General features: G+C 43.3%; 54 protein-coding genes (1 of these 54 only partly in view). 28 read left to right on the top strand and 26 right to left on the bottom strand.

What is annotated here, in order from left to right:
• Both ABEF84_RS05695 and efp read right to left on the bottom strand, forming a co-directional pair.
• Window positions 1–133: the 5' portion of a carbon starvation CstA family protein gene (locus ABEF84_RS05695; protein WP_347455634.1), read on the bottom strand. It extends 1,967 nt beyond the left edge of the window; only the first 133 of its 2,100 coding nucleotides appear in the window; its start codon is at window positions 131–133; its stop codon lies off the left edge, out of view.
• A 180-nt stretch (window positions 134–313) separates the two neighbouring features.
• Window positions 314–883 carry an elongation factor P gene (efp, locus tag ABEF84_RS05690; protein ID WP_034588585.1) on the bottom strand — a complete coding sequence of 190 codons (570 nt, stop codon included), beginning with the start codon at window positions 881–883 and terminating at the stop codon, window positions 314–316.
• Between the two features lie 379 nt (window positions 884–1,262).
• On the opposite strand from efp, the gene epmB reads away from it, so the two are divergent.
• Genes epmB through ABEF84_RS05675 form a run of 3 tightly spaced genes read left to right on the top strand, consistent with a single transcriptional unit; the run spans window position 1,263 to window position 6,235 of the window.
• A complete protein-coding gene (epmB, locus tag ABEF84_RS05685) occupies window positions 1,263–2,279 on the top strand; it encodes an EF-P beta-lysylation protein EpmB (protein WP_347453816.1) in 1,017 nt (338 codons plus the stop codon).
• Window positions 2,280–2,291: 12 nt separating this feature from the next.
• A complete protein-coding gene (locus tag ABEF84_RS05680; protein ID WP_347473792.1) occupies window positions 2,292–4,037 on the top strand; it encodes a GTPase in 1,746 nt (581 codons plus the stop codon).
• Window positions 4,019–6,235, top strand: coding sequence for an EAL domain-containing protein (locus ABEF84_RS05675; protein WP_347453814.1), 2,217 nt, complete (start codon window positions 4,019–4,021; stop codon window positions 6,233–6,235). The genes ABEF84_RS05680 and ABEF84_RS05675 overlap by 19 nt, the downstream gene beginning before the upstream one ends.
• Window positions 6,236–6,326: 91 nt before the next feature.
• On the opposite strand, the gene rpmE is transcribed toward ABEF84_RS05675, so the two are convergent.
• The 4 genes from rpmE to ABEF84_RS05655 form a co-directional block, all read right to left on the bottom strand.
• Window positions 6,327–6,551, bottom strand: a complete 225-nt coding sequence (rpmE, locus tag ABEF84_RS05670; protein ID WP_004971624.1) for a 50S ribosomal protein L31 — start codon at window positions 6,549–6,551, stop codon at window positions 6,327–6,329.
• 200 nt (window positions 6,552–6,751) lie between these two features.
• Window positions 6,752–7,732 (bottom strand): bile acid:sodium symporter family protein, encoded by a 981-nt coding sequence (locus ABEF84_RS05665; RefSeq protein WP_034588574.1) that lies wholly within the window; start codon window positions 7,730–7,732, stop codon window positions 6,752–6,754.
• 150 nt (window positions 7,733–7,882) lie between these two features.
• The gene (gene gloA, locus ABEF84_RS05660; protein WP_034588571.1) at window positions 7,883–8,284 is read right to left on the bottom strand and encodes a lactoylglutathione lyase; all 402 of its coding nucleotides are present in this window, start codon (window positions 8,282–8,284) and stop codon (window positions 7,883–7,885) included.
• Window position 8,285: 1 nt separating this feature from the next.
• The gene (locus tag ABEF84_RS05655) at window positions 8,286–10,448 is read right to left on the bottom strand and encodes an AmpG family muropeptide MFS transporter (RefSeq protein WP_034588568.1); all 2,163 of its coding nucleotides are present in this window, start codon (window positions 10,446–10,448) and stop codon (window positions 8,286–8,288) included.
• A 194-nt stretch (window positions 10,449–10,642) separates the two neighbouring features.
• Here ABEF84_RS05655 and ABEF84_RS05650 point away from each other — a divergent pair, with 194 nt between their 5' ends.
• Window positions 10,643–13,321, top strand: a complete 2,679-nt coding sequence (locus tag ABEF84_RS05650) for a Lon protease family protein (protein ID WP_034588565.1) — start codon at window positions 10,643–10,645, stop codon at window positions 13,319–13,321.
• A gap of 85 nt (window positions 13,322–13,406) precedes the next feature.
• Here the strand turns inward: ABEF84_RS05650 and grxD are convergent, their stop codons facing one another.
• Window positions 13,407–13,748: a Grx4 family monothiol glutaredoxin gene (gene grxD / locus ABEF84_RS05645; protein ID WP_034588563.1), complete on the bottom strand. Its 342-nt coding sequence runs from the start codon at window positions 13,746–13,748 to the stop codon at window positions 13,407–13,409.
• A gap of 199 nt (window positions 13,749–13,947) precedes the next feature.
• Between grxD and ABEF84_RS05640 the strand changes: the two genes are divergently transcribed.
• Entirely contained in the window at window positions 13,948–15,159 is a 1,212-nt protein-coding gene (locus tag ABEF84_RS05640; RefSeq protein WP_034588561.1) for an aspartate aminotransferase family protein, read from the top strand.
• A gap of 65 nt (window positions 15,160–15,224) precedes the next feature.
• Here the strand turns inward: ABEF84_RS05640 and ABEF84_RS05635 are convergent, their stop codons facing one another.
• From ABEF84_RS05635 to surE, 3 genes are all read right to left on the bottom strand, one after another.
• Window positions 15,225–16,154, bottom strand: coding sequence for a LysR family transcriptional regulator (locus tag ABEF84_RS05635; RefSeq protein ID WP_347473791.1), 930 nt, complete (start codon window positions 16,152–16,154; stop codon window positions 15,225–15,227).
• Window positions 16,155–16,245: 91 nt separating this feature from the next.
• A complete protein-coding gene (locus ABEF84_RS05630; protein ID WP_347453813.1) occupies window positions 16,246–17,088 on the bottom strand; it encodes a peptidoglycan DD-metalloendopeptidase family protein in 843 nt (280 codons plus the stop codon).
• 114 nt (window positions 17,089–17,202) lie between these two features.
• Window positions 17,203–17,973: a 5'/3'-nucleotidase SurE gene (surE, locus tag ABEF84_RS05625; protein ID WP_034588555.1), complete on the bottom strand. Its 771-nt coding sequence runs from the start codon at window positions 17,971–17,973 to the stop codon at window positions 17,203–17,205.
• 116 nt (window positions 17,974–18,089) lie between these two features.
• Here surE and ABEF84_RS05620 point away from each other — a divergent pair, with 116 nt between their 5' ends.
• The 5 genes from ABEF84_RS05620 (at window position 18,090) to ABEF84_RS05600 (ending at window position 21,779) form a co-directional block, all read left to right on the top strand.
• Complete coding sequence (locus ABEF84_RS05620) at window positions 18,090–18,461, top strand: MCR_0457 family protein (protein WP_034588553.1); 372 nt, start codon at window positions 18,090–18,092, stop codon at window positions 18,459–18,461.
• Window positions 18,462–18,633: 172 nt separating this feature from the next.
• Window positions 18,634–19,014: an MCR_0457 family protein gene (locus ABEF84_RS05615; protein ID WP_034588551.1), complete on the top strand. Its 381-nt coding sequence runs from the start codon at window positions 18,634–18,636 to the stop codon at window positions 19,012–19,014.
• A 126-nt stretch (window positions 19,015–19,140) separates the two neighbouring features.
• Window positions 19,141–20,289: a D-alanyl-D-alanine carboxypeptidase PBP5/6 gene (dacC, locus tag ABEF84_RS05610; RefSeq protein WP_034588549.1), complete on the top strand. Its 1,149-nt coding sequence runs from the start codon at window positions 19,141–19,143 to the stop codon at window positions 20,287–20,289.
• Between the two features lie 103 nt (window positions 20,290–20,392).
• Entirely contained in the window at window positions 20,393–20,923 is a 531-nt protein-coding gene (locus tag ABEF84_RS05605) for a gamma carbonic anhydrase family protein (RefSeq protein WP_034588595.1), read from the top strand.
• 76 nt (window positions 20,924–20,999) lie between these two features.
• Window positions 21,000–21,779 (top strand): DUF4262 domain-containing protein, encoded by a 780-nt coding sequence (locus ABEF84_RS05600; protein ID WP_034588548.1) that lies wholly within the window; start codon window positions 21,000–21,002, stop codon window positions 21,777–21,779.
• A gap of 40 nt (window positions 21,780–21,819) precedes the next feature.
• Here ABEF84_RS05600 and ABEF84_RS05595 read toward each other — a convergent pair whose 3' ends face one another.
• Window positions 21,820–22,335, bottom strand: a complete 516-nt coding sequence (locus ABEF84_RS05595) for a DUF1543 domain-containing protein (protein WP_347453812.1) — start codon at window positions 22,333–22,335, stop codon at window positions 21,820–21,822.
• Window positions 22,336–22,423: 88 nt separating this feature from the next.
• On the opposite strand from ABEF84_RS05595, the gene ABEF84_RS05590 reads away from it, so the two are divergent.
• The 6 genes from ABEF84_RS05590 to ABEF84_RS05565 all read left to right on the top strand — a co-directional run bounded on the left by ABEF84_RS05590 (window position 22,424) and on the right by ABEF84_RS05565 (window position 28,062).
• Entirely contained in the window at window positions 22,424–23,071 is a 648-nt protein-coding gene (locus ABEF84_RS05590; RefSeq protein ID WP_347473790.1) for an IS1595-like element ISAcra1 family transposase, read from the top strand.
• 447 nt (window positions 23,072–23,518) lie between these two features.
• Entirely contained in the window at window positions 23,519–24,004 is a 486-nt protein-coding gene (locus ABEF84_RS05585; RefSeq protein ID WP_034581756.1) for an NUDIX hydrolase, read from the top strand.
• Window positions 24,005–24,008: 4 nt separating this feature from the next.
• Window positions 24,009–25,148, top strand: coding sequence for a tRNA 2-thiouridine(34) synthase MnmA (mnmA, locus tag ABEF84_RS05580; protein ID WP_034581758.1), 1,140 nt, complete (start codon window positions 24,009–24,011; stop codon window positions 25,146–25,148).
• Between the two features lie 7 nt (window positions 25,149–25,155).
• Window positions 25,156–25,887, top strand: coding sequence for a high frequency lysogenization protein HflD (hflD, locus tag ABEF84_RS05575; protein ID WP_034581789.1), 732 nt, complete (start codon window positions 25,156–25,158; stop codon window positions 25,885–25,887).
• Between the two features lie 56 nt (window positions 25,888–25,943).
• A complete protein-coding gene (gene purB / locus ABEF84_RS05570; RefSeq protein WP_347453811.1) occupies window positions 25,944–27,332 on the top strand; it encodes an adenylosuccinate lyase in 1,389 nt (462 codons plus the stop codon).
• A gap of 88 nt (window positions 27,333–27,420) precedes the next feature.
• A complete protein-coding gene (locus ABEF84_RS05565) occupies window positions 27,421–28,062 on the top strand; it encodes a DUF2238 domain-containing protein (protein ID WP_347454144.1) in 642 nt (213 codons plus the stop codon).
• Window positions 28,063–28,131: 69 nt separating this feature from the next.
• Here the strand turns inward: ABEF84_RS05565 and ABEF84_RS05560 are convergent, their stop codons facing one another.
• The 4 genes from ABEF84_RS05560 to ABEF84_RS05545 form a co-directional block, all read right to left on the bottom strand.
• On the bottom strand, window positions 28,132–28,371 hold the full coding sequence (locus tag ABEF84_RS05560; protein WP_347453810.1) for a hypothetical protein: 240 nt from the start codon (window positions 28,369–28,371) through the stop codon (window positions 28,132–28,134).
• Between the two features lie 195 nt (window positions 28,372–28,566).
• Window positions 28,567–29,529, bottom strand: coding sequence for a protease SohB (gene sohB, locus ABEF84_RS05555; RefSeq protein WP_347453809.1), 963 nt, complete (start codon window positions 29,527–29,529; stop codon window positions 28,567–28,569).
• Window positions 29,530–29,689: 160 nt separating this feature from the next.
• Window positions 29,690–31,222 (bottom strand): aspartate aminotransferase family protein, encoded by a 1,533-nt coding sequence (locus ABEF84_RS05550; protein WP_347453808.1) that lies wholly within the window; start codon window positions 31,220–31,222, stop codon window positions 29,690–29,692.
• Window positions 31,223–31,225: 3 nt separating this feature from the next.
• Complete coding sequence (locus ABEF84_RS05545) at window positions 31,226–32,599, bottom strand: diaminobutyrate--2-oxoglutarate transaminase (protein ID WP_034581772.1); 1,374 nt, start codon at window positions 32,597–32,599, stop codon at window positions 31,226–31,228.
• Between the two features lie 479 nt (window positions 32,600–33,078).
• Between ABEF84_RS05545 and ABEF84_RS05540 the strand changes: the two genes are divergently transcribed.
• Together ABEF84_RS05540 and ABEF84_RS05535 are read left to right on the top strand one after the other, a co-directional pair.
• Window positions 33,079–33,783 carry an SIMPL domain-containing protein gene (locus ABEF84_RS05540; RefSeq protein WP_034581774.1) on the top strand — a complete coding sequence of 235 codons (705 nt, stop codon included), beginning with the start codon at window positions 33,079–33,081 and terminating at the stop codon, window positions 33,781–33,783.
• Between the two features lie 166 nt (window positions 33,784–33,949).
• Window positions 33,950–34,546 carry a phosphatase PAP2 family protein gene (locus tag ABEF84_RS05535; RefSeq protein ID WP_347453807.1) on the top strand — a complete coding sequence of 199 codons (597 nt, stop codon included), beginning with the start codon at window positions 33,950–33,952 and terminating at the stop codon, window positions 34,544–34,546.
• A gap of 56 nt (window positions 34,547–34,602) precedes the next feature.
• On the opposite strand, the gene proB is transcribed toward ABEF84_RS05535, so the two are convergent.
• Window positions 34,603–35,736: a glutamate 5-kinase gene (gene proB, locus ABEF84_RS05530; protein WP_034581780.1), complete on the bottom strand. Its 1,134-nt coding sequence runs from the start codon at window positions 35,734–35,736 to the stop codon at window positions 34,603–34,605.
• A 29-nt stretch (window positions 35,737–35,765) separates the two neighbouring features.
• On the bottom strand, window positions 35,766–36,971 hold the full coding sequence (cgtA, locus tag ABEF84_RS05525) for an Obg family GTPase CgtA (protein ID WP_034581783.1): 1,206 nt from the start codon (window positions 36,969–36,971) through the stop codon (window positions 35,766–35,768).
• A gap of 266 nt (window positions 36,972–37,237) precedes the next feature.
• On the opposite strand from cgtA, the gene ABEF84_RS05520 reads away from it, so the two are divergent.
• Both ABEF84_RS05520 and ABEF84_RS05515 read left to right on the top strand, forming a co-directional pair.
• Window positions 37,238–38,431: an MFS transporter gene (locus ABEF84_RS05520; protein WP_034581784.1), complete on the top strand. Its 1,194-nt coding sequence runs from the start codon at window positions 37,238–37,240 to the stop codon at window positions 38,429–38,431.
• A gap of 200 nt (window positions 38,432–38,631) precedes the next feature.
• A protein-coding gene (locus ABEF84_RS05515; RefSeq protein WP_141667073.1) for an IS5 family transposase occupies window positions 38,632–39,454 on the top strand; the annotation gives its coding sequence in 2 pieces (ribosomal slippage) (window positions 38,632–39,012 and window positions 39,014–39,454; 822 coding nt in all).
• Here the strand turns inward: ABEF84_RS05515 and ABEF84_RS05510 are convergent.
• The 6 genes from ABEF84_RS05510 to uvrB all read right to left on the bottom strand — a co-directional run bounded on the left by ABEF84_RS05510 (window position 39,411) and on the right by uvrB (window position 46,207).
• Window positions 39,411–40,052 carry an endonuclease/exonuclease/phosphatase family protein gene (locus tag ABEF84_RS05510; RefSeq protein ID WP_347473789.1) on the bottom strand — a complete coding sequence of 214 codons (642 nt, stop codon included), beginning with the start codon at window positions 40,050–40,052 and terminating at the stop codon, window positions 39,411–39,413. The genes ABEF84_RS05515 and ABEF84_RS05510 overlap by 44 nt on opposite strands.
• A 9-nt stretch (window positions 40,053–40,061) precedes the next feature.
• Window positions 40,062–40,442 carry a helix-turn-helix domain-containing protein gene (locus ABEF84_RS05505; protein WP_347453805.1) on the bottom strand — a complete coding sequence of 127 codons (381 nt, stop codon included), beginning with the start codon at window positions 40,440–40,442 and terminating at the stop codon, window positions 40,062–40,064.
• Window positions 40,443–40,617: 175 nt separating this feature from the next.
• A complete protein-coding gene (locus ABEF84_RS05500; RefSeq protein ID WP_034587054.1) occupies window positions 40,618–42,075 on the bottom strand; it encodes a glyceraldehyde-3-phosphate dehydrogenase in 1,458 nt (485 codons plus the stop codon).
• Window positions 42,076–42,332: 257 nt separating this feature from the next.
• Window positions 42,333–43,265 (bottom strand): EamA family transporter RarD, encoded by a 933-nt coding sequence (gene rarD / locus ABEF84_RS05495; RefSeq protein ID WP_034587056.1) that lies wholly within the window; start codon window positions 43,263–43,265, stop codon window positions 42,333–42,335.
• A gap of 157 nt (window positions 43,266–43,422) precedes the next feature.
• Complete coding sequence (locus ABEF84_RS05490; RefSeq protein WP_034587058.1) at window positions 43,423–44,019, bottom strand: lipocalin family protein; 597 nt, start codon at window positions 44,017–44,019, stop codon at window positions 43,423–43,425.
• A 166-nt stretch (window positions 44,020–44,185) separates the two neighbouring features.
• Window positions 44,186–46,207, bottom strand: a complete 2,022-nt coding sequence (uvrB, locus tag ABEF84_RS05485) for an excinuclease ABC subunit UvrB (protein ID WP_034587060.1) — start codon at window positions 46,205–46,207, stop codon at window positions 44,186–44,188.
• 569 nt (window positions 46,208–46,776) lie between these two features.
• Between uvrB and ABEF84_RS05480 the strand changes: the two genes are divergently transcribed.
• The gene (locus tag ABEF84_RS05480; protein WP_034587061.1) at window positions 46,777–47,565 is read left to right on the top strand and encodes a hypothetical protein; all 789 of its coding nucleotides are present in this window, start codon (window positions 46,777–46,779) and stop codon (window positions 47,563–47,565) included.
• Between the two features lie 84 nt (window positions 47,566–47,649).
• Here the strand turns inward: ABEF84_RS05480 and ABEF84_RS05475 are convergent, their stop codons facing one another.
• Window positions 47,650–48,312, bottom strand: coding sequence for an IS1595-like element ISAcra1 family transposase (locus ABEF84_RS05475; protein ID WP_004783898.1), 663 nt, complete (start codon window positions 48,310–48,312; stop codon window positions 47,650–47,652).
• A 175-nt stretch (window positions 48,313–48,487) separates the two neighbouring features.
• Here ABEF84_RS05475 and ABEF84_RS05470 point away from each other — a divergent pair, with 175 nt between their 5' ends.
• Window positions 48,488–49,936 carry a sensor domain-containing diguanylate cyclase gene (locus ABEF84_RS05470; protein ID WP_034587063.1) on the top strand — a complete coding sequence of 483 codons (1,449 nt, stop codon included), beginning with the start codon at window positions 48,488–48,490 and terminating at the stop codon, window positions 49,934–49,936.
• A 69-nt stretch (window positions 49,937–50,005) separates the two neighbouring features.
• On the opposite strand, the gene ABEF84_RS05465 is transcribed toward ABEF84_RS05470, so the two are convergent.
• On the bottom strand, window positions 50,006–50,182 hold the full coding sequence (locus ABEF84_RS05465; protein WP_171077662.1) for a hypothetical protein: 177 nt from the start codon (window positions 50,180–50,182) through the stop codon (window positions 50,006–50,008).
• Between the two features lie 324 nt (window positions 50,183–50,506).
• Here ABEF84_RS05465 and ABEF84_RS05460 point away from each other — a divergent pair, with 324 nt between their 5' ends.
• The 5 genes from ABEF84_RS05460 (at window position 50,507) to ABEF84_RS05440 (ending at window position 54,906) form a co-directional block, all read left to right on the top strand.
• Window positions 50,507–51,589 (top strand): OmpW family protein, encoded by a 1,083-nt coding sequence (locus tag ABEF84_RS05460; RefSeq protein ID WP_034583931.1) that lies wholly within the window; start codon window positions 50,507–50,509, stop codon window positions 51,587–51,589.
• 220 nt (window positions 51,590–51,809) lie between these two features.
• A complete protein-coding gene (locus ABEF84_RS05455; RefSeq protein WP_034583934.1) occupies window positions 51,810–53,024 on the top strand; it encodes an MFS transporter in 1,215 nt (404 codons plus the stop codon).
• Window positions 53,017–53,151 (top strand): hypothetical protein, encoded by a 135-nt coding sequence (locus tag ABEF84_RS05450; protein WP_034583937.1) that lies wholly within the window; start codon window positions 53,017–53,019, stop codon window positions 53,149–53,151. The genes ABEF84_RS05455 and ABEF84_RS05450 overlap by 8 nt, the downstream gene beginning before the upstream one ends.
• 189 nt (window positions 53,152–53,340) lie before the next feature.
• A complete protein-coding gene (locus tag ABEF84_RS05445) occupies window positions 53,341–54,306 on the top strand; it encodes a TauD/TfdA family dioxygenase (protein WP_034583939.1) in 966 nt (321 codons plus the stop codon).
• A gap of 270 nt (window positions 54,307–54,576) precedes the next feature.
• Window positions 54,577–54,906: a four-helix bundle copper-binding protein gene (locus ABEF84_RS05440; RefSeq protein WP_034583940.1), complete on the top strand. Its 330-nt coding sequence runs from the start codon at window positions 54,577–54,579 to the stop codon at window positions 54,904–54,906.
• A gap of 98 nt (window positions 54,907–55,004) precedes the next feature.
• On the opposite strand, the gene sthA is transcribed toward ABEF84_RS05440, so the two are convergent.
• Window positions 55,005–56,420, bottom strand: a complete 1,416-nt coding sequence (sthA, locus tag ABEF84_RS05435; protein ID WP_034583943.1) for a Si-specific NAD(P)(+) transhydrogenase — start codon at window positions 56,418–56,420, stop codon at window positions 55,005–55,007.
• Window positions 56,421–56,639: 219 nt separating this feature from the next.
• On the opposite strand from sthA, the gene lipA reads away from it, so the two are divergent.
• The gene (lipA, locus tag ABEF84_RS05430) at window positions 56,640–57,653 is read left to right on the top strand and encodes a lipoyl synthase (protein ID WP_034583945.1); all 1,014 of its coding nucleotides are present in this window, start codon (window positions 56,640–56,642) and stop codon (window positions 57,651–57,653) included.
• The last annotated feature ends 18 nt before the right edge of the window (window positions 57,654–57,671 follow it).

Here is a 57,671-nt window from a genome sequence, read left to right as displayed (position 1 = left end):
AGACTAGCCAGACTGCATTGACATGCTCACCACGATTGAGCGCAAGAATCCCAAAGGATACTGCTCCGACAATGGCTATGATGAGCCACATGATTTTCGAAGTCATGCTTGACTTCGCTTGTAGAGTTTCCATTCAATCCCTCATATTTTGTTGCATTAAATCAGCGCGATTCTTGTTGTTCGAGGTACTGCTGTTTTCCCTTGCGACTTTACGCTTGTTCTTCTTGACTGCCTCTAAGACTTTGGATGTATAGGCATTAAAAAAGGGATGATTATTCATCATCCCTTTCGATCATAGTCTATTTTTAGACCATTATGCACGCTCTAAATATTCACCAGTACGGGTGTCTACACGAACGCTTTCGTCTTGTTGAACGAACAATGGAACACGTACCACAGCACCTGTTTCCAGTTTTGCTGGTTTACCGCCACCGCCAGAAGTATCACCACGAACGCCTGGATCAGTTTCAACGATTTTCAGTACAACGAAGTTTGGAGCACTTACTGACAGTGGAACACCGTTCCAAAGCATAATTGTACAAAGTTCATTTGAATCATCTTTTAACCATTTTGCAGCATCGCCCATGGCTACTTTGTCTGCAGCGATCTGTTCAAATGATACAGGATCCATGAAGTTCCACATTTCGCCGTCATTGTACAAGTAGTTCATTTCTACTTCTACGATGTCAGCTGCTTCTAATGTGTCACCAGATTTAAATGTTTTTTCTAAAACTTTACCAGTTTTCAGGTTACGTAATTTAACACGGTTAAAAGCTTGGCCTTTACCTGGTTTTACGTATTCATTTTCCATGATTGAACATGGGTTACCGTCAAGCATAACCTTAAGGCCTGACTTGAACTCATTCGTAGAATAATAGGCCATGACTGGCGCACTCCAAACTTACTAACTTTAGTCTATCAATGCTATGGGCTGTTGCAATGTCATTTAGCAAGTCTGACACGAACATGGAATGCCACATGCACATTCATTTGATGCTGCGTATTCTAAATGACCAATACACTATGTCGCAATGAAAAATTCCTATTTAACAGCGCTTCACTGTCTAAGTTACAGTCAGATATCATTCGGCATGCTTTATCCTGCTCTTCCAGACATTCACATGAAGATGTGATTTCTAGCTTCACCCAGTATGCTGATCTTTCAAACTTTATCCAATCTGGCTGGCTTTTTACTATAGACAAACTGTTAAACTACGCGCATCCGAGCAGATGCTTTTAACTGATTCCATTTATTCTTTTACATGACTGACCTTCTTTTTCAGGAACAACACTGGCAATCACAACTCAGTGACTTGATCACCGATCCGCAGGAATTATTACAGCAACTGCAGCTTTCGCCTGAGCAGTTGCTTTCTGGGGCATTACTGGCTTCAGAACAGTTCAAGCTGCGTGTGCCACGTGCCTTTGTAAGCAAAATGCAGCCAGGCAACCCTTTGGATCCACTCTTATTACAAGTGCTGCCGCATCATCTGGAACTGGAAGATCATCCTGATTTCGTCACCGATCCACTAGGCGAAGAACAGGCCAATCAGCAGCCGGGTGTCCTACATAAATATAAGTCACGTTTCCTACTGACCTTAACCGGTGCCTGTGCGGTGCATTGCCGATATTGCTTTAGACGTCACTTTCCTTATCAAGCAAATTTACCGAAGAATGAAGACTGGGAAAACATCCGGAATTATCTCGAAAGCCAGCCCGATATTAATGAAGTGATTCTCAGTGGTGGCGATCCACTGACCCTTTCCAACCGTAAACTTCAACTCTGGATTGAGCGTTTAGAATCATTACCACAGCTGAAATTCTTAAGAATACATTCACGTGTGCCAATCGTGATTCCCAACCGGATCGATGAAGAGCTGACAAGCATATTAAAAAACAGTAGGCTACGTATAATTCTAGTGGTACACTCAAATCACGCATCAGAGCTGGATGATTTCACCTGTAGCAAACTGCATCAGTTGGTGCAGCAACAAATTACTGTGCTCAATCAGGCCGTGTTACTCAAAGGGGTGAATGACGCTGCGCCTGTTCTGGTCGATTTAAGCTACCGTTTGTTCGACGCTGGGGTGATGCCGTATTATTTACATGTACTTGATAAAGTAAAAGGGGCGCATCATTTTGATTTGTCACCTGAACGAATTAACGAGATTTATACTGAAGTTTTAGCGAGCCTACCGGGGTATTTGGTTCCTAAACTTGTTCGGGAAATTGCGGGCGAAAAAAATAAGACACCGCTTTTTGGGGTTTCAACATTTTGAGTTAAATAATAAATGAGTACACATCCTTCAGATATTTTTCAGATACCGACGGAACTTAAACTGGATCAACTGAGTTTTTGCCCATCTAATGTGAAAGCTTTGCAGGAATGGGTGTCCGGAATTTCAATCCTGCAACTAGGTAACTCTTCTAAAGCACTCTTCAATGCACTGCTGGAAATATCTGAACTGAAGTGCTCGGAAACCTTACGTTTTGACCTGATTCAGGCACTACACCCAACATTAGAAAATGTCCTGACCAGTCTGGAAAAACACTTCATCAATCAAGGACTGATTACCACGGATCGCAATGACCAGATCATTGAACTGGCGATGCTGCTACGCAGTCATTTTGCCAAGGCCTATATCGACATTGCCAAACGCTGTGACCATGAACTGAATAACAGCAGTTTTTCGCTGTTTAAAATGGGCCGTAAAAAAAGTCTGACCACGGCGCGGATGGTGTCGATTTACTATGCCCTGCAACAACTCAGCCTGCTGCTGTATCAACAGCACATGCTCTATGGCAAACCGGTATTGGGCCAATGGCTGGCTGCACATCAACTGCTCGAAATTGCGATGCAGAACAACTTCCACCAGACCAATATCAATCAGGTCTTGGGTACCCAGCATGAGCTACAAAATATTGCGCAGGCTTATACACAACTGATCCTGCTGGATATTTTCAATACTCACCAGATTCGTCCGGCAGAAATTCAGGGCTTGTACCTATGCAGCTTTGACTGGGCAAAACTGGTGCAGATTCTGCCAAAAGAAACCACGCTGTCCCGTTACGTGGTAGATAGCAGCAAGGACCTCCCACCAGTTTATAACTCACGTCTGGCTGATCATTTCAAACCAAGCATTTATATTGCTACCCAGAGCCTGATGGAACATCTGGCGGGTACACAAACTAAAAATGCCCAGTATCTGTCACGCAATGAAAAACTGTTCCTGACCCCGGCACTACATTTCCATATCTATAACCTGCTGACGACGACCATGGAACGTCGTCATGAGCGTTATGAATATTCAGCGCATATCAATATCTGCTTCGGTCTGTCAGTTGCCCACTTCTATCTGTCTAAAGGCAAGAACTTCCAGGAAACCCTGGATATTGATGGCAGTTTCCGCTTCCAGAATGAAAGCAATATGGTTAGCTCAACTGAAAGCCCTGTAGCGGGTGGCTTAGGGCATTTAAAAGCACTAGATCGCGAAGCCAAGCAAATTTATCATGCGGAAGTGCTGGATATCAGCGTGAATGGTTACCGGATTAAATGGACGGGATTCACCCCACCCAATTTAAAAACCGGTGAATTCATTCTGGTACAGGAAAATGCCCAAAGCCAATGGCGCGGTGGTGTGGTGCGCTGGATCAAGCAGTCGACTGAAAAGAGTCTGGAGCTGGGCCTGGAAATTCTGGCCCATGACATGTTCCCATGCGCGGTCTATGCACGGACTGACCGTAATGTCAAAAATTACCAGCCGGCCTTACTGGTACAAACCACGCAGCTGGATCAGATCTCGAATAGCATTATCGTATCAGGTGTACAGAATTACCGGGAAAAACAGACCATTCACCTGCGTGTGGATGGCCATGAAATGAAGATTTATCTGACCAAAGCACAGCTGATCACGCAAAGCTTTATTCGTTTTGAATACGAATTATTGAACGATCAAGAAGAACAGATCATTAAGAACTTTATTCATAAGCAGATGAATGAAATCAATAATCACGATTTATGGGAAGCATTGAAGTGAGAAATCCATTATTGTCCAAGAAGTTAAAACGTACCGAGACACGTTTGCTGATTATTGATGACAACCAGATTCGTTTTAACCAGATTCGTGATCTATTAACGGGGAATGAATATCAGGTCGATGCCGTACTGCTGGATGACCTGCAGAATTTTGAAAAACAGTTGAACTTCAACTGGGATCTGATCATTTTCGGTCGCGCCTATGATCTGAAATATGAACAGGCGTTAAGCATCGTAAGGCTGTCCAAACAACCGGATCTGCCAATGATTCTGCTGAAACCCGAAGATTATCAGCCAGAGCAATACGCGGATTACATCCGTAAAGGTATCTATGACATCCTGAATCTGGATTACCCGGATCGTTTCTATGTCGGACTGGTGCGTGCCCTGTCCTTTAGCCGCATGAATCAGACTCAGCAGCATTTGCTGGAAGAACTGGAAACCGTACAAATCCAGGCCCAATCTTTGGTTGAAGACAGCAATAAAGCGGTCGCGACCATTCAGGAAGGGATTCATATTCAGGCCAATGACGACTACCTGAAATTATTCGGCCTGAAATCTGAAGACGAAATTATCGGCTTGCCTCTACTGGACTTACTACAACCTGAAGAACTAAACGAGTTTAAAACCCGTTTTAAAAAGATTTCTCAAGGCCAGTTTGAGCTGGGTGGTTTCGAAATTCACTCTAATAATCCAAGTGTTGCCGCAGCCAATCCGTTGAAACTGGAATTTTTAGCCTCTACCAGTGAAGAAGATGCACTGCAGCTGACCATTGATTCAGCCAATGCACAAAGCAGCGCCTCTGCTGAAAAATCGCCTAGCAAGCCAAACCCGTTACAGCTATTGAAACGCGAGCTCACACGTGAGCCGGCTGCAGCTAATGCTCTCATCACCTTCTCTTTTGCAGCGTATGAACCACGTATTCTCAATGCCGATTGGGAAACTTATATGGGTTACTTCAATAATATTGAAGCTTTCCTAAAAGAACAGACCCGTATTCCATTATTTAAACTGGAACATGATGTACTGGTTGGCGTGATTCAGGCGGATTCACAGGAAATTCTGGAATCTAAACTGGTTGGATTGGCCTCCCTGAGCAAACCTCAGTTAATTCAGGTGAATCAGCAGGACTATTCATTTAATTTACGTATCGGTCATAGCAAAATTGATGCGAAGCTTGAGGAAGCTCAGTTAGAGCAATCAATTGCCCGCGCCTTCTCAACGCCATTACCCGTTCAACAGCAATCCTCTGAATTCGTGCTGGATATTCCGGCAGAAACTTTGGCGAAAACTGAAGCAGCTCCAAGTCTGGAATTCAGTATCGCTGGTTCAGCTACTTTGGCTGCAGCACCTGCAGAAACTCCAACGCCTGAAAAAGCTCCAACGCCTGCACCTGCTGCCACAATTCCCCCAGTCAGCCCGGCAGCAACCGCTGCACCAGTGGCCATGCCAGGTTCCATCCTGCATGCCCTGCGTCAATGTCTGGAGCGTGGCGAGATTCATCTGAAATACCAGCAACTGTACGACAAAGAAGATACCAACCTGTACACATATGAAGTGACCAGCGGTTTTATCTTTGAAAACAAATGGCAGGATATTTCCAAGATTCTGGAACTGAATGAGGAGGATGAGCTATCCATCAAGCTGGATCGCTGGATTCTGGTTGAGTCCTGCAAACAGTTGCACAACTTCATTACCCAGTATCCAGATGCACGTCTGATCGTCAATCTAAACCGTGCAGTACTGTTTAAAGACCGTACCTTCCCTGAATTTATTTCCAAGTTGATTACGATTATTCGCAGTAAACTGCAGCATCCACTGACCCTGCAATTTGCTGAAGAAGATATCTTGCTAAATCGTGAAGATGCACAGAAATACCTCCGCATCTTGCGTGATCATGGCGCGGAAATCTCGATTCGTGAATTTGGTCATTCAATGTACAGTGAAATCCTGCTGCGTGAGATGGATACCAATATGGTGACCATCCATCCTGAGCTGGCTACAAAACTGAATACCAAAACTGAAGAACTGCAGGAAAAAATTTCTGGCTTCCTGGAAATCAAGCCAGTCAATGTATTGCTGCGTGAACTAAATGATATGACCTCATTTGCCAATGCATGGAATGTCGATGCCCGCTTTATCCAGGGCGATTACTTCCAGAAAAAACTCGATCATCTGATTGATGTACAGGAGCGTTAAGCTCCTGTACCGGGCCTGAAGTTTGGTAATTAAAGAGCCAAATTTCAGACACAAAAAAACGGGCATATTGCCCGTTTTTTCATTTTGGGTATTAACGTTTGATAGAACGTGACATACCAGCAAAACGTTGTTTGAACTTGTCGATACGACCGCCAGTGTCAACGTTCTTTTGCTTACCAGTGTAGAATGGGTGGCAAGCTGAACATACGTCTAGGTAAAGAGTTTCTTTACCAACAGCTGAACGAGTTTCGATCACGTTACCACATGAACAAGTAGCAACTAGTTTTTCATATTTTGGGTGAATATCGGCGCGCATGGTCGATTCTCCATAAAGATCAAGAAGGTTTTGCTGTCATCGCAATTGATCACTCTCAGACTACTGAGGAAGGCTAAAACCGAAGCTTCAGCAGATCAACACCATAACAGACCATTCTTTTGGCCCACCGAGACGATTCCGTCAGAGCTAAGCACAACAAGTTGGGCAGTATTATACGTGAAACAATGTCAAGAAGCGAATTATTCTTCGCTTTTGATTTCAATCTGTTTCGACCACATATTGGCAATAATGCCACACACCATCAGCTGGATCTGGTGAAAGATCATGATTGGCAGAACGATCATGCCCAATGGCTGACCGATAAAAAGAATCTGCGCCATCGGTACGCCACTGGCTAAGGTCTTTTTCGAACCGCAAAAGAAAATGGTTTTCTGATCCGACTTATCAAAGCCCATCCAGCGTGGCACGAAAATCGTCAGCACCATTACGAGGGTTAATAACACGGAACAAGCCAAGATTAATAAGAATAAAGTCGATAAGCTGACCTGATGCCACAAGCCTGCCACGACAGCGCTACTAAAGGCACCATACACCACCATCAAGATCGAGCTCTGGTCAAAGAATTTCACCAGCTTCGGCATTTTCTTCATGTACGGAAATACCCATGGACGCAGAATCTGCCCCAAGATAAATGGCACTAGCAGCAATAAGGTAATCTGGATAATCGAAGCGGTTGGATCAAAGCCATGCTGGGATTTTCCCAGAATAAAAAATGCCACCAACAATGGGGTAATAAACATCCCGATAATATTGGAAAAAGAAGCACTACAAACTGCACCTGCGACATTACCCTGCGCTACTGAAGTAAAGGCAATTGACGACTGCACCGTAGATGGCAGGAAACACATAAACAGGAAGCCCCAGTACAGTTCCTGCCCTAACATGGGTACCAACACGGGTTTCGCAAGCAACCCAAGAATCGGGAACAAGGCAAAGGTAAAAGCAAATACTAGCGTATGCAATTTCCAGTGCATTAAACCTTCAATCACTGCTTCACGGGACAGTTTAGCACCATGCAGAAAGAATAGGACTGCAATTGCCACAGTGGTAATGGTGGAGAAAATTTCCGCTGCCTGTCCGGACACCGGAGCAAAGCTGGCAAGTATCACCATGACAAACAGCAGTACGGTAAATCGGTCCAATGCCAACAGCTTAAGCATGTGCCTTTATCCCTCGAATTTTATTGTTTGATATAAAAATGCCCGGCTATCTTAACAGATTCCGGGCATTTCATTACTGTAATGATCACTTGAATTCATGATCTTAGATCATATCTCCAAATAAACATTACAGCATTATTCACGTGTCACTTAGTTATTACGTGCGTTGTGGTCTTGCTGGATCAGCTCGATCTTGTAACCGTCTGGATCTTCTACAAAGGCGATCACAGTGACACCACCTTTCATTGGGCCAGCTTCACGCACGACTTTACCACCACGAGCTTTAATTTCTTCACACGCTTTATAGGCATTATCCACCGCAATGGCAATATGACCATAGCCATTACCCAAGTCATACCTTTCTGTATCCCAGTTATGGGTCAGCTCAAGCACGGTATTGTTGTCTTCATCGCCATAGCCAACAAATGCCAATGTGAAACGACCTTCTTCATAATCACGCTTACGAAGTAAAGTCATACCAAGCACTTCAGTATAGAACTCTAAAGAACGTTCCAGATTGCCTACACGTAGCATGGTATGCAGCATGCGCATATTATTCATCCTTATTGCTAGATTGTTGTTGGTGTTCACCGAGCAGCTTTCCGACCCAAACCACCAGAATCAGGATGGGAATCCCGATCAATGTGGTCATCAAGAAGAAGTTCGGATAACCGATATTGGTCACTATAGTACCTGAATATCCACCTAAAATCTTAGGAGTTAGGGTCATCAATGAGCTAAAAATCGCATATTGAACTGCGGTAAAAGACACACTGGTTAGACTGGACAGGAAAGCAATAAAAGCAGCACCGGCCAGACCGGCTGCCAGGTTATCCACGATAATGGCAAAATATAGCCAGGCATTACTATATGGCTTGATCACCTTACCGCTAATTTCGATATCTTTGGGATTTGCTGGATCGACTGCTGCCAATGGCTGAATATCCACATCCAGAGATTTGCCATTTTTCTCAGCAGCATTGGTCTGATAGACATGTGTAACCTGTTGCAGTGCAACATCACCATTCATCAATACTGCGCTGATCAGATGCGCTGGTGCATTTTTCAGCTTCTCAGCCGGAATCGCTGCTGTAAATACCCCCTGATCTTCCAGCTGGGCATCAAAGCGTTCATCATTCAGTTCATAAATAATTTTTTGCTTGTCGTTTAATGGCTGACCTAAGTATTGACCACGCACCACAATGCTGCCATTTTCATTGGCATACAGCTGGTTGTCACTGGTAATCGGTAAAATATGCAGCTGGGTATAGCCAGTTTTTTGCATTAAATATGGCATGCTCAGCTGAACTGTATTATCTACATCAGCAGCATTGGCATACGATGCCTGTACCTGAATTTGTTTTCCTGTTGCCAGTACCTGAGCCGGAACACTCACTTTCCAGTAGCCGACATCATCAGTTTCAGCCTGATAATGCTGCCGCCCGACCTGTACATCAACTGGATTGAGCTTTTGACCGGATTTGACCAAACCAATAAAAATCAGATTGGTTGAACTCGCCAGAATCGCACCGACAAACATCAGTTTCATGATGTTCATCTTCTGGGCTAATAAACCGCCAAGGAAACCACCTAAAAGTGAGAAAATCACGCCATAGACTTTCACCGCTTCAGCAATCTGTTCCTTGCTAAAATTCAGGTCCTGATAGAACACATTGGAAATGACGCCAGCAATAATATCGGAAACTCGGTAAAAACCGATTAACAATAACAACACCAGTGCCAGTTTCAGACCATAGCGCTTAAAGAAGTCCGCGACCGGATTGACCCAGGTTTCATAGGCCATTTCCCGGTTTACGGCACCCATTTTTACCAGGGTACTACCCACGGCAAATGCCACTGCACCTGAACCAATAAAACGTAAAGACTCAAGCCCAAACAAGGCAAACGTGTCAGTAATGGCTAGCTGTTCGGTGACCATACTGACCAGATTGCCTGAGTAAACATAACTCAGCACAAAGCTGATCACTGAGACAAAGAACACGCCGATCAGACGGAAATAATCACTACGGACATATTCCTTATATACCCGATTAACTTGTGGCTCACGAATCGACAAGGTGGTGATAATTCCCACCAGCATCACAGCCGCCATGGCAAGATAGGTCCACTTCCAGGCATCGTAGATATAGTTACCTTTCGCGGTACCTAAATAAGCGGCGAGAAACAGTGCCCCTGCACCAGCCACGATCATCCCGATGCGATAGCCAGCGTTATAGGTCGAAGCCAGTACGGTTTGCATCTGGGTTTCGGCCAGCTCAATACGATAGGCATCAATCACGATATCCTGGGTGGCTGCCGAGAAACCGAGCAAGACTGCACCGAACGCCATCTGTTGTAGATGCGATTGTCCCAAAGCTGGATCTGACATTGCCATGATACAAATCGCACAGACAATCAGGATCTGGGCGATCAACAGCCAGGCTCGACGGCGTCCCAAGGCTTTGGTCAGGAATGGTACCGGCAACTCGTCAATGAGCGGTGCCCAGACAAATTTAAAAGAATAACCCAATGCCGCCCAACTAAAGAAAGTCACTGCACTTTTACTGATTCCCGCCTCTCCGAGCCATAGCGACAGGCTTGAAAAGATCAGGAGAATTGGCACACCGGCTGAGAAACCCAGAAACAGCATGATCAGCGCACGCCGATCCAGGAATGCTGTAAAGGCGGATTTCCAGCCCCTTGTTTGTGTTGTCATTGCTTTATTATTTTCCAGAAAATTCCAGTAGTGCTATTCAATCCTTTAATACAATATCTTTCAACCAGAATTACGGTTTTCTGTTTCAGGCTAATTTATTTTTACAGCAAAAGCGATATGTCGGCTTGAATTTTGCAGTTAATCCTGTATACCTTAATCGTATACATGCACCATTTCGTTTTGGACTTTAAACAGTGACCCAAAGACTCGATCAAATTCATTCAACTATTACAGCAAACACGATTACGACTACAACGCCACTAGAAAACCCAGCTGAATTATTAAAATCGGCATTTGAACAAAGCGAAATACAGCCTACTTTAGAACAGACGCGCCTGAAACCGAATGAACTGACCCGTATTCCGAACATGGATACGATTCCGGCATCAACCAAGCGTATCAAGCCATTGAATAATTTCCTGGGTCAGGACCGTGCGCGTGCCTCAGTCGAAGCTGGTATTGCCCTGCCATATTCTGGCTATAACATTTTTGCGGTGGGCACAGCCGGTCTGGGCAAACGCACCATGGTGAAACGTTTGCTGCAGCAACATGCCAAGGAAGCGCCAACACCATCTGACTGGGTTTATGTCAATAATTTCCAGAACCAGCGTCAACCGATTGCCCTGAAATTTCCAAGCGGCCAAGGTCCCAAATTCCAGACTATGCTGCACCAGAGTTGGCAGACTATTCTAAAACAATTAGAACGACGCTTTACTGCAGAAACCTATCACAACCGCATTGAAAACATCCGCCAGCAAACGGGAGATGAACAGCAACAAGCACTGATCGAACTGACTCGTGAAGGTGAAGAATACGACCTAAAACTGGTGTCACGCAATGATGAACACTGCTTCGTCCCTGTGCATGTCATTGATAACAAATTACAGGAAATGACCCAGGACGAGCTGAATTCACTAAGCAATAAAGATCGTGCCGAAATTGCAGCCAATATCCGTTATATGGATAAGAAGCTGGAACGTCTCGGTCTGCATCTGGGAAACCTGGAAGATGATGCTCGTGACAAGGTACAGGTACTGAATCGTGACATTGCCAAGCAGGTCGTATTGCCACGCATGGAACAGATTCTGGCGAAATACAAAGATGTCGAAGGTCTGGATAAATACCTAAAACACTATGCCGAAGACATTATTAACAATGTCGAGATTGTGCTGGAACAGGAAGAAGATGACTTTATGCCAGGCCTATTTAGCCGTGTTCCCGCACGTTATCAGGCCAATGTGCTGGTGACCCATAAACCGAACAGCGGCGCACCGGTGATTTTTGAAGATTTCCCGACCCATTACAACCTGCTCGGTCATGTGGAACAGCTGACCCAAAACGGTACTATTACCACGGACTTTACCCTGATTCGTCCCGGTTCGATGCATAAAGCCAATGGCGGCTTCCTGATGATTGAAGCCGAACAGCTACTCGAACAACCATACGCATGGCAAGGTCTGAAACGTGCGCTTAAATCTGGTCAGTTGAAACTGTCTTCACTAGAACATATGCTGACCCTGACCGGCAGTATCTCCATTGAACCCGCGGCGATTCCACTGGATATCAAGATCGTGCTGCTGGCAGAACCGGAAATTTATTACGAGATTCTGGAGCTGGAACCTGAGCTCGGTAGTATCTTTAAAATCCGCGCTGACTTTACAGATACATTACAACGTAATGACGAAAATGAGCAGGCTTATATGCAGCTAATCGCGGATTATGTGCAGGCCGACAAACTTCTGCCATTTGACCGTAGTGCACTGGCTGCCCTGCTGACCGATTCCAGCCGTCAGGCCGAAGACCAAAGCTCATTGTCCTTACATGCCCTCACTTTGGGTGACCTGATCCGTGAAGCCCATCATCATGCGCATAAAGCAGGTGACAAGATGGTGTCAGAAAAACATGTCAACACGGCACTGGATCACCGCAAATACCGCTTAGGCTATTTGCGTGAGCTGTACTGGCAGGATCTGAAACGCGGTACCCAGTTGATTGAAACCCGTGGTCATCGCTTGGGTCAGATCAATGCCCTTTCCGTGATTCATTATGCAGATGTCGAATTTGGTCTGCCTTCACGCCTGACGGCTTCAGTCTATCAAGGCGGCGGTGACATTCTGGATATTGAACGCAGTGTCGAACTTGGTGGTTCACTACATGCCAAAGGCGTATTGTTGATGGCTTCCTTCTTGAAAGCACATTTTGGCCGTGAACAATTGCTGCACTTCTCTGCCGCACTGGCCTTTGAACAAAGCTATGGTCAGGTTGATGGTGACAGTGCCACTGTCGCAGAACTATCGGCGTTGATCTCTGCGATTAGCCAATTACCAATTGATCAGTCCTGGGCAATTACCGGTTCCATGAACCAGCTTGGTCAGGTACAACCCATTGGTGGTGTAAATGCCAAGATCGAAGGCTTCTACGATGCCTGCAAACTGCAAGGTTTGACTGGCAAACAAGGTGTGATTATTCCTCGCCAGAACATGCAGCATCTAATGTTGCGTAAAGATGTGATTGCTGCGGTTGAAGCCGGTCAGTTTCATATCCATGCCATTGATACCATTGATCAGGCCCTTGAAATCCTGATGGCACGTCCGGTTGGCACCATGGACAAAAAAGGCCGCTACAGCAAGAACTCGATCTATGCCGCGGTGATGGAACAGCTGGAATACTGGCAGGCGCTGGAAGATGGTGCCGAGCTGGAAGAAGAGCCAAAGAAAAAGAAAAAAAAGAAGAAAAAGAAAAAAGATAAAGCTGTCGTGAAAGAAGTGACTCCAGATCCGGATACACTGGCCGAAGTCCTGATTGCTGAATCAAAAGTGATAGAAGCTGAAACTCAGGAATCGGATAATGGAGATGATCAGGCAGCATCTTGATGCTGCCCTCTTCTTATATTCTGGGCATAAAAAAGCGCTTCTATCAAAGCGCTTTTTTATTGATTCAAATCAGCTTGGCACTAAATTAAGCTTCAGGTGCTGGGCTGTATTGTTCGATCAACGGTTGTAATTCGCCTTTCTGGAACATTTCAAGCATGATATCACTACCACCGATTAGCTCACCATTTACCCATAGTTGTGGGAATGTAGGCCAGTTTGCGATACGTGGCAGAGTTGCACGAATGTCAGGGTTTTCCAGAATGTTGACATAAGCAAATGGACGACCAATTTGACTGAGTGCTTCAACCGCACGAGCAGAAAAGCCACACTGTGGGAATTGTGGTGTGCCTTTCATATATAGAAGTACTGCGTGTTTGGCAATTTGGTCACGAATTAACGCTTCTGTATCGCGTGCTTGTTCAGTCATTGATATATCCTCAATAAATCTGCCTCGCATTATACTCAAATTCCACTAAAACAGTATGTCTAAAACAATATTTCATGTTTTATTTACATTTCAGCTTTTAATCTGTTTGAGATTTTGCTTATATAGAACCTTTCATATATGTCTATATATGGCATCTTTGAAACCTATTTTCAATCCACCTAACAGATAAGAGTTAGTCATGAACAACATTACCCTTGCTCCTGTGCAAACTGATCAACCTTCACACTTAATGCCGGTATTTGGCCGTCAGCCGATCAGTTTTGTCCGAGGACAAGGTGCTTATCTTTATACTGAAGATGGTACTGAGTACCTGGATGCTTTGACCGGTATCGCAGTATGTGGTCTGGGCCATGCCCATCCGGTGATTGCGGAAGCAATTGCAGAACAGGCAGCAACATTGATCCACACCAGCAACCTGTTTGAAGTGCCTTGGCAAACCGCGGCTGCACAGAAACTGGCTGAAGTCTCTGGCATGGAAGAAATCTTCTTCTCTAATAGTGGTGCTGAATCCAATGAAGGTGCGATCAAAATCGCACGTAAATTTGGTCACATGCAAGGCATCGCTACACCAAAAATTATTGTAGCAGAACATTCCTTCCACGGTCGTACTTTAGCGACCCTGTCTGCAACGGGTAACAAAAAAGTTCAGGAAGGCTTTGCCCCACTGGTTGAAGGCTTTATCCGTGTACCATTTGGTGATATCGAAGCAATTGAAGAAGCTGCGATCAACCATCCTGAAATCGTTGCCGTATTTGTGGAACCGATCCAAGGTGAAGGTGGTGTCAATACTGCACCTCAAGGTTTCAGCTATCTAGAAGAAATCCGTCAAATCTGTAATAAACACAACTGGCTGATGATGCTGGACGAAGTACAAACAGGTAATGGCCGTACTGGTAAATACTTTGCTTACCAACACACCAACATCGTGCCAGATGTCCTGACTACTGCCAAAGGTCTGGGCAATGGCTTCCCGATTGGTGCAGTCATGACCCAAGGCCGTGGCGTTGGTGTCCTAACTGCAGGTAACCATGGTTCGACTTATAGCGGTACTGCACTGGGTTCACGTATCGTTTACACCGTGATCGATATTATCCAGAAAGAAAACATTGTTGAAAATGCCGCTGAAAAAGGCGCATATATTGTTGAGCAATTCCGTAACAAACTGGCTGACCAAAATGTAACAGTACGTGGTTTTGGTCTGATGATCGGTATTGAACTACCTAAACCATGTGGTGATCTGGTTGATATCGCACGTGATCAGTACAAAACCATTATTAATGTCACTTCTGGCAATGTGGTTCGTCTGTTACCTACCCTGAACATCACGCAGGAACAGGCTGACCAGCTGGTGGATCGTGTGGTAACCATTATCAAGGATTATCTGGCTTAATTTTTAAAGTCAGAGCAATAAAAAAGCCGCTTGATGCGGCTTTTTTTATTTGGAATTCTGTGCAGTTATGATGCAATTTGCAACAAACGTCCCCCAGCAAGCTGGCTAAAATATTGTTGTAAAGTATCAAGACAACGAAGAATTTTTGTCGGTTGTTGTTCACGTTTTGGCAGTACTGCATACAGTGTTAATGCTGGTAATTTCCATTCCGGCAGCACTTCTACCAAAGCACCGTTAACTAAATCTTTTTGTACATCTAGATAAGGCATGCGGGCAATGGTATTGCCGTTGAGACACAGCGACTGAGCGGCCAGACTGCTGTTGGTATTCAGACGTGAAGCCAGTTCCAGTTCAACTTTTTGCGCTGTATTGACATGCTGGAAACTGAACTGCTGATGATTTTTTAAATAGTTCAGCGAAACAACCTCATGATGTTTCAGATCATCCGGCTGTGCGATGAGGGTAGACTTGTTAATGTAGCTGGGTGCAGCAACGAGTAGCTGTTCAATCTGAATCAGTGGCACCAGCTGAACATTGCTGTCATCAATCTCTTGATCCAGACGCAATTCGATATCAACACGACCATCCAGCAATTCTGCCTGCTGGTCACGGGTTTCAAACTGAACAGACAGACCACGATGTGCAGTTAGCCAGTGTGACAGTGCAGGAATTACATGCATAGAACACAGTTCTGCAGATGCCGCGATACGCAGTTCACCCACTAAATCATCACGCAGCTCATTAATGCGGACTTTGCCACGCTCTGCAGCGGATAGCATTTCCTGACAGCTATAGAAAAAAGCCTGACCTGCTTCAGTCAAACTCAATTTTCGTGTGGAACGGTTTAATAGAATGACTTCCATATCCTGTTCCAGCGAACGAATCTGCTGGCTCACTGCACTGGTTGTAATTCCCAGTTCTCGTGCAGCTCCGCTAAACGAGTTCTTTTCTACAACACAAGCAAATACACCCATTGCTCGAAGTTGGTCTAACATAAATTCCCCTCTAAACTTATGAGGTGCCCCATCTTTTGATAAAAGCAACTCATTGTATTATACGGTGAATTTTTGCTTTTGCATTATTTATTTAATTATTTGGTAAAATAGTTGCCGGGTTCACCGGTTTACCATCCAAACGTACCTGGAACTCAAGCATAGTACGGGTTGTACCACTTGAACCCATCTCGGCAATTTTTTGACCAGCCGTTACATTTTGCCCACTTTTTACGTTAAGTTTACTGTTATGTGCATAAGCAGTGATGTAACCGTTAATGTGCTTGATCAGTACCAGATTACCATATTCTTTTAGGCCATCTGCTGCATATACCACCTGCCCATCTGCTGCGGCAAAGACTGGATCGCCAGCATTACCACCATAACGGATTCCCTTAACATTCGAAGCCAGATTAAAGGCCTGTAACACTGGACCATTCGATGGTTTTACCCAACGTAAGCTAGTGACTGGTGCCGGAGTAACGGTTGGCGCAGGAGTCGCCACTTTAGGTGCGGTCGTCTGTTTAGCCACCGTCGTTGTCGTACTTGGTTTGGTTGTAGGTGTTGTGGTTGGCACCGCAACAGTTTGACGCTGGATCGGTGCTGCAGATTCAACACTTTGTGTCGTCGCGCTACGTTTGGTATTTTTCAGGCGGATCGATTGCCCGACATAGATGCGATATGGCTCAGGAATGTCATTCATTTCTGCAATGCTGAGATAGCTAAGACCATAACGCGCTGCAATCCCGCTTAAGGTATCACCGGAACGAACCGTATAGAAATCCGGAGCTGCCGCATAACGCGCTGAATTGTGCACATAAGGTTTAGTCGCACATCCTGTGATGATAAGCGATGAAATCACTGCTGACGTGAGAAACAGGGTTTTCATCATGCCTGCAGGCACAGCAATAAAGCGTTTTGGTGACACCAGGAACATTATTTTCCTCTCTAACATCTATACGGTTGCAAAAACCCGATAAGATTAGCAAAAATTCACAACGAAAAAGGTTGCTATATCAAACTATTCACAAAGTTATAACATTCCCCAGATTTAATTTAAAATCTGGTCCTGCAAATCGTGAAGTACGTCATAGTTTGTGGCATCCATCTGAATTGGGGTCACACTCACATAGCCATTGGCGATGGCAAAAAAGTCAGACTCCACCTGAGTCCCTTTATGTTTTGGCATCGCCACCGCTTCACCCGACAGACCAATCCAGTACACCTGACGTCCACGTGGATCGACATGGCTGGTAATCGGTTTGGACTGGCTACGACGTCCCTGGAAAGTAACCTTGGTACCTTTTAATTCACTTAGGTCGGGAATATTCACATTAAAAATATGGCGTTCAGGCAAGATCGGCAACCCACCGACAATAAAGTCATGTACCCATTGCGCTGCAACACGGTAATCTTCTGGTGAGGTATAAGAACGAACGTTTTGACCACATAAAGAGACTGCTAATGCAGGCTGTTTAGCCAGGCGACCTTCAAATGCGGCACCTACCGTACCGGAATACAGCACATCGTCCCCCAGATTGGCTCCGCTGTTGATACCGCTGACTACCAGATCGAACTCGACATCAAACAGTCCATTCATAGCCAGATAAACACAGTCCGCTGGTGTACCATTTACTGCCCAGACATCAGGAGAGATTTGAATCGGTCGCAATGGGCGATCCAGGGTTAAAGCACTGGAAAATCCGCTACGTTCACTTTCAGGTGCCACAATCACCACGCGGCCCAGTGGTTTTAAAGCCTGTGCCAACGCCTGAATACCTGGAGCAAAGACGCCATCATCATTCGAAATTAAAATATTCACTCAACATTCCCATACCTGTCCCCGAAAAAATGACTGGTGGGGACAATAATTTGTATTAGCCCAAGAATTATATATATTTATGCTTCAACATCCATCTTTAAAATATGCGGTTCAACATGCTAAAAAAATCTCTTGGGGTAACTGCTGCAGCCTTTGCCATGGCTGCTGGTTTAAGCACAGCTGCTTTCTCAGCTGCAAATCTCTCTGCCGAAGTCGATCTGACTATCAAGGAAGATCTGGCGTCAGTGCAAGTCCTGACCGAAGTGTGTCCGGGTATTGTCGGCAAAAATGCCAAGCTGGATCAGAATGTTCAGAAACTGGTAACCCAATACCTGTCTGACTACTCTGACAAATCCATGACCTATGACAAAATCCAGTCTGATGCCGAATATCAGTCGGTACTTCAGGATGCACGTGCCGAAGCCAAACACACAGCGAAAGACGAGCAGCAAGCCATTTGTAATGACCTGATCTCACAAGACCTTTAAGTTTGCTGTTTTAAGTAGACTGATCAGGACGATGCTTAGCCATCGTCCTACCTTTCCTTTTTTTTACTTATCTCTTGATTATTCCATTTCCTTACATTTTTACTCTTTTCATTCCAGAAAATTTGATTAATCTAGGCCTATCCCCGTTGTTATTTTGAGCTTCTGATTTTCAATGAAACAAACACTTATTAAGACTTTCGCTATTTTGGGTATTTCATCTTTAAGTTTATTGAGTATGCAAAGCCATGCGGCCGATGCCAATGTTGAGGTGACACCAGAAAAAGTCACCCATCAGGAATTGGCTGCTATTTATGTCCTTTCAGAAATCTGTCCAGCGATGGTCCAAGATCAGGACAAATTTAATGCAGGTTATCAGCAACTGGTCAAAGAATATCTGCCAGAGCAAAAAAATCCGGTTCAAGCCCTAAATCAGCTCAGTAAAGAGCGAAAATTCCAGCCAATTTTGAAAGAAGCACAACAAGATGCGCAAAAAGCTGGAGCACAGAAAAATCAAGCGATTTGTACAGAATTAACCACTTACAGTAAATCCTGATTTATTTCGTCCGATAAGTCGAAAATACCTGTGAAATAAGCCTCTCTGACCCGTAGAAGTCCGTCTAGCTTTGTCCTAAAATGCTAGGCTCTTCGTGCTTACATCAAGAAACTGGAACTAACTAGAATGACCCCAAAAACCGCCCTTGCTGCACTCCTCCTTGTACCCGGCTTCAGCTATGCAGCAACAGTGTTATCTGCTCCACCAGAATTAAATAATAAATCTTATGTACTGATGGACTTCGAAACTGGGCAAATCCTCGCTGCTAAAAATGAAAATGAGAAATTAGCACCAGCTTCAATGACCAAAATGATGACCAGTTACATCATTGAACAGAAGTTGTTAAGCGGTGAACTGACTGAAGATGAAAAAGTACGTATGAACGAATCAGCATGGTGCCGTGGCAGCAGCGCTGAATCTTGTATGTACGTTCCGTTAAATGGCACAGCAACAGCACTTGAGATGCTGCGCGGTATCATCATCCAGTCAGGTAACGATGCGTCTAAAGCTATGGCTGAACATATTGCAGGGAACGAAGGCACCTTTGCACATATGATGAACCAAGAAGCACAACGTATCGGCATGACCAATACGCACTTTATCAATGCAACCGGTATGCCTGCAGAAGGTCATTACTCGACTGCAAAAGATATGGCGACGCTGGCACAGCACATCATCAAGGACAGTTCAAAATACTATCCAATCTACTCTGAAAAAGAGTTTACTTTTAACGGGATTAAGCAAGGTAACCGTAATGCCCTGCTGTATACTGACCCAAGCGTAGATGGTCTGAAAACTGGTCATACTGATGAAGCGGGTTACTGCCTGACCACTTCTGCAAAACGTGGTCCAACTCGCCTGATCTCAGTGATTTTTGGCGCGCCATCTATGAACGAGCGTGCATCACAAACACGTGAATTGCTGGCTTGGGGTTATGCAAACTTCGAAACCAAAAACATTCAACCTGCAAAACAGGTTTTAGCGAAATCTAAAGTCTGGTTTGGTAAAGACAAAGAAGTTCAGATCGGTCTGGCTGAAAACTTCAACGTAACTATGCCGAAAGGCCAAGCCAATGCCATCAAGACTCAGCTGGTAGTTCAACCGAAACTGACTGCACCGTTAAAACAGGGTCAAGTGGTAGGTAAATACATCGCGACTTTAGATGGTAAAGTGATTGCTGAAAAACCGCTGGTAGCACTAAAACCTGTTGAAGAAGCTGGTTTTATTTCACGTCTGCTAGATCATATCAAGCAATTCTTTAGCAACTTGTTCTAATCCTCATTTGACAGATTAGTTCAGACTAAAGCAGAAGCACACATTCCTCGAATGTGTGCTTTTTTATTTTATAATGCCCTTAAAATTTCAGGATGATACTGCCATGAGCCACAACATTCGACCTTATCTGGATACCACACCGCAAATTGCGGCTTCCTGTTATATCGACACGATGGCTGTAGTCGTGGGTGATGTGGTACTGGGTGAAAATGTGTCGGTCTGGCCTTTTGCCGTGGTCCGTGGCGATGTCAATCATATCCGCATCGGCAAGAACTCGAATGTGCAGGATCATGCCATGCTACATGTCAGCCACAAGAAAGCCGACAAACCGGAAGGTTCACCTCTGATCATCGGGGAAGATGTCACCATTGGCCACCATGTCACCTTACATGGCTGTACCATTGGCAACCGGGTTCTGATCGGGATTAACAGTATTATTCTGGATGATGTGGTGATTCCGGATGATGTAATGATTGGTGCCGGAACACTGGTACCACCGGGCAAAGTCTTAGAAAGTGGCTGGCTCTATATGGGCAGCCCAGCCAAAAAAGCCCGTCCATTAACTGAAAAAGAACTGGCATTTTTACCCTATTCTGCCCAGAACTATGTGAAGGTTTCCAGAAATTATAAATAAACCTGAGACAATTTTATTTGTCGAACTCTGAAATCTTCTGTATGTTGATCAGCAAATAATTCAAAGAATAAAAAACATGCCACATACAGAAGAACATCATTGCCCGGATCGTAATGCCTTATTACAGCAAACCAGACAGAATATTCAGCAATATGGCGTGCAGATCATTTCCATCATGCATACGGATTACTCCCCACCGTTTAGTTATAGCATCGGGCTTTATGAAAAATACCAGCATCCGGAAATTATCTGTTTTGGCCTGCCCGCCAAACTGAGTAAAACCATTCTGAATCATGTCGCTGAGATCATTCGACAAGGTCAGCGCATTCAGCTTAACAACACTTATCCCAACATCTTTTTTAAAGAAAGCCGCTGCAAGTTTTTAAAAGTTGACCGTCGAAATATCGCAGATTATTTCGGTGTTGCATTAAATTATTATCAGGATAGAGAGTTTCCAGCCTTACAAATGGTCTGGACCGATCGTAATGATAAATTTCCTTGGGAAGAAGGCTTTGAGGAAGTTTTTGAATATGACCAGCCTTTGCTGGACCGAAATGCCGATTTTAAATTCCGTGAACCACGACATTTAGGGATTTATACGACCAAACAATGGCTGGAACAGAATCAGCCGATAGTCACCGTACTACATGAACGCGACGGTGACTGGCAGTTTTTAACAGCCGAACCTTTGGCTGAGGATGACTATATACTGGTGGGATTAGAGCACATGATTCAACGTGACCCGACTTTAAATGAAGTGTTTGATCTGCAATATGGAGAGGCAGCAGACCGGAAATTTATTGGTGATGAATGGGTGGTTACAGAATTAGAGGATGATGATCAGCTTGCCGGTTAAAGATAAAAATGGCTACCTCAAAGGATGTAGCCATTTTTAATTACGGAATAATCAGATAATCATTTTTAAAGCTGTTTGGTTCAAAATCCCCTTCGACCAGATGCACAAATTTCTGATTAATTTTTTTTAACTCTAAACAGTCATCAACATCAATTACTGCATCGGTATGAGGTTTAAACCATGTTTTTTCGATGGCCAGTTTGCCTTGAGCTTTAGCCTCGGCTTTATCTTTTGCAGCCACGACTAAGTATTTATGAATCTCGCCAAACTGATCTGGCAGATATGCCCCCAGATTAATCAGGAACAGTTTTAAATCTTTATCTACAGGCGTATCCGCAATTTGAACCCGATAATTTTTGTCCTGATAGCTGACACCATTGATTTTCATCCAGCCATCAACATGCAGGCCTTTTTGCAGACCAAACCATTGTTCTCTTAAATATGGAAAAGCTGACTCTATATCTGAACTGATCACTAAAACTATATCATGCACTTCTACATTGGCTTTTTCATGTTTACCGCCCAATAAGGTGATGTAGAGATTGAGTTCAGACATGGGAGGTTCCTTTAAGGAATAAAATGATAGAGGTATCTTAAATCAATTAGGCTCTAGACTAGCAAAATGATTATATTAGTCTAGAATCATGATAGAAAACAGTAAATTAAGTCACTACAAGATTAAAAAAATTATTCAATGCTTTTGTGTTGATATTCCTGCTTCCAAAACAGCCTTATTACTCAATTTAAATCGTAATACGATTAACTATTGGTACATGCTTTTTAGAGAAACTATCTATGATCATCAAACAGATTTAAGAGCTAAGTTTGTTGCTTCAATAGAAGTAGATGAAAGCTATTTTGGAGCGAAAAGGCAACGTGGGTTTCATGGAAAGTTAAAGCGTGGTCGTGGGACTCTAAAACAGCCAGTATTTGGAATATTCGAACGTAATGGGCTCGTCTATACTGAAATCGTACCTGACTGTAAAATGAAGACTTTACAAGAGGTTATCATTGGTAAAGTTTCACTTGAGAGTGTGATTTATAGTGATGGATGGCGTGGCTATAATGGTCTTGTTGATGTGGGTTATTCAAAGCATTTTAGGGTAAATCACGGAGCAAATGAGTTTGCTAGAGGAGAATGTCATATAAATGGAATAGAATCATTTTGGAGCTTTTGTAAAAGAAGGCTAGCAAAGTTTAACGGCATATCAAAAGAGTACTTTGATTATCATCTTAAAGAAACTGAATGGCGTTGGATGAGGGAACCTAATGAGTTAGCAACTGAGCTGTGAAACCTCATTAGGTAAAATTAAGTGTAAATCTGCTAGTCTAGAGCCTCAGATATTACGATAAAGTTCGACATAAACTTAAAACAAAAAAATAGACTAAAAAGCAAACAAAGTAGAGTCAGTAGAATAAATAGAGTTTTTTTATACATACCTTAAGGCCTTATTCAATTTTAAGTAATTTCTAAAATCAATATTATACACGCTACAAGCAATTCATTTTTTATTTCATATAAATCAAAACATTACTTAACAAATAAAAGATCCATTTTACTGAATTTAGCTTCTTCGATGCTTTTCTATGTTTCATGTTTAAAACCTAGACAATATTTCGCAAAATCACTTATTTATTTAAAACTAGTAGAATTTTAGCCACCAAAGAAATTCCCTCCCTACATAGCCACCGCCCCCTAAATTTTGTAGAATACAGTTTTTATTCCATGGTGCTACTCTATGACCGCTTGGACTGCTCACGTCACTGTCGCAACTGTCGTCGAAAATAATGGAAAATTCCTGTTCGTTGAAGAACATACCGAAGGTGTAACTCACACCGTATTCAATCAGCCAGCAGGCCATGTCGAGGCAGGTGAAACCATCGTTGAAGCAGCCATTCGTGAAACCATGGAAGAAACCGGTTATCAGGTGAAAGTAACTGATCTCATTGGCATCTACACCTACACCCCGCCAATGTTCCCGGATCGTACCTATTTCCGTTTCTGCCTGCGAGCAGAAGTGATCAGCCATGATGAAAATGCAGAACTGGATACCGGGATTGTCGGTCCAGCGTGGATGACTTTAGATGAGCTGATTGAAACTGCTCGCGCGCGTAGTCCACTGGTGATCAAAGCCGTGCAAGATGCCCTTTCAGGTCAAAAATATCCTTTATCGCTCATTTACGAGCACCAAAATTCTCCCTTAATTTCAAATTTGGATGCCTAATCCTATGCAACAACGTGTCATCGTCGGTATGTCTGGTGGTGTAGATTCATCTGTGTCTGCAGCACTTCTACTTCAACAGGGTTATCAGGTTGAAGGTCTTTTCATGAAAAACTGGGAAGAAGATGACGGCACAGAATACTGTACGGCAATGGAAGACCTTGCCGATGCCCAAGCAGTCTGCGACAAGATCGGAATTAAACTGCATACCGCTAACTTCGCCATGGAATACTGGGATCGCGTATTCGAGCATTTCTTGGCTGAATATGCTGCGGGCCGCACCCCAAACCCGGATATTTTGTGTAATAAAGAAATTAAATTCCGTGCCTTCCTCGATCATGCCATCAACTTAGGTGCTGACTTTATTGCCACTGGTCACTACTGCCGTCGTAGTGAAACCATGACCAATTCACGTGGCGAACAATACGCACAATTACTGCGTGGTTATGACAATAACAAGGACCAGACTTACTTCCTGCATGCGGTGCATGGCCGTGAAATTAACAAGACCCTGTTCCCGGTCGGTGAAATCGAAAAGCCGCAAGTCCGTAAAATTGCAGCAGAATTAGGTCTGGCCACTGCCAAGAAAAAAGACTCTACCGGCATTTGTTTTATTGGTGAACGTCGCTTTAATGACTTCTTGAAGCAGTATTTACCAGCTCAACCTGGAAAAATTGTCCAGGAAGATGGTAAAGAGGTTGGTGAACACCACGGCTTAATGTACTATACGCTCGGTCAACGAGGCGGGATCGGTATTGGCGGTATGAAAGGCGCTGCAGAGGGTGCGTGGTTTGTACTACATAAAGATATCGAAGGTAACCGTCTGGTTGTGGGTCAAGGTCATGAGCATCCACTGATGCAAAGCACCATGCTTTGGAGTGAAGCAATTGACTGGGTGGCTGGTGAACAGGACATTCCTAAATCAGGTTTCCGCTGTACGGCGAAAACCCGTTACCGTCAACCTGACCAGGCATGTACAATATTTAAAGATCCTGAAGCACCAAATGGTGTTCGTGTCGAATTCGACCAGCCACAGCGCGCTGTGACTCCAGGTCAAAGCGTGGTGTTCTATTCAGGTGACGTATGTTTGGGTGGCGGTGTGATTCATCATACCAATGCACCAAAACCTGATTTTATTAAAGGATGAGATCGGCATGACGGAGTTACCATTTCAACAAGCCACAACGTTGAATGCTCGTCAAAACCGTGCTTTGGCGTTAGCGGGGGTTTTTCAGGCCACCCAGCTCACCCACATGACTGCCCTGACCGGACAGCAAAGTATTGGCGACACTGGTAATTTCTATTTTGAACAGCTGATTAAAGCCAGTCTGAACATCCGACCAAGCGGTACCTTGAATGTTCAGACCCTGGATTTCTTTAATCAGCTGGCCGATATATCGTTGGGATTAAAGACATTGGAAAGTTCGATTACCCAGCCTTTTGATACCGGGCCAAAATCCAGACTTCCGAAACTCTCCTCCACCAAACTGCCAATGTCCTATGCGATGGCACTTCTTCAGTTAGAAAAGAAGGTCTATAGCAATCCAAAATTCGTTGAAATCATTGAACAATCCCAGCAAAAAATTCTAAGACAGCTCTCCTTTTTCGATAATAACTACATGCACCCAAGCATCATTGCCAATCTCGCTCAAACCTATGTCGATACCGCCGGACAGATCAATCCGCGGATCATGGTGCGTGGCAATGCTGAAGCTTTTAAAGATTCTGGTCATACCAACCGCATCCGTGCTTCCTTATTTACTGGCCTACAGATGGCGCATTTATGGCGACAGCTCGGTGGCAGTTCCTGGGGCATGATCTTTGGCAAGCGCAAGCTGCTACAGGATATCCAAAATCTCGCACGCATACAGTTTCAGGTGGTCTAAGCCATGCTGTACGCGTATTTCGTTTTTCGTTTAATTCCAAAATTTAGGGAATCGATATGAACGCTTTAACTGCACTTTCTCCATTAGATGGACGCTACGCTAGCAAATGTGATGCGCTGCGCCCTTTTCTTTCTGAGTTTGGCTTAATCCATGCTCGTGTGACTGTTGAAGTGCGTTGGTTACAAGCGCTTGCCAACCGTCCTGAAATCACTGAAGTACCTCCTTTCTCTGCAGAAACTAATGCTGCACTAGATGCCATCGTTGCCAACTTCTCTGAAGAAGATGCCAACCGCATTAAAGAGATCGAACGTACTACTAACCACGACGTAAAAGCGGTTGAGTATTTCCTGAAAGAAAAAATTGCAGGAATTGAAGAGCTAAAAAATGCCGGTGAGTTCATCCACTTTGCATGTACTTCTGAAGACATCAACAACCTTTCTCACGCATTAATGCTGAAAAATGGTCGTGATGTGCTGGTTGCTTCTATGCAACAAATCATTGATTCGATCGTTGCTTTGGCTGAAACTCATGCTGAACAACCAATGCTGTCTCGTACTCACGGTCAAACTGCCAGCCCAACCACTTTAGGTAAAGAAATGGCAAACGTGGCTTACCGTCTGGCTCGTCAAATCAAACAGTTCAAAAATGTTGAGCTGCTGGGCAAAATCAATGGTGCAGTAGGTAACTACAACGCGCACTACTCTGCTTACCCAGAAATCAACTGGCCTGCTCACTCTCAAGCTTTCGTTGAATCTCTAGGTCTGACTTTCAACCCATACACCACTCAGATCGAACCACACGATTACATGGCGGAACTGTTCGATGCACTGCGTCGTTTCAACACTATCCTGATCGACTTCAACCGTGACGTATGGGGTTATATCTCACTGGGCTTCTTCAAACAAAAACTGAAAGAAGGTGAAGTGGGTTCTTCAACTATGCCGCACAAAGTAAACCCAATTGACTTCGAAAACTCTGAAGGTAACCTGGGTATTGCAAATGCCGTATTGGCTCATTTGGGCGAAAAACTGCCTGTTTCTCGTTGGCAGCGTGACCTGACTGACTCGACTGTTCTGCGTAACATGGGTGTTGGTTTTGCACAAAGCTTGATCGCATTTGAAGCTTGCCTAAAAGGTATTGGTAAACTGGAACTGAATGCGCAACGTATTCTTGAAGACCTTGATCACGCTCAGGAAGTTCTGGCTGAGCCAATCCAAACCGTAATGCGTCGTTACAACGTTGAAAAACCATACGAAAAACTGAAAGCACTGACTCGTGGTCAAGCCATGACTCGTGAAATGATGGTGAACTTCGTGAATGGTAACGAGCTTGAAGCGGTTCCTGCTGCAGACCGTGCTCGTCTGGCTGAACTGACTCCAGCAACTTACACAGGTAATGCTGCGGATCAAGCAAAACAAATCAAAGACCAGATCGCTAAAATCTAATTTAGTCATTCGACCAAAAGCGAAGCTCCGGCTTCGCTTTTTTATTTATAATCATGCTTAATTTAAAAACAAGATGACATATCAATAAATCATGGATCATCGATTAAGCGGCAAGCATTTGATCAGTTTGGGGATTCTGGCAGTTGCAATCATCATTTCCAGCATTCAGCCTTTGGAAATGCAATCCTATATTCTGCATCAGACCGGTACTGTGTTTATGATCGGCATGCTGATTTTTTGCCTGTATAAAGTCGGTTTCAGCTTTTTCAGTTTTAATCTGTATCTGCTGTTTCTGCTGATCCATGTGGTGGCAGCGCATTATTTGTATTCTTATGTACCCTATAATGACTGGATTCGGGCCCTATTTGGTTTTGACCTGAATGCTGCTATGGGCTGGTCACGCAATATGTTCGATCGTTTTGTGCATCTGGCTTGTGGTCTGCTACTTTACCCGGTTTTTTATCGTCTGTTTCAGGTCTGGCTGCCACAGCAAAAGCCATTCACAATTTTTCTATTGGTGGTGCAATTCGTCATGGCAACCAGTCTTATTTATGAATGGATCGAATGGTTCATTGCCATTGGTTTATCTCCAGAACAGGCGGAAAGTTATAACGGCCAGCAAGGTGATATCTGGGATGCGCATAAAGACATGTTACTCGCGGCTGTTGGAGCAATGTTTACCGGTAGTTTGATGCTCATTCCACAGAATAAAAAAAGCTCACCGAAGTGAGCTTCAAGCATGAATAACGAGTGAATTAAAATTTCAGATCGAGTATTGAAATATATTCATCGTACTTCATTATGCAAGCGGACAATAACGCATAAAATCCCCTTTCATTTTGTCAAATTCTTCACCCGTTAATACATCACTGAAGTAGACATAATAAGTTACTTCAGGATATTGGATCCGATGACGGAACATCATGCCACGTAGTGATACAGAAAGCTCTTCAGGAAAATCATCCGCTAAATTCAGTTCTTCAAATTCATAGTTAAAGTAACAATTTTGTTGAGCGATAAAGGCTTCTACAACTGCCATCTTTCCAGCCTAATGATTAAAGCAATTAATTTAACGGATTCACGTACAAAAAGCCAAATTGATTCTTCAGCCCAGTTGCCGAAACTGTAAATTCGATTGAATGAAAAAATAAGCTGAACAACAAACTATGGTCTATCGCTAAAACATAAAAAAGCCCGCTTACGCGGGCTTGGATATATAAAAATATCGATCAAATTAAAGTTTAGGATCACGCATCTGTACCAGATTTGCATTGGCTTTAGTCAGCGTATCTACTACTTTATTCATCACAGCAGGAATCAGGGAATCTGCAATTTGTGCTGCCTGCAGTCCCAGTTTTTCACCCAGTGTTGGTTTTTTACGGGTCTGAATGGTATAGACATCATGCTGTGGTAACAGACTGAGCAGATACTCGTCTGAAGTTTGCAGCTTATCCACCAAATTCAGGTCTAATGCATCCTGACCATACCAGTGTTCACCGGTCGCCACTTTTTCTACATTCAGCTGCGGACGGTATTTTTCCACGAAGTGTTTGAACAGTGCATGGGTCTGTTGAATCTCTTCCTCAAACTTGGCTTTGCCCTCTTCTGTATTTTCACCAAACATGGTTACGGTACGTTTGTACTGGCCTGCGGTATAAAGTTCAAAGTCGATCTTGTTGTCTTTAAGCAGACGGTTAAAGTTTGGTACCTGTGCCACCACGCCAATAGAACCAACAATGGCAAATGGTGCAGAGATAATTTCACTACCGATACATGCCATCATATAACCGCCGCTGGCTGCCACTTTATCCACGCAGATGGTTACATGGAAACCAGCTTCACGTAGGCGCACCAGCTGAGCTGCTGCCAGACCATAACCATGTACCATACCGCCTGGGCTTTCCAGACGCACGATTACACGATCGCGCCCTGCTTTGGCCGTTGCCAGAATCAGGGTAATTTCTTCACGTAACTGCTCCACTGCAGATGCCGCGGTGTCACCTTTAAAATCCAGCACATAGATTTTTTCATTGGTCTTTTTACGGGCACGTGCTTCTTTGGATAATTGCTGACTCAATTGCAGCAACTCAAGTTTAGAAGCGGTAGTTTGCGCAATTTTTTTTCTTTGTTCATTAATACGCGCATTCAGGTGACTGATCTGAATTTCAGCCGGCAGTTTCGGAGTGTGAAATAACATATAGAATCTATTCTCAGTGTAATTCGGGCTATATAGTAACTAGATTAGGCCAGTTTTGGCTTTTTTCAACCAAAATTCAAGAATAATTCCGATTAGCATGATTTGATCAGACAATAAAAAAAGGAGACCCTCAGGCCTCCTTTTTCACATCCACAACCAATTAATCGATTGGCGGTGTATAGGTACCATTGGCAATGGAGTCCTTGATACGATTTGCTTCTGCCAGTACTAATGCCAACAAGTTCTTCACGTTTTCAAGAGTGGCTACCGGGCTTAAAGTGGTCATTTTCAGAGATTGAACCTGACCGACTTTGGTTACACCAATGTTCGCTTCACCACGGGCAAACAGTTCATCTGCCACGTTCTGGTTCAGCGTGTCGATGAACTCCACAGGATAACCTTCAGGCACAACACGGAACAACACTGATGCAAACTGAGGTTCAACCAGCAGTTCCAGCCCTGACGTTGCCTTTATGTAGTCTGCAACTTCACGCGTCAGATCTACACCATGGTCAATCATCGAACCATAAAGTTCTTCACCTAGGGCTTCAACGGTCATCCACAATTTCAACGCGTCAAAACGACGAGTCGTTTGCAGAGATTTCGATACCAGGTTCGGTACACCATGCTCTTCATCATAAGCCGAGTTCAGGTATTCCGCTTCATAGTGCATGAAACGATAGTTCGCTTCATCTTTCAGCAAGAACGCACCACAAGAAATGGTCTGGAAGTAATGCTTATGGAAATCCAGAGTCACTGAGTCAGACAACTCGATACCATCCAGCATAGAACGGTATTTATTCGACAAAATCAGTGCACCACCCCAAGCTGCATCGATGTGCATCCACGCGCCATACTTGTTGGTGATTTCACGGATCTGTTTCAGTGGATCGATCGCACCAGCATCAGTTGTACCTGCTGTAGCTACCACACATGCCACAATCTTGCCTTCAGATTGCAAATGCGCCATGGTCTTTTCCAGCGCATCCACGTCCATCTGTGCATTTTCATTGACAGGAACAGTCACCACAGACTGGAAACCCATGCCCATCATGGCCATGTTCTTTTGCACAGAGAAGTGTGCATTTTCAGAACAGATCACTTTAACATTACGCATTGCATCCGCAGGGATACCATCGCGCTGAACCGACCACGGATTGCTGTTTTCGTCTTTCCAGTTTTTCGCGATGCAGGCATCACGAGCCAGCAGCACACCCATCAAGTTCGATTGCGTACCACCAGACGTGAACACACCTGCCTGACCTGAACCATAACCGACTTTCTGACGCAGCCAATCAATTAATTGCACTTCCATCAATGAACCCGCTGGGCTTTGATCCCAAGAGTCCATAGACTGGTTAGTGGCATTAATCAGCACTTCAGCCACCTGGCTTGCAACCATGGTTGGGCAATGCAAATGTGCCAAAGAATGTGGATGATGTACTTTCAGGCTTTTATTCAGAAAAAGCTCAACCATACGCTGCAGCGATTGTTGCAAGCCCAGACCTTCTTTAGAAGGCTGGAAAGAAATTGCTTTACGCAATTCCTTAATGCTGCCGCCAGTGTACATTTTGTCGTTTTGCAACCATGCTGCAACCGCTTTGGTCGCCTGATCCATCGCTGACTCATAGTCAGCGATCGATGCAGCATCATTGCAGAGTAACGCTTTACGGTGTTCTGCAAAATCTACCATGAATTATGCGCCTCGCACTGCTACTAGAGCTTCAGCAACCGCTTTCTTAAAGCGAACGATCACTTCTTCACACTCTGCCTGAGTAATGATCAGTGGGCAAAGTAAACGGATCACAGTACCGTTACGACCACCTTTTTCTAACAACAGTTTGTTGTTGAAACATGCAGTCTGAATCGCAGCAGCCAGCTGGCTATCTGCAGGATAAGAACCCATATGATCTGCTGGTTTACGCTCGTCAACGATTTCGATACCGATCATCAGACCACGGCCACGCACGTTACCGATACATGGGAATTCAGCAGCCAGTTTTTTCAGTTCAGCTTGAAGGTAGTCACCACGTTCTTGCGCATTTTGAGCAAGATTCTGTTCTTTAATAGTTCTTAATGTCGCAAGACCTGTACCCATTGCCAGCTGGTTACCACGGAAAGTACCAGTGTGGCCAGCAGGTTGCCATGCGTCAAATTTACGTTTAATACCAAGTACCGCAAGTGGCAGGCTACCACCGACCGCTTTAGACATCACTACGACATCAGGTTCGATACCTGCGTGTTCGAACGCGAACATTTTGCCTGAACGTGCAAAGCCCGCCTGAACTTCGTCCAGAATTAACACAATGTTGTGTTTTTCGGTTACTTCACGGATTTTTTGCAGCCATTTTACCGGCGCTGTTACCACACCACCTTCACCTTGAATCGCTTCAAGGATCACCGCTGCAGGTTTAGTCACACCGCTTTCAACATCTTCAATGAAGTTTTCGAAATAGTAAGTCAAAGCATCCACGCCCGCTTCACCACCTAAGCCCAACGGGCAACGGTATTCGTGTGGATATGGCATGAATTGAACGCCTGGCATTAAACCGTTTACTGCATTCTTCGCAGACAGGTTACCTGTCATTGCTAAAGAACCGTGCGTCATACCGTGATAGCCACCAGAGAAGCTGATCACTGAGCTACGGCCAGTAAAGGTTTTGGCAAGTTTAATCGCTGCTTCTGTTGCATCTGCACCAGATGGACCACAGAACTGTAAGCAGTATTCTTCTTTTCCACCTGGCAGGTGAGACAGAAGTGCTTCAGTAAAAGCATCTTTTAAAGGAGTAGTGAGATCCAGGGTATGCAAAGGTAAACCGCTTGCAAGTGTGTCCTGAATACTTTGAATGACCGCAGGGTGATTATGGCCTAGTGCCAATGTCCCTGCCCCAGCTAAACAATCAAGGTACTCTGTACCTTCAACATCGGTAACCCAACAACCTTGTGCTTTCGCTATCGCTAGTGGAAGTTTACGTGGATAACTACGCACATTCGATTCCATCTGACTTTGGCGAGTCAAGTAGTATTCGTTTGTGGAATTGGTGGCAGGGTTTACTGAAGTAACGCTCATATCGAATTACCATCTCTGATATGGGTTGAAAGAAATAAGTCTGGTGACTTGCGGTCCTTTGACTCGGTGCTTTATAAAAATCTAGTTAGACAATTTTTTATTCAGTTAACTAGTGAGAGGCGGATGATACAGTTTTTTTCAGGAAAATAAACAACTTTTCGTACCAAATTGCCCCGCAGTTTATTGAAAAAATATATCAAGCAATGCTGCTTACTAAATTATCAACATAGTAGATGACGATGGCAAGGCAACCTGAATATTTTATGCAATTTTGCCATCACGAAAATAGCAGTCTAATTATCAAACAAATACAACAATAAGTATATAATTTTCATCATATTTAATTTGGATAAATTCACAAAAAATAAAATATATTTTTAACATTCAAACGACAATAATTTCGGAATATCAACACATTTACCGCTTAGTATTTTATGATCACAACATCGCCAACAATTCCACTAAAACAGGATAACAAAATGCGCGTTTTTTCTCTTTGTTCTCTCGCCCTGCTTGGTGCGCTTTCTACTGGCGCCTTTGCCGCTCCTGAAGAACGCTTAAATTACAATGTGGTGAATATCTCGGCAGAAGCCAGCCGTGATATTTCCAATGACCTGATGAATGCCAGTTTATACGTGGAAAAATCGCATAAACAGCCGGCTGAACTTGCAGCACAAATCAATCAATTGATGAATTTCGCTATTAATACGGCAAAAAAATATCCGGCAGTAAACATTGAAACCGGTTCGCAAAATACCTATCCGGTGTATGACAACGACAACCGCAAGCTAAGAGAATGGCGTAGTCGTGCCCAAGTACGGATAGAATCCACAGATTTTAAAGCGGCGTCCCAACTGATTGCGGAACTGCAACAACACTTCCAGACAGAGTCAATTAATTTCAGCGTGTCTGAAGCCAAACGTAAAAAAGTGGAAAATGAGCTGATGCTGGAAGCTTCAAAAAACTTCCAGCAACGAGCACAAAGCCTGGCACAAGCCTGGAACAAACCCGGTTATCAGTTGGTGAATCTGAATATCAACACCAACAGTTCGGGCTATCCGCCTGTGCCACGTATGGCCATGGCAAAATCAGCATATGCTGAAGCTGCAATTCCAGACCAGGAAATGGCAGCAGGCGAATCGAAAATGACCGTGAGCGCCAATGGTTCTATCCAGTTTAAATAAGCCTAACCAGCTAAACTGATTGCTGAAACCACCCAATTGGGTGGTTTTTTACCATCTGAATATTCATTTGAAATCAATACTACAAATTCATACACAATCGGATAGGAATTGAAAATTGATAGGTTTAGAGTAACGGGCATTTCTCTATCCCTCTATCTGACTTTCCATGTCTGTTGAACAACTTAATCTTGATCTGTTTTATCTCCTGAATGTCCCTGATCATGCTTCGATCTGGATGATCAACTATGCCTGCCTGATCGCCCATGATCTGGTATATGTATTCCTGCTAATTTTTGCCATTGCCTGGTTACGTGGTAATCGTGAAGTGAAAACTGGCATTATCAAAGCTTTTATCTTTACCGCGATTACCCTTTCGATCAGTGAAATTTTATCTGCTGCACTCAATGCCCCGCGTCCTTTTGTCATGGAAGTCGGGCGTACCTTAAGCGAACATGAAGCGACGGGTTCTTTCCCGAGTAATCACATGAGTATTTTTAGCGGGATTGCCCTTGCCTATTATTTTTCACCGCAGCGTGATTTGGGACGAATTCTAGTGTGGACAGCCTGGTTAGTAGCCTGGTCACGGATTTATGTCGGAGTGCATTTCCCGATTGATATGGCCGGTGCTTTTATCATTGCATTGGTCGTGAATCTGGCTGGCTTACCAATCTGGTGGAAGTACCAAGACAAATTGATGAATTTTATTTTGATGATTCACAAATTTCTGTTTGCGCCATTTATCCAAATGGGCTGGGTGAAATAAATTTTCAGGCATAAAAAATCCCGCTCGAAAGCGGGATTTTTTATAATCTCGATAACTTAGTAGATCGCCATATGATTGCGGTGAATCATTTCCAGTGAACGTGCTTCACCTAGTACTTGATGTACTTTATCTGAGGCCAGACCTTTGACAATTTCCGCTGAACGCGAACTAAAGTTCACGCGACCTACGGCAACACGATGGCCCTGTGTATCCACACACTCCACCACATCACCACGGTCAAAATGACCTTCAACTGCTTTCACACCAACGGGCAACAGGCTACGGTGATTTTCTTTAATCGCTTTCACTGCACCATCATCAATCACCAGACGGCCTGCAGTTTGCAAATGCGCAGCCAGCCATTGCTGGTGTGCAGTCACACGGTCATCATCGGTAATGAATAAGGTACCCAACATTTCACCCGCCATCAGGCGCGATAAAACGTTGTCACTATCACCACTCGCGATCAAAGTTGGGCAACCAGATTTGGCCGCCAGACGTGCCGCACGGACTTTGGTCAGCATACCACCACGACCAAACTTGCCGCCGCCGCCCGCCATATCGAACAGGCTCTCATCCATGGCACGCACGGTATGGAACAGTTTGGCATCTGGGTTTGAGCGTGGGTCTGAGTCAAACATGCCTTCTTGGTCTGTCAGGATAATCAGCAGATCAGCATGTACCTGACCCGCCACCATCGCAGCCAGCGTATCGTTATCACCAAAGCGGATTTCGTCTGTCGATACGGTGTCATTTTCATTGATCACCGGAATCACACGCCAGTCAATCAGGTGCTGCAAAGCATCACAGGAATTGAGATAGCGGCGACGGTCTGCCAGGTCATCATGGGTCAGCAATACCTGAGCTGTCTGAATCTGGTGTTTTTCCAGCACGCTTGACCAGGTATGAATCAGGCCCATCTGACCGATGGCAGCACAAGCCTGAAGACTGGGTAGATCAGAGGGTCGATTCTCAAGTTTCATTCGAACCATACCTTCAGCCACAGCCCCAGAAGAAACGAGAATAATCTCGTGTCCGGCATTGTGCAGATCTGCGATTTGCCCCGCCCAGTGCGAGATGGCATCTAAATCTAAACCTTGCCCGTTTGCTGTGAGTAAAGATGATCCGATTTTAACAACGATTCGTTTACAACCCTTGAGCTGACGTTGCCCATCTACCACTTCTATCATCTTGTCCTCAGACTCTCGTTATCAGAGATTTAACGTACGTAATACACTTCTACATCGCTGTCGTCGTCATCCTCATCATCAAAGTCATCACCACCCAGACGTTGAGCACGGCGCATTTGACGATAAGCTTCTTTCGCAGCCAGTGTTTGTTCACGTGTTTCAGCTTCCAGCTGATCACGGAATGCTTTAACTTGTGCAGCATATTCTGGATCTTCAACTTCGCGTTCGCGTTGTTCTTCAATCTGATCCATCAGGTAATACACCACGTCTTTAGTGCCTTCGGCTGTTAAGCCAGAAGTTTTAAAGACAGGGCCTTCCCACTGCAATTCCTCAAGAATGTGGTTACACCATTCTTCGCGGGTTTCTTCTGGCAGCTGATCGATCTTGTTCAGTACCAATACCACTGGGAGTTTAGACAGGGTTGGAGAGAATTTTTCCAACTCTGCCATAATGGCTTTGGCATTGTAAGCGGGGTCTGAACCATCAATCGGCTGTACATCGACAATGTGTAGCAAGATACGAGTACGTGCTAAGTGTTTCAGGAAGCGAATACCTAAACCAGCACCTTCCGCTGCACCTTCGATCAGACCTGGAATATCTGCCATCACAAATGAACGGTGACGGTCGGCATCCACCACACCCAGGTTAGGCACCATGGTGGTAAACGGATAATCCGCTACTTTTGGTTTTGCTGCAGATACCGCACGGATGAAGGTTGATTTACCTGCATTCGGCATACCCAGCAAGCCCACGTCTGCCAGTACTTTCAGCTCCAGACGGACTTCACGGAATTCACCTTTAGTACCATGAGTACATTTACGTGGAGCACGGTTAGTCGATGATTTGAAATGGGTATTACCTAAACCACCTTCACCGCCTTGAGCAACCATCACTTTTTGACCGTCTTCGACCAGGTCACCAATGATGTCGCCAGATTCACAATCGACAATAGTTGTTCCCACAGGAACTTTTAAAATAACTGATTCGCCACCACGACCAGCACAGTTTGCGCCAGCACCGTTTTTACCACGTTCAGCGCGAAATTTACGGGTATAACGATAATCTACAAGGGTACTCGTGTCGTCGTCAGCCTGAATATAAATGCTGCCGCCACGACCACCATCACCACCATCTGGACCACCAAATGGTACGAACTTTTCACGGCGAAAACTGGCTACGCCATTGCCACCGTCGCCAGCCTCTACGGTAATGACTGCTTCATCAACAAAGCGCATATTGCCAATCCTCTAAAAACTTTAAAACCGCCTATTCTGCCATATTTTAAAGCATTTCTCGACTACATTTCTGCACTATTCCATGAAGATCGCGGATTTCAGCCGGTATTTTTATTGATCTGGATTTAAACCGTTCTATATCCTCAACTTAAAAACTATGTTTTTATTTTTAATATAGTTTTTAATGATGATCTGATTGTTTTTTATTATTTCTGCTTTACCTATGCGCGGCTTATAGTGCACACATCTTCAGGAGAGTTGATTCTATGAGCAGTTCAGAAGGGAATTCTGTCCGTCCATTATCATCACAATTTGTATTGTTGATGGCAATCGCATGTGGTCTATGTGCTGGATCGGCCTATTTTAATCAGCCGCTGATCTACTCTATCGAACAAAGTTTAGGGATCAGCACCACTCAGGCCGGCTTTGCTGTTGTCATCGCTCAGATTGGTTATGTACTCGGTTTGATGCTACTGGTACCTTTGGGTGACTTTTTAAATAAGCGCAAGCTGATTGTCTGCCTGATGGTCTTTGCAGCAACTTCGCAGATTCTCTTATCCTTTAGTACGACGCTGAGTACGCTTTATCTGTTTACCTTATGCGCGACTTTTGGTTCGATCTCTGCTCAGGTATTGATTCCGTTTGCTTCGACTATTAGTCCACCGCAATCCAGTGCTGCCATTGTCGGGAAATTAATGAGTGGTCTGGTGATGGGCATTATCCTGTCACGGACTTTTGCCGGCTTTGTTTCGACTTACTGGTCTTGGGAAGGAGTTTATCTCAGCAGTGGCATCATTACCCTGCTCTTTGCTGTGCTGATGTGGAAAAAACTGCCAGACACTCAACCACAAGCTGGATTGACTATTGGTGCGATTTATAAATCATTATTCACCCTTGCCAAGAATCACCCGCATCTGATTCGTCGTGCCTGTGCAGGCGCACTCGGTTTCGGCATTTTATCGATGATCTTTACTTCAATGACTTTTGTGCTAGGTAGTGCGCCATATCATTTTAGTGATTTCGAAATTGGTTTGTTTGGATTGTTGGGTGTAATCGGAATTTATTCATCTAGCTGGTCAGGTAAGACTGTAGGACTCGGTAAAGAAAATTTCGTTGCCAAGCTCTGTATTTTCCTGATGCTGTTTGCACCTATTCCTTTATATTTCGCTCAACAGAATATTGTGGTTTATGCCATTGGTGTACTCATGGCCTACTTTGGTTTAACGGCTTTTCACGTACTGAATCAGAATCTGGTTTACCGCATCGATTTAAAGTCGCGCTCACGGATTAATGCCGTGTATATGACCATTTATTTCACTGGTGCGGCACTTGGTTCACTGGGTGCAGTGTATGCTTGGGAACATTGGCAATGGATCGGTTGTGTTGTATTGGCTCTAGTTTTCGCAATTGGAATTTTGCTGATTGACCGGTTTGATTTTAAAAAAATGAAACAGGTTTAAATATGAAATGCAAGGAATAAATCGAAAGGTTTATTCCTTATTTAATTCAAATAAAATTGGGACATGATCACTATATTTCAGCCATTTATTTTGATCAAACACATGAGCTGATGAAACCGATACATCAAATAATTCTGCTGAACTAAATAAATAATCAATAGACCTCTTGCGAAAGTAAAAACTACCTCAATATAGATTTCATGAAATATCAGAAATTAAACCGTTTTTCAGATTCTGAATTCAAGCGCTTGGTTGGTGTACCTCGACCAGTTTTTAGTGAAATGGTCGAAGTTTTAAAAGAAGCAGAATCACTTAAAAAGAAATCTGGGCGTCCTCATACTTTAGCTATAGAGGATCAATTATTATTAACACTCAATTACTTACGGAATTACAGCACTCAATTGGAATTGGCTGCAAATTACCATATCGCTGAAAGTAATGTGAATCGAACTATTAAAAAGGTTGAAGATGCATTAATGAAATCAAGACGTTTTACCCTGCCAAAACGAAGCATTACCACAGCAGACGAACAATTTAACTGGGTAATTATTGATGCGACAGAATGTTCAATAGAACGCCCGAAAAAAAAATCAGAGTAAGTTTTACAGTGGTAAAAAGAAGAAACATACGTTAAAAGCCCAAGTGATCTATCATCCGAAGAGCAAACAAATCATAGGAGTAGATATATCGTCTGGCAGTCAGCATGATATTAAATTGGCAAGAAAAACAGTTAAGAAATTCAAACATTGTGACTATGTTATGACCGATTTAGGGTACTATGGGTTAGAGCAAGATGGCTTTAAGTTATTGATGCCAATAAAGAAAAAGAAGAATTTCCCCTTATTTGATGCTGAGAAAAATTACAATAAAATGATTGGAAAAATACGAGTTGTAATCGAACATATTAATAGTCAATTGAAAAGATTTAGAATACTAAGTGAACGCTATCGAAATAGACGAAAAAGATTCGGTTTACGCATTAACTTAATCGCTGCACTGGTAAACCGGATGAACTTGCAATAACGACTTTCGCAAGAGGTCTAATATGATAAGGTTTGTTCAAATTACGCTGCATATAGAAAGTTGATTGTGTTTCTTCACCTTGATTTTCTTTATGAATTTGATGATAAACACTATAAATATTTAAATCCTGTAATTCCATCACCACATCAGAGTGATTCCACCAACGATCCCAGACATCCCATTGACTATTGCTATTCCAGTCACCACAGAGAATCGTAGGTTGTACACCTATTTTATTTTTATGTCGTTGTAAGTATTTCCAAAGCTGTCCGATATATTGAAAGGTTGGAGAGTTAGCAAATTTTGTCCATACACCAATAAATACGATTTCATTAATTTCGACCGGCAAAAATAACTCTAAACCCTCATCCTCCCAATTTAAAGGCTTCAATAAAAAATTAGACTTTACAAATATCGCCAAACCCTTATTTATATTTGAACCCTTCCATAAATAACGAGGCATCCATTCTTCATATTTTTGCTGTGCTTTAGCGGTATTTTCACATTCTTGAATAACAAAAATATCTGCATCTATATTGTTTAATAAATGCAATTTATTTCTAAAACCACCATTACAGTTCCATGTAAATATTTTCACAACAAAAGCCTAAACAATCTTTTTAACGCGTTCTTTACTCTCTAAAATCTCCGGCAAACTACGTTCCAACCAACCAATCAGATAATTCAATTTTTCTGCTGCTTGCGAACCGGCAATCGTCAGCTGATATTCCACTTTTGGTGGTACTACCGGATAAACCGTTCTTAAGATAAAACCATCCTGCTCCAGCATTTTCAGGGTTTGTGCCAGCATCTTTTCACTGACGCCTTCAATCCGTTGTTTCAGCTCACTAAAACGATGTACCCCATCACTCAGGCATCGCAACACCAGAATCGACCATTTATTGGCAAGATGTTCAAGGATTTCACGGGATGGACAATCAGTGGATAACACCTGCCCCAATAATTTACTGGTTTCATAAGCCGACATATATTTTTCTCTTAAGTTATAAACTTACTTATTGGCATGTACTTTCATTTTGAAAGTTAGCAGATCAACAATTGAACAGCAAGTTGAATTTTAAACTTATTCTTCCATTGAAATCTTTTAGTCATGCAATAAAAAAGAGCCTCAAATGAGGCTCTTTATTTCAGCTCGACACTAATTATGCATTAGTTTCAGCAGGGATTTTCTGGAAGCGTACACCGCCCATTTGTTCAGCGATACGAAGTACCTGGCAGCTATAGCCAACTTCGTTATCGTACCAAACGTATGCAGTCAGACGGTTGCCTGAAGTGATTGTTGCTTGCGCATCGAATACACCTGCAGTACGAGAACCAATAAAGTCAGAAGATACAACCTCAGTAGAGTTTGTATAACCGATTTGACCTTGAAGGCTAGAGTTGATAGAGATTTGACGGATATATTCATTTACTTCGTCACGATCAACTTCTTTCTCAAGAGTCAGGTTCAGGATCGCAAGAGATACGTTTGGAGTAGGAACACGTACTGAGTTACCAGTCAACTTGCCTTTCAACGCAGGAAGTGCTTTCGCAACCGCTTTAGCAGCACCAGTTTCAGTGATGACCATGTTCAGTGTAGCAGCACGGCCACGACGGTCAGCTTTGTGGTAGTTGTCGATCAGGTTCTGGTCGTTAGTGAACGAGTGAACTGTTTCAACGTGACCATTGATTACTGTGTATTTGTCGTTTAATACTTTCAGTGTTGGAGTGATCGCGTTAGTTGTACAGCTTGCTGCAGAGATGATCTTGTCTTCATCAAGAATGTCATCCTGGTTCACGCCGTAAACCACGTTTTTCATGTCACCTTTACCAGGTGCAGTCAGGATCACGCGTGAAACGCCTGGGCATTTCAGGTGTTGAGCCAGACCTTCTGAATCACGCCATTTACCAGTATTGTCGATTAGCAATGCATCTTCGATACCATACTGAGTGTAGTCCACTTCAGATGGGTTAGAAGCATAAATTACTTTAATAAAGTTACCATTCGCGATGATGGCTTCGTTTTCTTCATCTACAGAAATTGTACCAGCGAATGGACCATGGATAGAGTCACGACGCAGTAAAGACGCACGTTTTTCCAGGTCACCGTCAGCAGTTTTACGTACAACGATTGCTTTCAGGCTTAGACCACGACCTAGACCAGATTGGCTGATCATCAGACGAGCAAGGATACGACCGATACGACCGAAACCGTAAAGAACAACATCTTTGTTTTCTACAGTTGTTGCATTACCTTGGATTGGTTTAACAGCGTTTGCAACGAATTCGTTAACGTCACCGCCTTTTGCTTTGAATTCTTGAGCCAGTTTACCCAAGTCAACTTCAGCAGTACCGATATTGTCGATTTTTGCCAAAGCTTCAAGAATTGGGAAAGTGTTAACGACTGACAGTTCAACATCTAGTACGCGAGCACGACGGTGAGCTTTAAGGATCTGGATGACAGAACGGTTAATTAAAGAGCGACCATATACTGTAGCTTCGATATTTTTTTCACGGTATAACTGGCCAACTAGGGCAATCATACGTTCCGCGATTTCTTCACGGTTTTTCCAGCGACCTTGGTGCTCTGCATGGAGGGCAACGATAGTGTCTTTGCTCACAGATACGTCCTCTAATTAATTGTAAATCTAAGCATAAATTGCAAAACCACGTAATTGTAATGGAATTGACAGCAAGTTTGAATCAAAAGCTGCCAATGTCCGGCTTAAATTTCCCTATATTCATTATAAATTTGGAAAATAGTTGTAATTAGTAAGATGATTTTACATTTAAAAAATCCAAAATCTTATTTTTGATCAGACAAAAAGATTTTTGTTAAATGTTGTTTATTCACACAAACATTTTTCTATCATTCTTTTCATTTCTCTATTCTATCCTTGTAATACTCAAGATTCTTTTCTAAAGCCTTTTGCTGTATATGCTGCTTATAAAGATGTAATACACCTTCCACCACCAGCAACACCACTGCCAACCAGATCGGAATATAGGTCAGCCATTCTCCTGGCTCAACCCGCTCACCCAGTGCCATCGAAGCAAAAGCCAGTAATACCGGTTCCAGATAACTGAGCAGACCAAAAATCACAAAAGGTAAATAACGGCTGGCCAAAATATAACTTCCCAAACCCACAGCACTCAAAAAGCCTAACCCCAGGACTGTCAGAATCAGATGCGGGAAATTTACGATCAGCTGGAAAGAATCGCTATAAACAAAGCCCAGATAAAACGCCACCGGCAAGATCAGGCATAGATCCCACCAGAAACCGCCTAAATGATCAGTGCCAAAGCGACGGCGTAAAAAGAAATACACCGGATAAGCTAAGGCTACATATACCGTTTCCCAAGCAATCGAACCAATCCGCCAGAGCTCATGCCCTACACCTAATACAGCACAGACTACGGCGGCCAGCTGCCAACTGGAAAGTTTTTCCTTATAGAGAATGCATCCAAATAGCACCATTACCAAAGGGAGCAGGAAATAACCTAGCGATACCTGCAACCCACGTCCGTTGATGGGTCCCCAGAGAAACAGCCAGAGCTGAGTGGTACACAGTAAAGAACTGATAATCAGCCAGATCAGAAAGGTGGGCTGTTTTAGAACACGCTGAAAAATACTACTGATATGTTTCAGGTCACCCGACCAGCACATAAAGGCAGTTAAAAATGGTAATGTTGCCAGCATGCGCCAGGCAAAGGTCTGTTCACTATTTAGAGGCTGCAAAAAAGGCGTGAAAATATAAAGCACACCAAAAACCACCGATGCCATAACTGACAACGCGATACCTTTATACATTCACTACCCCAAGCTATCTTTGCCGGCATTATATCGAGATACCATCTGGAAAGCTTGCCTATACGCTTGGATCGAATGATAAATTTTCAGTGTAGGGGTTCAGCTTTTCCGAACATAAAAAAAACCATGCCGAAGCATGGTTTGAGGAGAGATCAGATTAACGTGCTGTCTGCTTGGTCTGAATCAGGTCACTCAGGTCATAGCCGACCGATCTTGCATATTCCAGATATTCATTCACAACTGCTGGATCTGGCTGTGGAGTACGTGACAATACCCACATATATTTACGTTTTGGCTCACCCACCAGTACGGTTTGATAATTATCATCCAGCTTTAAAATCCAGTAATCCCCACGAGCAATTGGAATCCAGCGGATCGCTTCTGGCAAGAAGCTGACTTTAAATTGCGTGTTGTAAGGTGGATTTTGAGCAAATGCTTCCCCCACGGATTGGGTTATAGAACCATCTTTTTTGATACAGCGGTTATCAACCTTAACATTACCATTTTCATTTAAGGTATAGGTCGCGGTAACATCACGGTCACATTTGTTCTGGAACTGCAGTGGCTTGCGGGCAACTTCATACCAGGTACCTAGGTAATTACCCAGATTCACCTTATCTACAGTAGGCAGTGGCTTGGTTTCAGCAGCAAAAGTCATGGTAGCGGCACTGAGCCCTAAACCTAATAGCACCGCCCCACCTACAGCAATCTTGGTAAGTTTCAGACCCGCTTGCGGGAGATTTCTAGTTATCATAAAGCATCCTTTTCGTTACACAGATCATTCAACAGAAGTCTGAAGCACATGTTTTTTAAAACAATTAATCTGTAGACCAAAATAGCGTCATCGTGTGAATGATTGTGTATCGATATGTAAGATTTATGATTAGTTTTGCACAACTAAAAATAGCCAGATCAGAGACTTAACTTAGCATCTGGGCCTTTAAACGCAGGATTTCATCACGTAGACGCGCGGCCTGTTCAAACTGCAGTTCCTTCGACGCTTTGAGCATCTCTTTTTCCAGCTTGCTAATGTGTTTGGCAAACAGTTTTGGATCTGCCAGCAAATGACGTTCATCTGCACTTAGCGCTTTGGCCTGATCGGAAATCCGTTCTTCGATTTGATCATCATCCAGCAGCTCACCGGTATCAATTTCCTTGATTACCTGACGCACGGCACTACGCGGCACAATGCCATGCTCTTCATTAAACTGCAGTTGTTTGGCACGACGGCGCTCTGTTTCATCAATCGCTTTCTGCATTGAATCGGTAATGCGATCCGCATACAGAATAGCCTTACCTTTCAAGTTACGTGCCGCACGACCAATAGTCTGAATAAGTGATCGTTCAGAACGCAGGAAGCCTTCTTTATCTGCATCCAGAATCGCCACCAGTGAAACTTCCGGCATATCCAGACCTTCACGCAACAGGTTAATCCCGACCAGAACATCATAAACACCGGTACGCAGTTCATGAATAATTTTCACACGCTCAACCGTATCAATATCCGAGTGCAAATAAGCCACTTTCACGCCATATTCTTTCAGATATGAGGTCAGGTCTTCCGCCATACGTTTAGTCAAGGTTGTCACCAGTACGCGCTCATTCAGATCTTTGCGGATATTAATTTCTGACAAAACATCATCGACCTGAGTCAGTACCGGGCGAATTTCAATTTCCGGATCAACCAGACCGGTTGGACGCACGACCTGCTCGACGATCTGCTCTGACTTTTCCAGCTCATAGTGTGCCGGTGTCGCACTGACATAAATGGTGGTCGGCACAATCCGTTCCCATTCCTCAAATTTCATCGGACGGTTATCCAGCGCACTTGGCAGACGGAAACCGTAGTTCACCAGATTTTCCTTACGTGAACGGTCACCCTTATACATCGCACCAATTTGCGGAACAGTCACGTGTGATTCATCAATAATCAGCAAGGCATCATCCGGCACATAGTCAAACAGTGTCGGTGGTGCTTCGCCAGCCGGACGACCGGATAAATGCCGCGAATAGTTTTCAATACCGTTGGTATAACCCAGCTGCTGCATCATTTCCAAATCATAGCGGGTTCGCTGTTCAATCCGTTGTGCTTCCAATAACTTGTCATTGGTACGGAAGAATTCCAGGCGTTCCTGCAGTTCTTCACGAATAGTTTCAATCGCACGTGCCAGATGATCTTTCGGTGTCACATAGTGGCTCTTCGGATAAATCGTCACACGTGGCACTTTGCGGATCATTTTGCCAGTCAGTGGATCAAACCAGCGGATGGAATCTACTTCATCATCAAACAGTTCGATACGGATGGCATTCTGGTCCGATTCTGCCGGGAAAATATCAATAATTTCACCACGAATACGATACGTACCACGTAAAAATTCCAGCTCATTCCGGGTATATTGCATCTCCACCAGACGGCGAATGATGTCATCCCGATTGATCCGGTCGCCTTCCACTACATGCAGCAACATGCTCATGTAGGCGTTCGGATCACCCAGACCATAAATCGCCGACACCGAAGCCACAATAATTGCATCACGGCGTTCTAATAAGGCGCGGGTTGCCGACAGTCGCATCTGATCAATATGGTCATTAATTGCAGCATCTTTCTCGATAAAAGTGTCGGAAGATGGCACATAAGCTTCCGGCTGATAATAGTCGTAATAACTGACAAAATATTCGACCGCATTATTCGGGAAAAATGCCTTAAATTCGCCATAAAGCTGTGCTGCCAGTGTTTTGTTATGCGCCATGACAATGGTAGGACGCTGGGTACGCGCAATCACATTGGCCATGGTGTAAGTCTTTCCCGAGCCCGTCACCCCTAGTAACAACTGATTTTTATACCCCTGTTCAATGCCCTGAACCAGTTTTTCAATGGCCTGTGGCTGGTCACCTGCTGGCTGATAATGAGTGACCAATTCGAAAGGGGTTTTATCTGACATAAGCTTTGGCAAATTCACTGGAAATACGTTGTTTTTATTATGAGGGCAAAATGGAATTACTCAATCCCTGTCTAGGTTGCTGTTTAGTAAAATAAAACAGGATCATTGTCATTATTTTATATTGCTTTACTCAGTTCAAATTTGATGAATAAGGGACAGAACAATCCAAATTGCTTTGAAACATATAACAATAATGAGTATAAAATTGAGATCTATAAAATTATAAAAAGCAGGCAAAATCATGAAAGATAAAGAATATCGTGAAATCGCTACTAAGAACCAATTTCGCTATATGGGCACAATCATATTTTGTATGGGTCTTTTCTATTTGTTCTTGGTCATTGGTGCCTTATTGAATAAGCACTTTTTATAAAAGGCCGTCACTTATGCAAAAGAATAAATTAAGCATTTTTAGACAGCAACTCTATTTAGGTTTGTTCGGTATCCTATTCTGGATTATTGGCGGAATTTTGACGTATCTGTTTGGGTAACGCTGCACAATAATGCCTTGACCCCTGCCCGTTTCAAAGGCAACATGAAATCAATCAGGATATCGAATAAAAAGTGCTATGACTTACCAATACCACGACGAAAGCATTGTCAAAAGTTTACCTGAAGATACGATTTTCGTATTTGGCAGCAATTTGGCCGGGCTACATGGCGCTGGTGCAGCCAGAACTGCTCTTGAGCATTTTGGCGCGGTTGAAGGCGTGGGTCGTGGCTGGTCGGGTCAAAGCTATGCCATTCCAACCATGAATGAGCATTTACAACAAATGCCACTATCCCAGATTCAACATTATGTTGAAGATTTTAAAACCTACACCAAAAATCATCCGAAGAATAAATATTTTATTACCTCCATCGGCTGTGGCATAGCGGGTTATAAAGTCGAAGAAATTGCGCCAATGTTTAAAGGCATTTCTCATAATGTGATTTTTCCGCAATCTTTCCGTCCTTTTGTGGAAAAACCATTGCCGAAATTGACTGAAAAATTCCTGAAAACCATTTTTAGAGATTCGATTATTTTTGCAGATAGCACAGACGACATCATTGATGTGCTTGCCTTGAGCGATAACGAAAAAACCCTGGCGAAAATCCTACTCAATACCCAAATGTACCCAACGGATAGTAATGGTCGGGATCGTGTCTTTGAAATTCAGGATATTCTGTATAACCTGCAAGGCAAGGTCTTCGAGTTTCAAAGCAATACTGAAGGATCCATGGTGTTCGGTGGCGTTATTCTCGCCTTGTTAGAACTGTATAATATGAATGAACAGGATTTCTCGGATGTCTGGCATGGAAAGCGTGAAATTGCACCGCCAAAACCTGAAAATAAGGCACGTAAAAAACCACATTAAGGTTTTCATCCCAATTGATCAAAAGCCAATATATCCATTGGCTTTTTTTCATAAGGCTCTAGACTAGCAGATTTACACTTAATTTTACCTAATGAGGTTCCACAGCTCAGTTGCTAACTCATTAGGTTCCCTCATCCAACGCCATTCAGTTTCTTTAAGATGATAATCAAAGTACTCTTTTGATATGCCGTTAAACTTTGCTAGCCTTCTTTTACAAAAGCTCCAAAATGATTCTATTCCATTTATATGACATTCTCCTCTAGCAAACTCATTTGCTCCGTGATTTACCCTAAAATGCTTTGAATAACCCACATCAACAAGACCATTATAGCCACGCCATCCATCACTATAAATCACACTCTCAAGTGAAACTTTACCAATGATAACCTCTTGTAAAGTCTTCATTTTACAGTCAGGTACGATTTCAGTATAGACGCGCCCATTACGTTCGAATATTCCAAATACTGGCTGTTTTAGAGTCCCACGACCACGCTTTAACTTTCCATGAAACCCACGTTGCCTTTTCGCTCCAAAATAGCTTTCATCTACTTCTATTGAACCAACAAACTTAGCTCTTAAATCTGTTTGATGATCATAGATAGTTTCTCTAAAAAGCATGTACCAATAGTTAATCGTATTACGATTTAAATTGAGTAATAAGGCTGTTTTGGAAGCAGGAATATCAACACAAAAGCATTGAATAATTTTTTTAATCTTGTAGTGACTTAATTTACTGTTTTCTATCATGATTCTAGACTAATATAATCATTTTGCTAGTCTAGAGCCTTCATAATTAAAATTAATCGAATGCCTAATCATTCAAAAAATCTAAATATAAAGATTTATATATCACATTATTTTAAATTAACTTTTTTACTCTTATACTGATCAAACGATATTAAATAATAATTGAGCTGCTTGAATGAATATGTTGGATTCCCCTTTTTTTGAACTTTCACCAGTCGCCATGTGGCTCGAAGACTTTAGTGAAATCAAAAAACAGTTTGATCTTTGGCGAGCTCAGGGAGTCGAGGATTTATTGACTTTTCTAAAGGAAGACGAAGCACGTGTTTTAGAATGTGCCCAAAAAATTAAATTATTAAAGGTGAATCCTAAAACCCTAGAACTCTTTCAAGCCAAAGATTTTGATCATTTACATCAGAATCTGGGACAGATCTTTAAAGAGGATATGAGCAAGACCCATATCCAGGAACTGGTCGCTCTATGGAACGGCGAAACCCAGTTTTCCCATCCTGCGGTGAACTATACCTTGACCGGTCAGCGCCTGGATATCCAACTGAAAGGAATTGTCCTGCCACAACATGAACATGATCTTTCCCTGCTGTTAATTACAACAGAAGATATTACCGCTTATACTGAAGCACGCCGTCTGGAAGAACGTAACCGTCATCTGGCCGAGGCACGTTTTATTTACTCACCCGCTTCACTTTGGGTCGAAGATTTTAGCCGGATTAAAATTAAATTAGATCATTTACGTGAATTAGGCATTGAGGATTTCAAGACTTTTCTGGATGTACATCATGAATTTATTCATGAATGTATTCGTGATATCCGGATTATTGATGTCAATCAGGCAACCCTGGATTTACTGGGTGCTTCCAGTAAAGAAATGCTGTTAAAAAACCTGCATAAAGTCTTTGCCAAAGATATGGTCCAGACTTTTAAAGAACAGCTCATTGAACTCTGGAATGGCAACCTGCATCATCAGCGTGAAGCCATTAATTATGCGCTGGATGGCAGTATCCGCCATGTTTTGCTGCAATTTACCGTGTTTCCAGATTATCTGCAGGACTGGAGTATGGTGCAGATTGCTTTGACTGATATTACTGCACGGAAAAAAGCGGAAAATTATCTGGAATATTTAGGCAAACATGACGTTCTGACCAAGCTCTATAACCGTGCCTTTTATATGGCAGAACTCAGCCGTCTGGAACGTAACGACATCCAACCGATTTCCTGCATTTTTATGGATCTGAATGGCCTCAAAGAAGTCAATGACAGCCTAGGACATGATGCCGGCGATAACCAACTGCGTCGTTTAGGCAATATCCTGAATCAGCTGATTCAGCATACGCCTTATTCTGCTTCGCGTATTGGCGGAGATGAATTTGTGGTGCTTTTACCGGGTGCAGATAAAGCAGCTCTGCAAAACTGTTTAAAAAGCCTGCAGGAGTTATTGGTTGTCGATAACCAGTTTTATTCACATCAGCCTCTCAGCCTTTCGATTGGTCATGCGACAAGTGCAGCAGGTGAACGAATTGAAGATATGCTAAAACGGGCCGATCAGGAAATGTATGTGCAAAAGAGAAATCATTACCAGCATCATAACCGTAGAGCACCAGCCTCCTAATTACTAGGGAGCTAAAATGTTAAAAATAAAAAAAGCCATGTAATAAACATGGCTTTTTTCAATCAGGAATTAGCGTTTACCCATGGATTTACGGGTACCACGTGGTGGCATCCAGGTTCGATCCGCATAATGTCTCGGTTTTGGACGCAAGTCTTCATAAACCTCTTCAGACGTCGATTCAGCTTTTTTCAATGGAAAAGGTAAATTCACCAAAGGCTTTTTCTTGGGAGTATTTGAGGAGCTCATTAGATTGACTCAAAAATAACTGTGGCTATTGTATAAAAAAAAAGTGACCGATGTACAACTTAAGCGTTTAAATTTCATTAAGCAATTGATAATAAAACTATAAATTTATCATTGTATGTGAATACCAATCACCATAGCCAAGTGCTACTTTTAAAAAGATGGATTACATTAACACTCAAATAATAAAACACACTGAAATAGATCGCTTTATTTATTAACCTTTCACTTACTTATTCTACTTGTTTTCCATACAGACTTATTCAAATAAGTTTAGTTTGATAAAAAAACAAAAACAAAGATGAATAAATGAAACAAGGAATTCAAATGAAAGGAATTTTAGGGACAATGATCGGGTCCACGATTCTATTACCAACATTAGGCTATGCTGATACGTCTTATTTCAGCCTTCAGGATGGAGATGGCTTTAAACGTTTTTCTGTATCAGTGGGTGCTTTGCATGTGATGCCACAAGGTAAGGCACAGCCATTCAAAGTCAATACTGCTGTTCAGAATGGTGAAAGCTATAGGAATGGTGCGATTGGTGTTGATACTGTCCTTAACAATCTGGATCCATCAGTAAATCAGAATGCAGTGAAACTTTTATTAGAAGGGATAGGCTTTTTCACAGGAGGTACATTACCTGCAAGTCTAAGCGGCTCAACAGAAATCAATGGCCTATCTGAATGGAATAATCCGGGCACTGGTTTAGAAGCTGATGATGTTACAACACTAGGCATCATGACCAATTACTTCTTTACAGATAATGTTTCATTAGAAATAAAAGCAGGTATTCCACCTAAAGTTGATCTCCAAGGCAAAGGTAGAATTTATGCACCTTTCTCAGGAACTGCGACTCCTACTTTGGGTAGCATTGAGCTTCCACTTGATATCGTACTGAAGAAGGATATCGAAATTACAGATCTGGAAGCCTATGGGCCCACTGCTTCCGCCCGTGCATGGACACCAGCTTTTGAGTTCCAGTATCACTTTGGCAAAACTGGCGTAAATAAATTCCGTCCTTATATTGGCGTAGGCTTGATGTATGCCTACTTTAACGAACTAGAAATCAATCCACAGACGGAACAGGATTTAATCAAAGCTGGACATATGATTGCCAATATTCTGGATAATAAGGCTGGAGCATCATTAGAAAATACACCGAATGAAAAAGCCAATCCAAAAGTTAAACTGGATGCTACAGATACCTTTGCTCCAGTGGTGACTGCAGGTTTTACTTATGACTTTAATGACAAGTGGTTTGCAGTAGGATCCATCAGCTATGCGCATTTAAAGAATGAAACTACAATCACAGTAATTGATGATCACTTTGGAAAATTAATTGAATCCAAAGCAGACATTGAGGTAAATCCTCTACTTGCTTATGCCGGGATCGGTATACGTTTCTAAACAGATCCTCAAAAAGCAGAGTCTCACTCTGCTTTTTTATTCACAAGTACACAATTGAATGTCACAAGAAAATGAGTCTGGAATCAAATCCGCTTAAAACTGATTTTCCTTAACACTCATACACATAAAAAAAATTTATCTTTTAAGTAATTATTATTCTATCGCGACAATAAGTTGAATCGACTAACATAAGTAACAATGCCCACAGGATGAGTTTCTTATGTCTGACAGCCAGTTTTCCAAGCCACTTATCTATATGCTCATCGGTGCAGCAATTATTCTGGCTTTGTCTCTGGGTGTACGACATGCGTTCGGCCTGTATCTGGTGCCGATGAGCCATGAATTTGGCTGGGGTCACAATGTCTTCAGTCTGGCGATCGCCATGCAAAACCTGATCTGGGGTGCAGTTCAGCCGGTCACAGGCGCAATTGCAGATAAATATGGCAGCAAGCTGGTGGTTGCTGTTGGTGGTGCCCTATATGCACTCGGGCTATTGCTGATGGCCGTCAGTTCAACCCCATTACTATTGAATGTCAGTGTGGGCCTGATTATGGGCCTTGCCTTGTCTGCAACTTCCTTCCCGGTACTGCTATCTGCCGTTGGTCGCGCTGCTCATCCTGAAAAACGCAGTCTGGCAATGGGGATCGCTAGTGCTGCTGGCTCATTCGGGCAGTTTATTATGCTGCCCTCCACCTTACTGCTACTACAAAGCATTGGCTGGTCAGCTGCCCTGATTGTCAGTGCCATTCTCATTGCGTTGATTGTTCCCCTCGCCTGGATGCTGAAAGCTCCCATTTATAAAAATCCCAATGCTGTTCCTGTCGCCAACACACCCTCGCTGAGCTTTAAGCAGATTCTGGTGATTGCAAAAAATCACAAACCGTTCTGGTTTTTGGCACTGGGCTTTTTTGTCTGCGGCTTTCAGGTGGTATTTATCGGAATTCACTTACCGGGTTATCTGATTGACCATGGTTTTAATGCCACTACAGGAACAGTGTTCTTAGCACTTGTTGGTCTGTTTAATATAGTTGGCACCTATACCGCCGGCTGGCTCGGTGGCAAGTACTCCAAACCGCATTTGCTCATGGGCCTGTATGGCCTGCGTGGTGTCGCCATTATTGCCTTTTTGCTGCTGCCCCTTACCACATGGACAGTGTATGCCTTTGGTGTCATTATGGGATTATTGTGGCTATCTACCGTACCGCTGACCAATGGTATCGTGGCCAATATGTTTGGGGTAAAATACCTCACCATGCTGAGTGGAATCGTGTTCTTTACCCATCAGGTCGGTTCATTCTTTGGCGGCTGGCTGGGTGGTGTGAATCATGATCTGGCGGGTAACTATAATGCCGTGTGGATGCTATCAATTGTTTTAAGTATCTTTGGCGTACTGGTGCATTTCTGTGTCAATGAGGAGCAGATTGTTCATGACTGATTCAGGCTTTCTATTCAAACTCATCATCAGTATGAGTCTGGTACTGTTATTGGCGCTTGCTCTGCTGCTATGGAGCCAGACACCACAATTATTTGAATACTTTAATCAGGCCTTTTGTGCGCATTAATCATACAAACTGTTGCCAAATCATCAGCAAAATTCCCGATTTTCAGTGTAGAAAAAACTAAAAGTAATAAAAACAGTAGAATAAATAAATTTCATTGCTATTTCATAAACTTAGCATTTTTAATCATTTTGCTAAAGTACAGAAGTCTCATACATTTTGATCATGACAAAACAATGATGAGACTTTTCAATGACCAGTTTATCGCAATTATCACAAGCTATTCATGATGCGCCACGTTGGCATCAGCCAGACCAGTTCCAGAATCCGGAAGAGATTCAAATCGTTCCCCAACATGATGCTGCCCTGGGCGCAGTGGTGTATGGGCTGGATGCCCGTAAAGCCCAATCTGGCGAAACCATTTTAAAATTAAAACAGGCATTGGCTGAGCATCTGATCTTGATTATCAAAAATCAAAGCTTGGATGATTTGCAGTACTTGGCCTTTGCCACTTATTTCGGTTCAATTTTCCGTCCAAGCCCAGATACCCCAGTTCTTGCAGCGCAATCAGATACTGGCGTACCACCAGACGTAGTACCCGTATCTAATGCCGTTGGTCAGGGCGACTATACCGGTCATGGCGAACTCACTCCACATGCCGATCACCAATGGACACCGCTTCCTTCTTTCGGTTCTTTGCTTTATGCAATTGAACTGCCAAAAGATGGTGGTCAAACCACCTGGTATAACACCATCAAGGCCTATGAAGCACTAGACGAAGCAACAAAAGCACATATTGATAATCTACAATTGATTACCTACAACCCATTTGTACGTCGCCAAAAAACCAAAGATGTAAGTAATGATCAAGGTTATGGCACAAGCCCACTATACCGATTTAAAGATCAACCAATTTTAAGTCATGCCTACCCGCATCCGCTGGTACGTACCCATCCAGAAAGTGGTCGTAAGGCACTATGGCTGAACACCCATACTGAAGTAGAGCTGGTGAATTATGATGATCAGGAAGGTAGTAAGTTAATTGCAGAATTGCGTGAGCACGTGCAAAAACCTGAATTTTCCTATGAGCATAACTGGGAAGTTGGTGACATCGTATTCTGGGACAATCAGGTGACTTTACACTCGCGTCGCCCTTTCCCGGCTGATCAGCGTCGTCTGTTAAAACGTATCAGTCTGGCAGGTAGCCGTCCGTATTAATAACAATAAGCAAAGATCAATAATTATACATATTCTGACTTTTACACCATTGAGTATCCTGACCGCCCAATGGTGTTTTTCTTTATTTTTTCTGTTGGCATTACCCATTTTCACTTAGATCTAGTTGACCTAAATTTTCCTGTCGCTTTTCCTGCATTAACACGACCCGTGCATAACTTACCTTTTTTCACTTAAACCTCATCGTGTAGCTGTCTTTTTCTGATTAGCGTATTGATGAACTTAGGAATATCTCTATAAAAGGAGAACAAGATGCAAGAGATTCAATTTTCCGAATGTGTCCAAGCCTGCATGACCTGCTCTCTCGCCTGTACCAACTGTGCCAGTTCATGCCTAAAAGAAGAACATCTGGAAATGATGCGTGAATGTATCCAACGCTGTTTAGACTGTTCTGATCTGTGCCAGCTCTGTGCACGCATGACCCAAAAACAGTCTCCTTTTATGAAACAGATTTGTGAGCTGTGTGCCAAAGCCTGTGATTATTGTGTAGAAGAATGCGGACACCATGAAGATGAGCATTGCCAGCAATGTGCTGAAGCCTGTCGCCGCTGTGCTGAAAAATGTCGTAAAATGGCGGCCTAATTCAAATATTCATTTTCAGTTTTATTTTTAGCCGAGCACATAATAAAAAACCCGCAAGCCAAAACTTACGGGTTTAATTTTCTAAGTTAAAACTTAACTTAGAACAGACGGTTCATACCATTCAGTGTTGCTACACGATACGCTTCCGCCATGGTTGGATAGTTGAATGTGGTTTCCACGAAATACTTGATGGTATTGTTCGGACTGTTCATGACTGCCTGACCAATGTGAATAATTTCGGAAGCGTTATTACCGAAGCAGTGGACACCCAGAATTTCCAAAGTTTCACGATGGAACAGGATTTTCAGTTCACCCACGGTGTCACCAGTAATCTGCGCACGTGCCAGATGACGGAAAGATGCCTGACCGACTTCATACGGAATTTTTTCTTCAGTCAGCTGCTGTTCAGTCTTACCAATCGAAGAAATTTCCGGAATGGTGTAAATACCGGTTGGAATGTCTGTTACCGGTTTAACGTTTTCTTCACCACTCATGTTGGCACCTGCACAACGACCTTGGTCATAGGCAGCAGAAGCCAATGAAGGCCAACCAATCACGTCACCAGCCGCGTAGATATTTTCGACTTCAGTCTGATACTGATCATTTACAGTTAATTGACCACGGCTGTTGGGTTTCAGGCCCACATTTTCCAGACCTAAACCATCAGTGTTACCGGAACGGCCGTTACACCACAGGATCGCATCTGCTTTAATCTTCTTGCCACTTTGAGTATGCAGAACGACATAATCATCCGTAGTTTCAAGATAATCGATCTGTTCATTGTGACGGATCAATACGCCCTGTTCACGTAAGTGATAAGACAGTGCGTCAGAGATTTCATCATCCAGATAGCTGAGCAGTTTTGGTTGGGTGTTAATCAGGTCAACCTTGTGGCCCAGACCGATAAAGATCGATGCATATTCACAACCAATTACGCCGGCGCCATAAATAATGATTTTTTGAATGGAATAATCCAGATCCAGAATTTTGTCTGAATCAAATACACGAGGATGATTAAAGTCCAGAATCTCAGGACGGTAAGGGCGAGAACCTGTTGCAATCACCAATTGCTGGAATTGAATGGTTTCTTTAATGCCTTCCGGGCTAAATACGAAAATGGTATTTTCGTCCTGAACGTAGGCACGACCGTGGAAGATATCGATTTTATTGCGGTCATAAAAACGTGAGTGTGTATCCACCTGTTGCTGGATCACTTTGTGCGCGTTACGAAGCACCTGCTTCATGGTGAATTGTTTCCATTCACCGACTTTTTGGAACATTGGATCACGTTGATAACGGATAATGCTTGATACTGTCTGACGCAGTGCCTTACTTGGAATTGTACCTACGTGTGTACAGTTACCGCCTAACTGTTCACGCATATCGACAATTGCAACGCGTTTGCCAGATTTTGCAAGCTTCATTGCCGCGCCTTCGCCCGCAGGGCCTGAACCTAGAACTACCGCATCATACTTAACGAAAGCCCCACTAACGACCTCTTTCTTACGTGGCATTCAACGCTCCTTTATAAATTAATTTCATCTGCAATATCTATTTGCCACATATTATGACGTAAATCATGTCAGTTTGGTGTATTTAACTGACATATATTGTGTGATGAGAACATTTTTTAAATGAATAGTGCTTTTTACCCTATTTTTACCTAAGTCCGTTATAATAAAAGCGCTATCTTTGATAATCTCCTCCCTTCAAAAACAGTGGAAAAGTTGAATATGTCTGAAAACCGTAAACCTGAACAGGGTGTCAAACTTCGCGGCGCGGAAAAGGTCGCGCGTATTCCTGTAAAAGTTGTTCCTACGGTTGAAGCTCCAAGAAAACCGGACTGGATTCGTGTCAAAATGGCCGCGCCGGATGAAGTGCAACGTATTAAAACCACCCTGCGTCAGCAAAAACTGCACACTGTTTGTGAAGAGGCTGCTTGTCCTAACCTGCCAGAATGTTTCGGGGGTGGTACGGCAACCTTCATGATCATGGGTGATATCTGTACCCGTCGTTGTCCATTCTGTGACGTTGCTCACGGCCGTCCAAATGCACTGGACCCAGACGAACCACGTCACATGGCTGAAACCATTGCCAACCTCGGTCTGAAATATGCCGTGATCACTTCGGTTGACCGTGATGACCTTTTGGATGGTGGTGCACAGCATTTCGTCGACTGTATTAAAGAAGCACGTGCATTAAGCCCAAATACCCTATTAGAAATTCTGGTACCTGACTTCCGTGGTCGTATGGATATCGCCCTACGTATCATGACTGAATGTCCGCCAGATGTATTCAACCACAATATTGAAACTGTGCCACGCCTGTATAAAGCGATGCGTCCAGGTTCAGATTATCAGCACTCTTTAAACTTGCTAAAAATGTTTAAAGAATACTGCCCGGATATCCCAACCAAATGTGGTTTGATGGTCGGTATTGGTGAAACTGAAGAAGAAGTGATTGCCCTGCTGGATGACCTGAAAGCGCATGACGTGGATTATGTGACGATTGGTCAGTATCTGCAGCCTTCTAAGCAGCACGCGCCAATTGACCGCTTTGTAACACCAGAAGAGTTTGAGCGTTATGCAGAGCATGGCCGCAAACTCGGCTTTAAAAATATCTGGTCTGCACCAATGGTACGTTCAAGTTACTTTGCAGATCGTCAATACTACGGCGAGCCAGTACCAGCCGTACGTCGTAAGACGGATCCTGCCAAGAAAATTGCCGTACAAACCATCGAAGCTTAATTGAGCTGATATGAAAAG

Source organism: Acinetobacter sp. ANC 7912 (genome assembly GCF_039862785.1).
GTDB classification, from domain to species: Bacteria; Pseudomonadota; Gammaproteobacteria; order Pseudomonadales; family Moraxellaceae; genus Acinetobacter; species Acinetobacter thermotolerans.
The sequence above is the reverse complement of the archived record's forward strand: the minus strand, read 5'-3'. Positions and strand labels throughout refer to the sequence as shown.

Bases quoted from the DNA above. Each gene is read 5' to 3' on its own strand.
- dacC (WP_034588549.1), top strand. From the start codon at position 19,141: ATGACCCCAAAAACCGCCCTTGCTGCACTCCTCCTTGTACCCGGCTTC.
- grxD (WP_034588563.1), bottom strand. From the start codon at position 13,748: ATGACTGAACAAGCACGCGATACAGAAGCGTTAATTCGTGACCAAATT.
- ABEF84_RS05585 (WP_034581756.1), top strand. From the start codon at position 23,519: ATGACCGCTTGGACTGCTCACGTCACTGTCGCAACTGTCGTCGAAAAT.
- sohB (WP_347453809.1), bottom strand. From the start codon at position 29,529: ATGTTATTTCACACTCCGAAACTGCCGGCTGAAATTCAGATCAGTCAC.
- ABEF84_RS05450 (WP_034583937.1), top strand. From the start codon at position 53,017: ATGACTGATTCAGGCTTTCTATTCAAACTCATCATCAGTATGAGTCTG.
- ABEF84_RS05615 (WP_034588551.1), top strand. From the start codon at position 18,634: ATGAAACAAACACTTATTAAGACTTTCGCTATTTTGGGTATTTCATCT.
- proB (WP_034581780.1), bottom strand. From the start codon at position 35,736: ATGATAGAAGTGGTAGATGGGCAACGTCAGCTCAAGGGTTGTAAACGA.
- ABEF84_RS05560 (WP_347453810.1), bottom strand. From the start codon at position 28,371: ATGGCAGTTGTAGAAGCCTTTATCGCTCAACAAAATTGTTACTTTAAC.
- efp (WP_034588585.1), bottom strand. From the start codon at position 883: ATGGCCTATTATTCTACGAATGAGTTCAAGTCAGGCCTTAAGGTTATG.
- ABEF84_RS05635 (WP_347473791.1), bottom strand. From the start codon at position 16,154: ATGTTAGACCAACTTCGAGCAATGGGTGTATTTGCTTGTGTTGTAGAA.
- ABEF84_RS05655 (WP_034588568.1), bottom strand. From the start codon at position 10,448: ATGACAACACAAACAAGGGGCTGGAAATCCGCCTTTACAGCATTCCTG.
- ABEF84_RS05470 (WP_034587063.1), top strand. From the start codon at position 48,488: ATGAATATGTTGGATTCCCCTTTTTTTGAACTTTCACCAGTCGCCATG.
- rarD (WP_034587056.1), bottom strand. From the start codon at position 43,265: ATGTATAAAGGTATCGCGTTGTCAGTTATGGCATCGGTGGTTTTTGGT.
- ABEF84_RS05535 (WP_347453807.1), top strand. From the start codon at position 33,950: ATGTCTGTTGAACAACTTAATCTTGATCTGTTTTATCTCCTGAATGTC.
- ABEF84_RS05540 (WP_034581774.1), top strand. From the start codon at position 33,079: ATGCGCGTTTTTTCTCTTTGTTCTCTCGCCCTGCTTGGTGCGCTTTCT.
- ABEF84_RS05460 (WP_034583931.1), top strand. From the start codon at position 50,507: ATGAAAGGAATTTTAGGGACAATGATCGGGTCCACGATTCTATTACCA.
- mnmA (WP_034581758.1), top strand. From the start codon at position 24,009: ATGCAACAACGTGTCATCGTCGGTATGTCTGGTGGTGTAGATTCATCT.
- ABEF84_RS05550 (WP_347453808.1), bottom strand. From the start codon at position 31,222: ATGGTAGATTTTGCAGAACACCGTAAAGCGTTACTCTGCAATGATGCT.
- rpmE (WP_004971624.1), bottom strand. From the start codon at position 6,551: ATGCGCGCCGATATTCACCCAAAATATGAAAAACTAGTTGCTACTTGT.
- ABEF84_RS05480 (WP_034587061.1), top strand. From the start codon at position 46,777: ATGACTTACCAATACCACGACGAAAGCATTGTCAAAAGTTTACCTGAA.
- ABEF84_RS05595 (WP_347453812.1), bottom strand. From the start codon at position 22,335: ATGTCTGAACTCAATCTCTACATCACCTTATTGGGCGGTAAACATGAA.
- ABEF84_RS05620 (WP_034588553.1), top strand. From the start codon at position 18,090: ATGCTAAAAAAATCTCTTGGGGTAACTGCTGCAGCCTTTGCCATGGCT.
- ABEF84_RS05465 (WP_171077662.1), bottom strand. From the start codon at position 50,182: ATGAGCTCCTCAAATACTCCCAAGAAAAAGCCTTTGGTGAATTTACCT.
- ABEF84_RS05475 (WP_004783898.1), bottom strand. From the start codon at position 48,312: ATGATAGAAAACAGTAAATTAAGTCACTACAAGATTAAAAAAATTATT.
- ABEF84_RS05680 (WP_347473792.1), top strand. From the start codon at position 2,292: ATGAGTACACATCCTTCAGATATTTTTCAGATACCGACGGAACTTAAA.
- ABEF84_RS05675 (WP_347453814.1), top strand. From the start codon at position 4,019: ATGGGAAGCATTGAAGTGAGAAATCCATTATTGTCCAAGAAGTTAAAA.
- ABEF84_RS05605 (WP_034588595.1), top strand. From the start codon at position 20,393: ATGAGCCACAACATTCGACCTTATCTGGATACCACACCGCAAATTGCG.
- lipA (WP_034583945.1), top strand. From the start codon at position 56,640: ATGTCTGAAAACCGTAAACCTGAACAGGGTGTCAAACTTCGCGGCGCG.
- purB (WP_347453811.1), top strand. From the start codon at position 25,944: ATGAACGCTTTAACTGCACTTTCTCCATTAGATGGACGCTACGCTAGC.
- ABEF84_RS05665 (WP_034588574.1), bottom strand. From the start codon at position 7,732: ATGCTTAAGCTGTTGGCATTGGACCGATTTACCGTACTGCTGTTTGTC.
- ABEF84_RS05640 (WP_034588561.1), top strand. From the start codon at position 13,948: ATGAACAACATTACCCTTGCTCCTGTGCAAACTGATCAACCTTCACAC.
- sthA (WP_034583943.1), bottom strand. From the start codon at position 56,420: ATGCCACGTAAGAAAGAGGTCGTTAGTGGGGCTTTCGTTAAGTATGAT.
- ABEF84_RS05520 (WP_034581784.1), top strand. From the start codon at position 37,238: ATGAGCAGTTCAGAAGGGAATTCTGTCCGTCCATTATCATCACAATTT.
- ABEF84_RS05490 (WP_034587058.1), bottom strand. From the start codon at position 44,019: ATGATAACTAGAAATCTCCCGCAAGCGGGTCTGAAACTTACCAAGATT.
- uvrB (WP_034587060.1), bottom strand. From the start codon at position 46,207: ATGTCAGATAAAACCCCTTTCGAATTGGTCACTCATTATCAGCCAGCA.
- gloA (WP_034588571.1), bottom strand. From the start codon at position 8,284: ATGCGCATGCTGCATACCATGCTACGTGTAGGCAATCTGGAACGTTCT.
- ABEF84_RS05590 (WP_347473790.1), top strand. From the start codon at position 22,424: ATGATAGAAAACAGTAAATTAAGTCACTACAAGATTAAAAAAATTATT.
- ABEF84_RS05630 (WP_347453813.1), bottom strand. From the start codon at position 17,088: ATGTTCCTGGTGTCACCAAAACGCTTTATTGCTGTGCCTGCAGGCATG.
- ABEF84_RS05440 (WP_034583940.1), top strand. From the start codon at position 54,577: ATGCAAGAGATTCAATTTTCCGAATGTGTCCAAGCCTGCATGACCTGC.
- ABEF84_RS05600 (WP_034588548.1), top strand. From the start codon at position 21,000: ATGCCACATACAGAAGAACATCATTGCCCGGATCGTAATGCCTTATTA.
- ABEF84_RS05505 (WP_347453805.1), bottom strand. From the start codon at position 40,442: ATGTCGGCTTATGAAACCAGTAAATTATTGGGGCAGGTGTTATCCACT.
- ABEF84_RS05455 (WP_034583934.1), top strand. From the start codon at position 51,810: ATGTCTGACAGCCAGTTTTCCAAGCCACTTATCTATATGCTCATCGGT.
- epmB (WP_347453816.1), top strand. From the start codon at position 1,263: ATGACTGACCTTCTTTTTCAGGAACAACACTGGCAATCACAACTCAGT.
- cgtA (WP_034581783.1), bottom strand. From the start codon at position 36,971: ATGCGCTTTGTTGATGAAGCAGTCATTACCGTAGAGGCTGGCGACGGT.
- ABEF84_RS05545 (WP_034581772.1), bottom strand. From the start codon at position 32,599: ATGAGCGTTACTTCAGTAAACCCTGCCACCAATTCCACAAACGAATAC.
- ABEF84_RS05445 (WP_034583939.1), top strand. From the start codon at position 53,341: ATGACCAGTTTATCGCAATTATCACAAGCTATTCATGATGCGCCACGT.
- hflD (WP_034581789.1), top strand. From the start codon at position 25,156: ATGACGGAGTTACCATTTCAACAAGCCACAACGTTGAATGCTCGTCAA.